Origin of the sequence: Hoeflea sp. IMCC20628 (assembly GCF_001011155.1) — a bacterium.
GTDB lineage: Bacteria > Pseudomonadota > Alphaproteobacteria > Rhizobiales > Rhizobiaceae > Hoeflea.
In genome coordinates, this window is record NZ_CP011479.1 from 142,501 (window position 1) to 200,171 (window position 57,671).

The window sequence follows — 57,671 nt, forward strand, 5'->3', positions numbered from 1 at the left end:
GACTCCCAAAACAACCAGGATGTTGGCTTAGAAGCAGCCATCATTTAAAGAAAGCGTAACAGCTCACTGGTCTAATTAAGGGGTCTTGCGCCGAAAATGTACCGGGGCTAAAGCCATGCACCGAAGCTGAGGATGTGCACGCAAGTGTACGTGGTAGCGGAGCGTTCTGTAAGTCTGTGAAGGGAGACCCGTGAGGGCTCCTGGAGATATCAGAAGTGCGAATGTTGACATGAGTAACGATAAAGGGAGTGAGAGACTCCCTCGCCGAAAGACCAAGGGTTCCTGCTTAAAGTTAATCTGAGCAGGGTGAGCCGGCCCCTAAGGCGAGGCCGAAAGGCGTAGTCGATGGGAACCACGTTAATATTCGTGGGCCTGGTGGTAGTGACGGATCTCGTGTGTTGTATCTCCTTACTGGATTGGAGGTGCAGCGAAGAGGTTCCAGGAAATAGCTCCACCGTATAGACCGTACCCGAAACCGACACAGGTGGTCAGGTAGAGAATACCAAGGCGCTTGAGAGAACTGCGTTGAAGGAACTCGGCAAATTGCACGCGTAACTTCGGAAGAAGCGTGACCCTTTTTTACGCAAGTGAAAGAGGGTGGCACAGACCAGGGGGTAGCGACTGTTTATCAAAAACACAGGGCTCTGCGAAGTCGCAAGACGACGTATAGGGCCTGACGCCTGCCCGGTGCTGGAAGGTTAAGAGGAGAGGTGCAAGCTTTGAATCGAAGCCCCAGTAAACGGCGGCCGTAACTATAACGGTCCTAAGGTAGCGAAATTCCTTGTCGGGTAAGTTCCGACCTGCACGAATGGCGTAACGACTTCCCCGCTGTCTCCAACGCAGACTCAGTGAAATTGAATTCCCCGTGAAGATGCGGGGTTCCTGCGGTCAGACGGAAAGACCCCGTGCACCTTTACTATAGCTTTACACTGGCATTCGCCAAGGCATGTGTAGGATAGGTGGTAGGCTTTGAAGCGTGGGCGCCAGCTCGCGTGGAGCCATCCTTGAAATACCACCCTTATCTTCGTGGATGTCTAACCGCGGTCCGTTATCCGGATCCGGGACAGTGTATGGTGGGTAGTTTGACTGGGGCGGTCGCCTCCGAAAGAGTAACGGAGGCGCGCGATGGTAGGCTCAGACCGGTCGGAAATCGGTCGTCGAGTGCAATGGCATAAGCCTGCCTGACTGCGAGACTGACAAGTCGAGCAGAGACGAAAGTCGGTCATAGTGATCCGGTGGTCCCGCGTGGAAGGGCCATCGCTCAACGGATAAAAGGTACGCCGGGGATAACAGGCTGATGACCCCCAAGAGTCCATATCGACGGGGTTGTTTGGCACCTCGATGTCGGCTCATCGCATCCTGGGGCTGGAGCAGGTCCCAAGGGTTTGGCTGTTCGCCAATTAAAGCGGTACGTGAGCTGGGTTCAGAACGTCGTGAGACAGTTCGGTCCCTATCTGCCGTGGGTGTAGGAATATTGATGGGATCTGTCCCTAGTACGAGAGGACCGGGATGGACGTATCTCTGGTGGACCTGTTGTCGTGCCAACGGCATAGCAGGGTAGCTATATACGGAATGGATAACCGCTGAAAGCATCTAAGCGGGAAACCAACCCAAAAACGAGTATTCCCTGAGAGTCGTGGAAGACTACCACGTTGATAGGCTGGGTGTGGAAGCGCGGTAACGTGTGAAGCTTACCAGTACTAATAGCTCGATCGGCTTGATTGTTCTCATTGCTTGTGCTCATCGAACAATCTTGATGGACTTGCGCAGCTAACGCTTCGCAAAGCCACAAAGATTGCAAGGACGAGACGACGTGTTCACAAGACAAAAAGGGTTTAGCCACCCGCCAGCTTCTCATACAGTTTACTGATGTGTTCCATTCGCGTGGGGCATGGTCAGCCAGGACGTCTAACCGTCCCGGCCAGTAAGCATGTTGCGCTTTGCCGACCTGGTGGTTATGGCGGGGCGGCTGCACCCGTTCCCATTCCGAACACGGCCGTGAAACGCCCCAGCGCCGATGGTACTTCGTCTTAAGACGCGGGAGAGTAGGTCGCTGCCAGGTCTGCAAATCGCAACATTCATCTTCTCATTTACGAAAATTGGAACACCGCGGGTCGCACGTCGCGGCCCGTTTTTGCTTTTATGCCTCAAGCATACTACGCTTGAGGCCTGTCGCGGGGTGGAGCAGCCCGGTAGCTCGTCAGGCTCATAACCTGAAGGTCGCAGGTTCAAATCCTGCCCCCGCAACCAAATTCCCAAACAACATGAAATGCATAAACAACGCCCCCAGGGGCGTTCTTGGCGTTTGGTGACGTAAGATAAGTGTCACCAGCGGCTCCGGTCCTGACCTATTGGGAGGAACGGGGCTCGATCACTCGTCGAATTTGCCCGGTAGCAGAAAAAGAGAACCGAGGTTGTCTAGAAAACTCGGGACTATTCAAAGCCGTGTTTGCTTTGATCGATGAATGTAAGCCAGTCCATACCGCAAGGTGTTGTGGATGACTCGGAAAAAATTTGAATGCCGAATAACCTAGCGTTCGTCGACAGCCATTGCTTCGGGCTGCAGCAACGCGCCAACGCTTGCATAGGACGCTATCGCAGAAGTCTTGCAGGTCATTTCGATGAGAAGGTCTGCCAGCCTGTCGTAATCTACCGGCTTGGACAGACAGGTTTCTGCCCCGGCACCCCGAACCGACGTTCCACTGCGGAGCGAGACGATGGGTATCCTGCAACGCCAAAGTTTCGCGGCAAATGGCAGCGGAACCTTATCTGGCTGATAGAGATCAAACACGGCGGCGTCAATTACGTGGAGTTGTGACCAACTTCTGTGCTCGCCCGGTTTCATGGGTTCAATGTCGAAACCGCGATCCTCAAGTTCGAACAGCATGTCTACCATCAACATGGGTTCATCGGTGACGATCAGAATTTTGGGGCTTCTATCCATTTGTACTCCCTAATAGCCCGCAATTGGTCGGTTGGCGGATCCTCAATTGCTGGATGAGCAGTGCGCTCGGAGTCTTTGGTGACAGGAAATCAGACCTGGATAAAGGCCACGGTTGTGTTGCGGGCACACAATGCAGCCGTACCGAACATTTAGCCACTTGAAAAAAATACGGCGCTTACTAACATGTAGCAGAAGTGCACTAGGCCGGAGTTCACGAGATGTACCGTGAAAGAAATGAACGACTGCAGATCATGGTGTCGCCGGAAGAACTCAGCGCCATCGATGATTGGCGCTTCCACCTGCGTATGCCCAGTCGTGCATCTGCGGTACGGGAGTTGCTGCGCCGAGGCCTTCAGGCCGAGGGTGTGGAGATTGCCGAGGCCCACGAAAAATCCAGCGATTTCGGTATTATCGAAAAGCGCGGTGAGGGATCTTAGCATCTCGGGCGTAAAGCCCATCGACATCTGCCCGTTAGATTCAAGCCCGGGTTCGGCAACGACCGCGGCGCAGACGGCTTATAGTTCCGTCCACTAGCCAGACTATCTCTCGGAACAAACCTCCCATTTCTACGTTCTTCGTGCTGGATGCTGGCGTACCCGTGCCGCCCGGTGCGACTGCCACTTCCGTTTTTCAGCAGGACTTGGAGAGCGACATGGCGAAAAAGAAAACCGGTGAATTTGAAACGGCGGCGATTGGCGATCAGAAGATATTACGTGGAACCGGCGGAGAACTGCACCAGATCGCAGATGGGGACGTTCCGACGCTGACAACACAGCAGGGAGCCCCGGTCGCCGACGATCAGAATTCGCTCAGGTCCGGCCAGCGTGGGCCCACTCTGGTCGAGGACCAGCATTTCCGCGAAAAGATCTTTCATTTCGACCATGAGCGCATTCCCGAGCGCGTCGTTCATGCTCGCGGTTTTGGCGCGCATGGCTATTTCGAGGCCTATGAATCGCTGTCCGACATTACCCGCGCCGACATCTTTCAGCGCAAGGGCGAAAAGACCGAACTGTTCGCGCGATTCTCGACGGTTGCCGGTAACAAGGGATCGCCGGATCTGGCGCGCGATGTGCGCGGCTTTGCGGTCAAGTTTTACACCAAGGAAGGCAACTGGGATCTCGTCGGCAACAACATCCCGGTGTTCTTCATTCAGGATGCGATCAAGTTCCCCGACCTGATCCATGCGGCCAAGCAGGAGCCGGATCGCGGCTTCCCGCAGGCCCAGACCGCGCATGACAATTTCTGGGACTTTATTTCGCTGACACCGGAATCCATCAACATGGCGCTGTGGATCATGTCCGATCGCACCATCCCGCGGTCGCTGCGGTTCATGGAAGGCTTTGGCGTTCATACATTCCGGATGGTCAATGCGGAGGGCAAGTCCAGCTTCGTGAAATTTCACTGGAAGCCGAAACAGGGCATGCAGTCGGTGGTCTGGAACGAAGCGCTGAAGCTGAATGGCGCTGATCCGGACTTCCATCGTCGCGACATGTGGGATTCCATCAAGATGGGCGACTATCCGGAATGGGAACTCGGCCTGCAGGTGTTCGATGAGAAATTTGCCGAAGAGTTCGAGTTCGACGTTCTCGACCCGACCAAGATCATCCCGGAAGAACAGGTGCCGATCCGGATTGTCGGCCGGATGGTGCTTGACCGCTGCGTCGACAATTTCTTCGCCGAAACCGAGCAGGTCGCCTTTCAGACCGGCAATCTGGTCACCGGCATCGACTTTACCAACGACCCGCTTTTGCAGGGCCGAAATTTCTCCTATCTCGACACGCAGCTGAGCCGGCTGGGATCGACCAACTTCAATCATCTTCCGATCAACGCGCCACGCTGCCCGTTCCATCATTTCCAGCAGGACGGCCACATGGCGTTTCACAATCCGCAGGGTCGGGCCAATTACGAGCCCAACTCATGGGGCGAGGACGGTGGTCCGCGCGAGAACCCGGAGAAGGGTTTTCAGTCTTACCCCGAGGAATTGGAAGGCGCGAAAGGCCGGTACCGGTCCGAAACATTTGCCGATCATTACAGCCAGGCACGGCAGTTCTATCTCTCGCAGACCTCGGTCGAGCAGGGGCATATCGCCGGCGCCTTCGTTTTTGAGCTGTCGAAAGTGGAAACCATGGCCATCCGGGAACGGATGGTCTCGCATCTGCTCAATGTCGACGAGGACCTCGCCAAAAAGGTCGCCGACGGTTTGCGACTCAAGTCAATGCCGAGGCCGGCTGACGCGGCGCGGCCAATAATCACTGATCTGCAGGTATCGGACAAGCTGTCAATCGTGCTCAACGGCCCGAACAGCTTCAAGGGCCGGAAGCTCGGTGCGCTGGTTACCGACGGCGTCGACATCGACCTTGTGACCGCGCTCAAGGCCGCCATCGAGAAAGAAGGCGCGCAGATCGAGTTCATTGCTCCGCAGGTTGGCGGCGTCGAGGCCAGCGATGGCACCTGGATCGAAGCAAACCAGAAGATCGATGGCGGTCCATCGCTGCTCTATGACGCCGTGGTGATCTTGGCGTCTAAAGACGGGGCGTCCCAACTTGCCAAGATGCTGCCAGCCCGTGATTTCGCCGCGGATGCCTTCGCGCATTGCAAGTTCATTGGCTATACCGCAGAGGTTCAGCCATTGCTCGAAAAGGCCGGAATCTGGTCCGATCTCGATGACGGGTGCAAGGCGCTGTCGAAGAAAAGCGACGGCAAAGCATTCGTCGCGATGTGCCGTGATTTGCGCTTCTGGGAACGCGAGGAAAAGCTCGGCTAGGTTCGAGTTCGCCCCGGAAACGAAAGAGCCCGCCGGATGGCGGGCTCTTTTTGTATAGGCAGGTGGCTTTTGAGAGAAACTGGTGGCTGCTCAAGCCTCCCGGATCATGCCGCGCTCTCCGAGCACGTCGCCTTCGTCTTCAAGGGTGACGTGATAGAGCTTGTCGTCGCGAAAGGCGCTGGCGAAATCGGTTGTGGTGCCATCGCCCGGCTTGGCGTCGATGTCGAGAAAGTCGATTTCGGCCTCGGCGGCGACGATGCGGGCGTCGGCAGGCGAGAGGGCCCGCACCCGGATCACGCCATGGTTGGGGGCATTGTCCCATCGCGGATCGTCCGGCCTTGTGTTGGGTTCAAGCCGGTAGATGTTGAGCTTTTCGGCAGGTTGCTCTGGGGCAACAGAAGCACCGAGTGTGCCGACGAGTGGCTGGGAGGGGTAGTCGGTCATGGTTCCAGATCCTCTTTTCAGGGTTCGTCAATGAGAGGAAAACGGCTGAGACGCGATTTGGTTGCCGAGCGGTCTGATACCAGGAGTTGGGAAACGCAGCTTGGCCTGGAACTTTTCCTGCCTGCCCGCGTTTAGGAGTCTGTCATGGAACTGGGGAGACCATCATGCGTGCGGACGAAACCGTCACCAACCGTCGCCAAATCGGAACGCATTCAGGTTCAAAGCGGACGGGTACTTCCCTTGGTTCGATCTACACCACTCTCATAGGGTTCATCGTTTTGGCGCTTGGTCTCGTATTGGGTGCAGGCGGCTTCTGGCTGATATCGCTGGGCGGATCCTGGTATTATGCCATTGCAGGGATCGGCCTCGTTATCAGCGGATATCTCCTGCTGCGCAGAAACATTCTCGGCGTCGGTCTCTATTTTCTGATCTGGATCGGCACCCTGATCTGGGCGGTATGGGAAGTCGGCTTCCAGCTCTGGCCGCTGGTGCCGCGCGTGGTGGCTCCTACGGTCATTCTCGTTCTCGTTGCGCTGACCATCCCGGCGTTTGCTGCACGTCCCGCGTCGGGCAGGTATGGATCGCATCGCGGCAGAACGGCCCAGACCATTGCTCTGGTGTTTGCTGGGCTGCTGGCCTTGTCCGGACTAAGCCCGGATCGCGCAACTGCTCAGGAACAGAGCCCGCAAGCTGGTGAGCCCGGTCTGCGGGATAGCGGCGAGGTTGATGGATCTGCTGCGGTCGAGATTCCGGCTCGAGAAGTCGGAGCCGACCAAGCGGGTGAGACGTCTCCCCTGCGTCCGGCACAGACACTTGAAGCCGGTGCGGATTGGCCTGCTTATGGCGGGACCTATGAAGGGCAGCGTTATTCGCCGCTCAACCAGATCACCCGCGACAATGTGCAAGACCTCGAGCAGGTCTGGCATTTCCGCACGGGCGACATGCCCGCTGAAGGAGCCGAGGGCAAGTATTCGCCGGAGAACACGCCGCTGAAGGTCGGCGACAGCCTGTTTGTCTGCACGGCCAAAAACATCATGATTTCCATCGACGCCGGCACCGGCAAGGAAGAGTGGCGCTACGATCCGATCGTTTCCGACGATGCGATCCCCTATGGCGCGACCTGCCGCGGCGTCGCCTATTACGAGGATGAGGCGGCTGAGCCCGATGCGCTGTGCGCCGAGCGGGTGATCGAAACCACGCTGGATGCGCGGATGATCGCAGTCGATGCTGCGACGGGTCAGCTTTGCAGCGGCTTCGGGCAGGATGGTATTGTCGATCTCAATGACGGCATCGGTGAAACAGTACCCGGTTGGTATGCTGTTTCCGGACCACCGACAATTGTGCGCGGCATTGCCGTGACCGGCGCGCAGGTGAAGGACGGTCAGGCCGAAGATGCGCCATCCGGCGTAATCCGCGGTTATGACGCGGTCACCGGCGAGCTTGCCTGGGCCTGGGATATGGGGAAGCCTTATCTCAAGGGCCTGCCGCCGGAAGGCGAAGCCTATACACGCGGCACCCCCAACATGTGGACCCTTGCCGCCTGTGATGAAGAACTGGGCCTTGTCTATCTGCCGATGGGCAATTCCTCTGTCGATTATTACGGTGCCAACCGGTCGGAGGCTGAAAACGAGTTTTCTACCGCGCTGGTTGCGCTTGATGTGGCCACCGGCGAGGTGGCGTGGAAATTTCAGACCGTGCACTATGATGTCTGGGACTACGATCTCGGTTCCCAGGCGACACTTGTCGAGTTTCCGGCGGAGGATGGACCGGTACCCGCCCTGATCCTGCCCAGCAAACAGGGCCAGATCTACGTGCTGAACCGCGAGACCGGCGAGCCTCTGTTTCCCGTCGAGGAACGCGAGGTGCCGTCGGGAGGTGTTGAACCTGAAAACCTGTCGCCGACCCAGCCCTATTCCACCTATGCCGCGCTCAACAAACCGCCGCTGACGGAAAAGGACATGTGGGGCATGAGCCCGCTGGACCAGCTCTGGTGCCGCATCCAGTTTCGTCGTGCAGCCTATGATGGCGAGTACACGCCGCCGACCGCTGACCGGCATTGGATCCAGTATCCTGGCTACAATGGCGGATCGGACTGGGGCAGCGTGGCCGTCGATGTCGAGCGTGGCATCCTGATTGCCAACTACAACGACATGCCCAACTACAACCGGCTGATCCCACGTGAAGAGGCCGATAAGCAAGGCATCAAGCCGATCAATGAGGGTGGCGAAGGCGGCGGCGGTGAGGCCGGAGCCCAGGCCGGTTCGCCCTATGCTATTGCCGTCAATGCGGGCTGGCGCATGCCGACCGGGCTGTTGTGCAAGCAGCCTCCCTATGGCGGCATCCGTGCCATCGATCTGAAAACCGGCGAGACATTGTGGGATCAGCCGATCGGCACCGCGCGCAACAACGGACCCTTCGGCATACCGTCGATGTTGCCGCTCAGCATCGGCACACCCAACAATGGCGGGCCGCTGGTCACTGCAGGCGGACTGATATTCATTGCTGCGGCAACCGATGATCTGCTGCGCGCGATCGATGTCGAGACCGGCGAGGTGGTGTGGCAGACCGTATTGCCGGCGGGCGGCCAGACGACGCCCATGACCTATGAGGTGGACGGACGTCAGTATCTCGTCATTGCGCCGGGAGGACACCACTTCATGGAAACCAAGATCGGAGACCATGTCATAGCTTACGCGTTGCCGGAAGGACGGTAACGTGAAGCGGGGGGCGCTTCTTCACCTGGTTCCGCTTTCCCTGCTTCTGGCAGGGTGCACGGGCACGCAGTCGGTGCTCGATCCCGCCGGTAAGGACGCGAGCGTTCTGGCTGACCTGTTCTGGGTCCTGCTCATGGGCGCTGTCGTGCTCTGGTTGGCCATCAATGGCCTGTTCTTCTACGTCACCCGCATCGAGCCACGGTCGCTGTCACGGAGGCTGGCGGAAACGCTGGTGATTGGCGGGGGCATCGTGTTTCCGTTCTTCCTGCTGTCAGGGCTGCTCATCTATGCGCTGTCGATCATGCCCGATCAGAAGCTGGAGGGCACCGGTGCGCTGGTGCGGGTCACCGGCGAGCAATGGTGGTGGCGGGTTGAATACATCACCGAGCCGATCGTGGCAGCCAACGAGATCCGTCTGCCGGTCGATCACAGGACCGAGATCAAACTCGGGGCCGACAAGTTCATCCATTCCTTCTGGATCCCGGCGCTTGCGGGGAAGATGGACATGTTTCCGGGCCGCGAAACGCGGCTTGCAGTCGAGCCCAGCAAGGTGGGTGTCTATCGCGGCCAGTGCGCCGAGTTTTGCGGCGAGGCGCATGCGCTGATGTCGTTTCAGGCTGTGGTGCTGGAGCAGGACGACTTTGCCGTCTGGCTGGAGAAAGAGCGGCAGGATGCCATCGAGCCTGCGACCGATCTCGCGCGGCAGGGCGAGGAGATCTTTTTCGAGGAAGGATGCGGCGCATGCCATGCGGTGCGCGGGACCGAGGCAAGAGGCCAGACCGGCCCCGACCTCACCCATGTCGGCGGCAGACTTTCGCTGGGGGCAGGAATCCTGCCGACGGACAGGGACGCGTTCGTCGACTGGATCCGCCACACCAAAAGCATCAAGCCGGGGGTGAAAATGCCCCCCTACGTTCATTTGTCAGAGGACAAACTCCTGGCGTTGGGTGCTTATCTTGAGGGGTTGAAGTGATCATGGCGAGCGGTCTTGCCGGCACCGTGCCGGACACGAAAAATGTCTATCCGCCCACCGAGGAGATGCTGGCGAAGCCGGTTGATGAGGAGACCCGAGAACGCGGCGCGGATGAATTGCGTCAAACCTGGAAGACGCCGAAGGGGTTTCGCTACTGGACGGCGGTCAACAATTCCGAAATCGGCAAGTGGTACGCGCTCAGCGCCTTCTTCTTCATGATGTGCGCCGGTGTGCTTGGGCTTTTGATCCGGGTGCAACTGGCGGTGCCGGGCAATGATTTCCTGTCGGCCGACCGGTTCAACCAGTTTTTCACCATGCATGGCTCGGCCATGATGTTCCTGTTTGCCGTACCGATGTTCGAGGCGATTTCGATCCTGCTGTTACCCGGGCTTCTCGGGGCGCGGGACATGCCGTTCCCGCGGCTTTCGGCCTACGGGTTCTGGTGCTTCATCATCGGCGGGATCTTCGTCATGGGTTCGATCCTGTTCGGCGTTGCGCCCAACAGCGGCTGGTTCATGTATCCGCCGCTTGCCACCGAAGCCGAAGGCATTGGCTCGGACATCTGGCTGCTGGGACTGTCGTTTATCGAGGTGGCCTCCATTGCCGCCGCGGTAGAGCTGATCGTCGGGGTGCTGAAATGCCGTCCGCCCGGCATGCGCATCAACCTGATGCCGCTTTACGCCTGGTACGTGCTGGTTGTCGGCGGTATGATCCTGTTCGCATTCCCGCCATTGATTGCAGGTGACTTCCTGTTCGAATTGCAACGGAGTTTCGACTGGCCGTTCTTCGATCCGGAGCGCGGCGGCGATCCGATGCTGTGGCAGCATCTGTTCTGGATCTTTGGTCATCCGGAAGTCTACATCATATTCCTGCCCTCGATTGCGATCGCCGCCATGGTGGTGCCGACCGCGGCGCAGCGTCCGATCGTCGGCTATTCCTGGATTGTGCTTTCTGCTGTCGGCACCGGATTTTTGTCGTTCGGGCTGTGGGTGCATCACATGTTCACCACCGGTCTGCCTTCGATGTCGCTCGGCTTCTTCTCGGCGGCATCGGAAGCGGTGGTGATCCCGACGGGCATCCAGTTGTTCGCCTTCGTGGCGACGCTGATGGTCGGACGGGTGAAGATGAACCTGCCGATGCTGTTCATCTCCGGCGCATTGGCGATCTTTACCGCCGGAGGCCTGACCGGAGTGATGGTGGCGCTGGCACCGTTCGACTGGCAGGCACATGACACCTATTTCATCGTTGCTCACCTGCATTACACGCTGTTTGGCGGCATGGTGTTTCCGCTGATGGCGGGGATCTACTATTTCTTCCCGATTTTCACCAAGAAAACGCTGTCTGAGCGCACTGGCCGGGTCGTGTTCTGGCTGATGTTTGTCGGCTTCAACGTCACATTCATGCCGATGCACTTCACTGGCCTGATGGGCATGCCGCGCCGGGTCTACACCTATCCGTCGGTGTTGGGCTGGGATCTGCTCAACCTGATCTCCTCGGTGGGCGCCTTCATTGTGGCCGCCGGGTTTGTGCTGTTCGCCGTCGACCTGCTGCGCCCACGCGGCAAGCAGCCTTATGCGCCGCGCAATCCGTGGAAAGCAGGGACGCTGGAATGGTCGCACTACGTGCCTGAGGAAAACTGGGGATCCCGGTCGGTTCCCTATATTACCAGCCGCTACCCGCTGTGGGAGCAGGAGGGTATCGTCGAGCGGATGGACGAGGGGCGGTACTATCTGCCTGATGCGCCCGAGCTGAAACGCGAAACCCTTGTCACCACGGTGCTGGACGCGCGGCCGATCCAGTGCCTGCGGGTGACCGGTCCGACATGGATCACTATTCTGGCGGCTGTGTTTACCGGCGGGGCTTTCATCTTTCCGACCTTTCATTGGTATCCGCCAGCCATCGTCTGCGGCGGCGCGGCTATCGCCTGCGTGATCTACTGGCTGTGGACAGCGACCTCCCAGATTCCTGAAAAAGACAAGGACATGCGCGACGCCGGGTTGTCGCTCAGGCTTCCCGTCTATGCCTCCGGCCCGGCCTCGGTCGGCTGGTGGGGCGTCTGGATCACCATGCTTGGCGATGCGACGGCGTTTGCCAGTCTGGTGTTCGGGTTTGTCTTTTACTGGACCGCCAAACCGGACTTTCCGCCAACGGGGACCGAGCATGCGTTGGTGGGTTATCTGATGCTGGGTGTTGCTGCGTTGGTGGCTTCCTGGGGATCGATTTACGGCGCCCGCGTTGTCAACCGGCAGGGCAAGGTGGCAACCGCGCGAGCGTTGCTTGTTGCAGCCCCGCTGCTGGCGATCGTGGGCAGCGGGTTGTTCTACCTCTCGGTTGCCAATGCCGGACTGGAGCCGGCAAGCCACGTCTACCCGGCCATCATCTGGGCGGTGATGATCTGGACCATCGTGCACACTGGCGGCGGGGTGATCATGCAGTGCTACTGCCTGGCGGGTGCGCTGTTTGGCAAGGTGACGCCCGAGCATGATTCCGACCTGTGGAACGTGACGCTGTACTGGCACTTTGTCTGCCTGACAGTGGTGGTGGCCGGTCTGACCATCGGCCTGATGCCGAGGGTGATGTGATGGCGAAGGCAGGACGAGACGAGGAACGTCGAACCTTCGCCGAAGAGGCCGACAGCCTTTGGCTGATCACATTCGCAGGCTCGATATGGGCGGTGCATTTCGTGCTCTGCTACGGCGCGACAGCAGCGGTGTGCGCCAAGCTTGGAGGCGATGCTGCTGCGATTGCGACACTGCGGCTGGCGCTCGGCGGTTTTACCCTTCTGGCGCTGGCCGGAATTGCGCTGGTCGCGTGGCGCTCGTGGGTGCAGTGGGATTTTCTCGATGACTGGGACTACGAGCACGATATGGCGGAGAAGGAGGACCGGCACGAGTTCCTGGGCCATGCGTCCTTCCTCATCTCGATCATCTCCTTCATCGGCGTGATCTATGTGTCGCTACCGGTGCTGGTCCTGGAGACCTGCCAATGAAACAGCATGGTCTCCTCCTGTGCGGTTTGAGCCTGTTGCTGCTGGTCTGGCCGATGCCGGTCGAGGCCGCGACTGGCGGGTATTTTTCAGCCCACATGCTGCGTCACATGACTGTCGTGGCCCTGGCGACACCGTTGATCGTACTGGGCGCACCTGCATTTTTCGCCGACATCCGGGTCTCGCCGCTGCTTGCCTCCGTGGTCGAATTCCTGATTGTCTGGGGCTGGCACCTGCCTGCCTTTCATGATCATGCGCGGGCAAACCCGGCGATGCTGGCGTCCGAACAGCTTTCCTTCCTGCTGGCCGGATTGCTGTTGTGGGCATCGGTGCTCAAGCCACGCGAGGCATTGGCCGGTGCCGGTGGCCTGTTCCTGACCTCGATGCACATGACGTTGCTCGGCGCGATCCTGATCCTGAGCCCGCGTCTGCTCTACCAGGCGGATGTGTGCCGTCTCGGCGGTGTGCCCGATCAGCAGATGGGCGGGATGATCATGCTGGCGATCAGCACACCGGTCTATCTGATGGCAAGCCTCGTGCTTTTGTCCAAAGAGCTGCGTGGCAGCAGAAATGGCGAGCTGACACCATGAGATCGTTCCTGAAAGCAACCCTGATCTGGACAGGCATTGCCGCAATCGGAGCCGTCCTCGTTGTCGGGTTCGGCCTTTACAATGTTTCGGCTCGCCAAGGGCATTTGCCGGGCGTGTCGTGGGTGCTGCATACGGCTTACCGCAATGCTGTGCGGCTGCGTTCGCCGTCCGAGGACGAGGTGCCGGAGATTTCCGCGCCGGCGCTGATTGCATTGGGGCGGGGGCATTACCAGGATGCCTGCGCCTTCTGCCATGCGATGCCGGATCAATCCCGCTCACAAACAGCCCTGTCGATGCTGCCGGCTCCACCTCATATCACCGATGCAGTTTCCGACTGGGACCCACAGCATATGTACTGGATCGTCAAGAACGGCGTGAAGATGAGCGGCATGCCGGGGTGGCCGTCGACCAAACGTGATGATGACGTGTGGTCGGTGGTGGCCTTTCTCGATGCGGTGAAGCAGGCGGAGAGGCCGGTATCAGCGGCAGAAACTGATCTTGCAGGCATTGTGCAGGAGCGCGACGATGAAGCGGACCAGAATTCCAGGATTGCATCCATCTACCAGTCCGGCTGCGGGCGCTGCCATGGTGAAAACGGTTTCGCCGATGGCAATGTTTTAATCCCGCGCCTGGACACGCTGCCTGCGGCCTATATCGAAGCAAGTTTGCAGGCCTATCGCAGCGGTGCTCGTCAAAGCGGCATCATGCAGCAGGCGGCGTCGCAATTGAGCGATGAGCAGATTTTCGAGATTGCCGCCTATATAGCGGAGAACGGGCGCGATGTTTCTGGGGAATACCAGACCGGCAGCCTCGACCCGGCGCTTGTGGCGCGCGGGGATCTGCTGGCGCATGGTGGTGACGAGAAAGCCAATATCCCGTCCTGCATCTCCTGCCACGGTCCGGCTTCACGGCCAAAATCGGATCGATTTCCGCCATTGGCTGGTCAGAGCGAAGTGTTCCTGCGCGAACAACTCACCCTGTGGAAATCTGGAATCCGCGGCGGCACGGATCGCGCAGTGATGATGCACGAAGCCATTCCGAACCTCACCGAAGACGACATCCTCGCGCTGGCCCAGTATTACGCTTCGTTGCCGTCGGGCCGCTAAAGCCCGCCGGAGCGGATGACGGGAATTACTCGCCCTCGTCTTTGAGGCCGATGGCAATCTGCGCTTGGCGCAGGACGAGGAGGACAAAGACACCCACCAGCGTGACCGTAGCTGCGATCGACCAGTAGCCAAGGCCGGTGGCAAGCCCGATGGATGCAGAAATCCACAGGCTGGCGCCGGTGGTCAGTCCGCGAACCTCGCCCTTGGAAAAGACGATGATGCCGGCTGCAAGAAAGGCCACGCCATTGGTTACGGCCTCGACGAGGCGGAGCGGGTCGGCCTGGACGTCATCGCCGGCCATTGGCGTATCCAGCATGGTCAGGGTGATGAGCGCAAAGGCAGTTGCGGCGACGCCGACGAGAATGTTGGTGCGCAGGCCAGCGCTGTTCTTGTGAAGCTCGCGCTCATAGCCGATCAACCCGCAGAAAATGATGGTCCCGATAATGCGAACTGCAATGATCAACAGCGGCGGGCCACCGTTTGAACTCAACTCAGCAGTGATTTGCTGCCACATCTCGGAACCTCCTGAATTCCATAAACACTACCGTCGTGGTTGCGTTGGTTAAATAAACACCCGGTCCGGGAACCCAATTATCTAGTTCGGCGTTTTGCCATCGACAAGGCGAGCCGGACCGCTCGTCACGGTTTCCACATTTGAGCCTGTTTTCAGACGCTTTAACGGGAAATACTGACATGGCTACGCGCAATCAGCAGACATCCAAATCCGCGGATAACGCCGGCGAGCAGGACACCAAACTCAAGCGTGTGATGGGGCCGGGGTTGCTGCTGCTCTTCATCGTCGGCGATGTGCTGGGCACCGGCATATATGCGCTGACCGGGGAGGTTGCAGGTGAAGTTGGCGGTATCGTCTGGCTGCCGTTCCTTGTCGCCTTTGTGCTCGCCGCAGTCACCGCCTGCAGCTATCTGGAACTGGTCACCAAATATCCGAAAGCGGCCGGTGCAGCGCTCTATACGCACAAGGCCTTCGGCATTCATTTTGTTACTTTTCTGGTCGCCTTCGCCGTCATGTCTTCGGGTGTGACTTCAGCCTCGACAGCATCCCGCGCCTTTGCCGAAAATTTTGCGCAGAGCTTCGGGTTCGGGGGTGGAGGCTTTGGCGTCACCGTGATCGGCATTGGTTTCATCGCACTCATCGCTGCAGTCAACATCCGTGGCGTCGGCGAGAGCGTCAAAATGAATGTCGTGTTCACCTGCATCGAACTGACCGGACTATTAATCATCATCATGATTGGCGCGGCAGCGCTTGCCGGTGGTCAGGGCGATTTTGCGCAGGCTTTCGATTTCAGCCGGACCGAGGAAAAGGGAATTTTCTGGCCGGTGATCGCGGCAACGACGTTGGCATTCTTCGCCATGGTCGGCTTCGAGGATTCCGTCAACATGGCCGAGGAGTCAAAGAACCCGGTTCGCATCTTCCCGAAAGTCTTGCTCGGTGGCTTGCTGATCACAGGGGTGATCTACCTGCTGGTCTCGGTGACAGCAATTGCCCTGGTCCCGGCCGATGAATTGAGCGAGGGCGCGACGCCGCTGCTCAAGGTGGTCGAGGCCGGTGCACCATGGTTCCCGTTGAGCCTGTTCGGCATCATCACCATGTGCGCAGTCGCCAACTCGGCGCTGATCAACATGCTGATGGCCAGCCGTCTTCTCTATGGAATGAGCGAGGAAAAAGTGTTGCCGAAAACTCTTGGGAAATTGCTGCCCGGGCGTCAGACACCCTATGTGGCAATCCTGTTTACGACCGTCCTTGCCATTGCACTGATCACCTTTGTCGGTGCTGTGCCGGAACTTGGCGGTACAACGGCGCTGTTGCTGCTGATGGTCTTCGCAGTGGTCAATGTCGCAGTTCTGGTACTCAGGAAGGATCCGGTGGATCACGATCATTTCAAAAGCCCTGCACTCCTCCCCTATATCGGCGCACTCAGTTGTGCGTTCTTTGTCGGACCGTGGACCGGTCGCGACAGTTCGCAATACCTCATTGCAGGGATCCTGCTGGGCCTTGGCGTCGTGTTGTGGGCATTCACCGTATGGCTGATGCGAAGCCGCGGAGAGAAAATTGCAAACAACGACATGAGGATGCTGAAGAACGGGTGAACGAACCTCTATCGTTTCACCCATAGCTTCCGCCGGTTTGCCGCCGCATTCGGGCGGGGGGAGCGATGGCTGCGGTGACGTTCCATATTATATGACGACGGAAAGAGGTATCTGTTCTAGCCAGAGGCTGTCTTGACGTTACACTCTAAGCCAAAAGCAGGTAATCCGCGCGTCCATTTTTGACCTATGACGAACAGGATATGCGTCAGCTTACATGTAGAAAAGGATCGAAACGGTTTTTCGTTGATCAGCGTTCGTTTCCCTGACAACGCCCTCATCGATAAATAAAGTCTAGGCCCATCATCTGTATTTGGACCCGTCACAGACGTCTGCGCGTCGTACGTCTTCTACAGTCGCGCGTTCACAAGCCAGATAGGCGGCAGGTCCTTCAATGATTGCTTGAGCCTCGAATAACTCATCGACATCATTGCCTTTGCCTTTACCGGCGTCACCAGGCCTCCGCATCAGCGACGACCTGCATCCGCCCGCAGCGCGTGGCGCCACGATCAGTCCACGCCATATTCCAGCATTTTTTCAAGACCCTCGGTCAGGAACTCTCCGGCTTCCGGCTGACCGAGCAGATAGCGGCTCACGAGTCCCTCGTGCTGTTGCCGGGCGAGGACTTTGGTCTTCTCCCATTCCTCAGGTTCCGCATCGCCGCGGCCAATCCAGAACAGGGCAACCAACCCGTCCTTCTGCTCGTCGTTCATGCTTTCGATCTCTTGGGTGATCTCGTCACGGCTCAGATCGCCATCGGTCTCCTGTAAGGTCGCGGCCACTTCATCGTCCGAGGCATTTCCTCCAAGGTCGGGAATGTCCGTTCCTTCCTTCGCCATCACAGCGTTGAACCTCAACACCAGTTCCTCGATCTTCGAACTGTCAAAGGGAAGCGCAACCATATGTATCTCCTGTTCACCAAATTGCCGGAATAGCACGCCGGCGCGGCCCTGCACTGATGTCGATCAATCGTATCAACTCCGACCCGAATTTCTATGTTCGAGGCGCATGGATGTTGTCACGGTAACCGCCACGGAATTGCGTAAATTATGAGGCGGGCATCATTTCCGCTATGTCATCGCCACTTATCAACTGCAAGCGCGATCGTTTTCTGCCTCAGAGCATCGCTCCCGCGATCTGGCAATATGTGCGGTTTAACCTGAACTCGCGCGAAGTTGAGGTGATGCAACTGTATCGCGCACCGGTGTCTCGAATGAGAGCATCCAACTTTGGATGCCAAATTGGGGTCGATGATCGCCGGAAACCTTCGGCGGTCACAGAGCGCCCTGGTGATGTCCGGCATCTCGGCGACGCCCGACATGCCGGGTGGCTTCTCTGATTAAATATGTTTGCCACCCCTAGACGACCGGTCTAATTGACCTATATGCATTGCATGGAACCGCAAAAAGATACCCGCTCACTGATATTGTCCACAGGCCGCCGCCTTACGGCCAAGCGTGGTTACACAGGTGTTGGCCTCAGTGATTTACTGAAGGAGGCTGGTGTACCGAAGGGTTCGTTTTATCATTATTTTCCGTCGAAAGAAGCCTACGGATGCGCCGTGTTGGAAGACTTCATCCAAGAATACAACGCGCGGCTTGGCGCTTCGCTCAGGCAACCGGAGATGGATGCGAGGACGCGGTTTCTTGCCTATTTCGAAGATTGGCACCGCAATCGTAATTACCCACCCCCTTGCCATGCACCACAATGTCTGAATCCATGATGATATGGATCGGACTGATTTGCAGCAGCTGAGCAAGGACGAATTGATCGAGATGGTGCTTCGGCTCCAACGGCCTGCCAAGGATTCTCGGACGTCTTCCAAGCCGCCCTCTACGGACAAGAAAGAGAAACGCGTCAACTCACGACCGGGTGGAGCCAAGCCCGGGCATGAACCCCACAATAGGGTGCTGGCGGATTTTGCCGACATGTTTCGCGATCATGAACCGACCGCCTGCAAGAGATGCGGCCATGCGTTTTCCGGTGATGATACGATGGTGCTGGCCGGGGCCTATGACGAGATCGATATTCCTGCGATCCGTCCTCATGTCACCCGGCATCGGCGTTTTTCCTGTCATTGCCCGCAATGCGGCACGACGACAAAAGCCACCGCACCTGCCGTGGCAACCGCAACGCCGTTCGGGCCAGGCATTCACGCGCTGGCGATCTACCTCAAGAGTTTCCATGCATTGTCTTACGAACGCCTGAGCGGTGTGTTCATGGATATCTTCGGCCTCCATGCGAGCGAGGGCGCGATCATGAACATGTTTGCCCGCTCCCGTCCGAGCTTCCAGGCCACAGCACAGGCCGCCAAGGCCAGCCTTCGAGCCGCCCGCGTTGTCGCCAGCGACGAAACCGGTGTGCGTATTGAGGGCACAAATGCCCAACACTGGGTTTTTCATTGCAAGGATGCCGTTGTCCACCAGCCCGATTACTCCCGTGCAGCACGGGTCGTTCACGAGACCATGGGCGGCCATGTCCCCGAGGTATGGATATCTGATCGGTATTCAGCCCAGCAATCTCACGGCCATCGACATCAAACCTGCCTTGCACATTTGGCGCGTGATACAGCCTTTGCGCTGGAACATGGCGAGGATGATCTCCCTCTTCGCTTCCAGCTTTGGTTTGGCCGTGTGTTTGATTTCGCCAGAGCCATAAGCACATTCGCTGCGTCTACCGTCGCAAGCAAGAAGCGCAAATTCGATAAACAGCTTGCCGGGCTTCTATGCGCCCCGACTTCATGCGACCTGGCCCAAAAGCTCCAGGCCAAGATCGGGCGGGCCCGCGATCAGCTGCTGACGTTTTGCGACTATCCCGGAGAAGTCGATGTCACCAACAACACATCTGAGCGAAAGCTCCGTCCATGGGTCATTCAGAGAAAGGTGACAAACGGATATCGCGCCATGTGGGCCGCCCAAGCCGAGGCGGATGTACGCACAACCGTCGATACCGCCCGCCTTAAAGGCGCAAATCCCTTCCAGGTTATCGCATCCGTCTTGGCGTAGGCCGACATCAAGGCCCGAAATCATAAATTCAGGGGTGGGTAATTACCCGCAATCAGGTAAGTCCTAATCCCGAAGACCGTTGTCTGGTGGTTAGATTGTCAGCTGAGGTAGCTGACCTGTCCCCAAAAATGAGCAAGATTTTACAGCAAGGCGTCATCGGCATTGTTGATCATCTGGCCCGTACTTTAGAGGAGGGCGTCGCAGATGGCACGATTGGCCCGCTTGGCGATCCCCGTGCCATGGCGGAAACGATCTATCACATGTGGCTCGGGGCCAGTCTCGTCGCGAGCCTGTCGCATGATGATGCGTCGCTTGAATCCGCAATGCGCGCCACGCAGGAGCTTGTTCCTCGCCTTTGAGGCATCGCAATCATTGTCCGCGCCCAAGCCGACCGGTCTCATACAGAATGGAGAAACCATGAAGATTATCGACAAGACCGCCGCACCGGAAACGGGCGGGCGTTCGGGAACCGGTGCTCCACCCCGACAACGGTGAGATCGCTGAAACCTCGAACTGAACTGCGCCAGTTTTGACAGCGCGGTGTAACTGACCATCAAGCAGCCCATGCTTGATACGATTAGGGCTGGAAATTCGATCGAAATGGGGATCAGCCGACGTGCCGAGGGCGGATACGGGCCTGATCTCGACATCATTGCTTACCTGCCGGGTATGACCCGCGAAGACGGACTGCGTCTGACCGAGGTGCCGCATCCGCTCGGCCTTACTCCAACGCCACACGCGGAAACTGCGACATGTGCCTACACATTGAAACTGAAGGAAACTGAGACATGAAGAATTTTGACTTTCGCAATCCGACACATATCCTGTTTGGCAAGGGCCGCATCGCGGAACTGAAGGATCAGGTTCCCGCTGACGCAAAGGTGCTGGTCCTCTATGGCGGTGGCAGCGCGGAACGTACCGGCGTTCTGGCACAGGTGCGCGCAGCACTTAAGGGCCGCACTATAGTCGAATTCGGTGGGATCGAACCAAACCCGCGTTACGCGACAGCGTTGAAGGCGGTTGAGATGATCGCCGATAATGACATCACCTTCTTGCTTGCCGTGGGTGGCGGTTCGGTGATCGACGCCACCAAATTCATCGCAGCAGCCACTTTGTATGACGGCGATGCCTGGGACATCCTGACATCGCGCGGATCTGTCGTAACAGCGGCAATGCCTTTCGGCACGGTGCTGACCTTGCCTGCAACCGGGTCGGAGATGAACGCGGGGTCCGTGATCACCAACCCTGAGAAGGGCGCAAAACTCCCGTTTATGAGCGCCTACACCTATCCGGTGTTCTCCATCCTCGATCCAGAGCTCACCTACACCTTACCCCCGCGTCAGATCGCCAACGGCGTGGCCGACGCCTTTGTTCATATCATCGAACAGTATCTGACCTATCCGTCTGCTGCGCGGGTTCAGGACGGTTTCGCTGAAACCCTGCTGCGTACATTGATTGAGCTCGGGCCGAAGGCGCTTGAAACACCGAATGACTACGACATTCGTGCCAACCTGATGTGGACAGCGACGCTGGCCCTGAATGGTCTGATTGGTGCCGGTGTGCCGCAGGACTGGGCGAGCCATATGATCGGGCACGAGATTACCGCGCTCAACGATACCGACCACGCCCGCACACTTGCCGTCGTGTTGCCCGCGCTGATGAACGACCAGCGCGGCCCCAAACGCGAGAAACTGCTGCAATATGCTGCCAATGTCTGGGATATCCGCGACGGTTCGGATGATGCGCGGATTGATGCTGTGATCGCAGCGACACGTGAGTTCTTTGAGACGATGGGCATCAAAACCCGTCTCGGCGATTACGACATTGGCGCGCCTGAAATTGATCGCATCGTCGCTGCCTTGCAAGATCATGGCATGACTGCGCTTGGTGAACATAGCGCCATTGCCCCCGATGATGCCCGCCGCATTCTTGAAACCGCTTTGTAGGAGAAATTGGACATGACACAGACCGAAACAATCAACCGTCAACTTGTGTTGGCACAACGCCCCAAAGGCGAGCCAACGAAAGACACCTTGAAACTTGTCGAGGCGGCCGTCCCTTCCGCAGGTGCCGATCAGATGCTCTTGCACACTGAATTCCTGTCGCTTGACCCGTATATGCGGGGTCGGATGAGCGATGCGCCGTCTTATGCTGCACCGGTCGAAATCGGCGATGTGATGGTTGGTGGAACTGTCGCGCAAGTCGTTACCTCGAAAGTCGAGGGCTTCGCGCCGGGTGACTGGGTGCTCAGCTTCAACGGTTGGCAGGACTATGCCCTGTCGGATGGCTCGGGGGTCACCAATCTTGGCAAATCACCCGCACATTCGTCTTGGGCGCTTGGCATCATGGGCATGCCCGGCTTTACTGCCTGGGCCGGCCTGACGCAAATCGGCGCACCAAAGCCCGGCGAGACCATTGCTGTGGCCGCCGCGACCGGACCTGTCGGCGCCACTGTCGGCCAGATTGGAAAACTGCTGGGATGCCGCGTTGTTGGTATCGCGGGCGGAGCGGAAAAATGCGCCTATGCGGTCAATGAATTGGGCTTTGACGCCTGCATAGATCACAAGGCGGATAACTTTGCCGAGCAGCTCGCCGAGGCCAGCCCAGATGGTATCGATGTCTATTTCGAAAATGTCGGGGGAAAGGTTCTGGACGCGGTAATTCCGCTTTTGAACCCGAACGCGCGGATGCCGGTTTGCGGGCTGGTGTCGCAATACAACGCCACCAAGCTGCCCGATGGGCCGGATCGGATGAACTGGCTGATGGGGCAAATCCTGCGCAAAAAGATCAAGGTACAGGGCTTTATCATCTTTGACGATTTCGGCCATCTCTATCCGGAATTCGCCAAGGAAATGAGCGCCTGGATCGAAGGCGGCAAGATCAAGTACCGCGAAGAGATCATCGACGGGCTGGAGAACGCCCCCGACGCCTTCATCGGTCTCCTCAAAGGTGAAAACTTCGGCAAGCGCGTGATCCGCGTTGGCCAGAAATGATAGGAAATAACATGAAAATTCTGATGGTACTGACATCGCACGACCAACTCGGCGACACCGGCAAGAAAACCGGCTTTTGGCTGGAAGAGTTTGCAGCACCCTACTACATCTTCAAGGATGCAGGGGCCGACATCACGCTGGCCTCGCCCAAAGGGGGCCAGCCGCCGATTGATCCGTCCAGCGATGATGACGGCGCGCAGACCGACGACACCCGCCGGTTCAAGGGTGACGCCGAGGCGCAAAAGCAGCTTGCGGGCACACTGAAGCTGTCCGATGTGACCGAAGATGGCTTTGACGCGATCTTCTATCCTGGTGGACACGGCCCCCTGTGGGATCTGGCCGAAGACGCAGACAGCAAACGCCTGATTGAGGCCTTTGCCGCCGCAGATCGCCCTGTCGGGGCGGTCTGCCACGCCCCCGCCGTGTTCCGCCACACACTGGGCACGGACGGAAAGCCGCTGGTTTCAGGTCGCCGCGTGACCGGTTTTACCAATACCGAAGAAGAGGCCGTGGGTCTGACCAAGATCGTGCCCTTTTTGGTTGAAGACATGTTGAAAGCCAACGGCGGCATTTACGAAAAAGGCGACGATTGGGCCAGCTTCGTGTTGCGCGATGGTAAACTGGTGACCGGCCAAAACCCGGCTTCATCCGCAGCTGCCGCACAAAAAGTCCTCGCATTGCTGACCTAAGGCATATCGCGCCAAAATGGCTTCATTTGAACGATAACGTACATGCATCAGTTCAAAGAGTTACAGCGCCGCGCATCCAATCGGATGCGCGGCGCTGTAAGTGCCTGTCCAGATAGGGTGAAACTGCCTTTGAGGTTGAGTGTCGGGCAGCAATCAGATTCTTCGTATTTGCGACAAATATGGAGAGAGAAAATGGCCTGTGCACCTTTCACCCGTCGGAACCAATGACCGGAGTGGCCTGTGCTACGCAAGCGATTTTCGGATCGGGCTCTGGCCGGGAGCCGGACTTCATCGAGGCAAGTGGTCACAAGCACCATGCACAAATGCCGAACACATGGCCACCGCCCGCGCCGATCAAACAAGCTCAAATGATTCCTTGCAAAGCCGGGTGGCCACACATGTCTGTGCCCTAAATACGGTCCGTGATCGATGCAACGCCGGCTTCGGCCGCGATTTTTGCCGTTGTATCGAGCAGTATGGCAGGACAGGGCACGCCCGTCCTGGCGCGTTCGATGCGGGAGTGAAGCGCTCGGTCTCCCGGTAGTCGGATCGAGTCGAATCCTGGCCGTGTGCGCGAGGTAATGATCTCTTCCCGGATTCGGTCGACTTCAGTACGGAATGCTGCAACTCCGCCGAGGCTGGCGGGATTGATGACAATCAGCGTCTGTCCTGTATTGGTCGAGGTCGTATGGTCTTTGTTGAAATCAACCACATTGCTTCCCATTGCCGCGCCGTTCATTGTGCCCGCCAGAAGCCCGATCATCAAAGCAAGACCGTAGCCCTTTGCTCCGCCAATCGGGAGCAACGATCCACCGGCGATCCGGTTCGGATCGGTCAATGGTTCGCCGTTGGCGTCGATCATCCAGTCACCGGGCATCGTTTCCCCGCGTTGCGCAGCCATTTTGACTGTGCCGAAGGCGGTGTTGCTGGTTGCCATATCCAGGAGCACGGGCCCACCTTCTCCGCCCGGCACTGCAATTGCGATAGGGTTGGTCGAGAGCAACAGGTCGGCCCCGCCCCAAGGCGCCATGAGGTTGGCATTTCCAACCGCCATGTAAATGCCGATCATCCCCTCGGATACGGCTCGCATCACCCAGGTTCCGGCCGCTCCGGCATGGTTGGATCGATGACATCCCACGCAGGAAATTCCGTGGATGCGTGCCCGCTCGATGGCTTCGTCGACGCAGCGACGGACAACCAGGTGGCCCATGGCATCATCGCCGTCGACGCGTGCCAAGCCGCCATGTTCGCGGTCAACGCGGATATTGGGCGTCCGATTGAAGCCGCCGGCCTTGAGACGGGTAATGTAGCCAGCCAGACGGAACACGCCATGCGCGTCGCATCCATGCAGATCAGCTTCCACCATCATCTCGGCGACAATGGCGGCATCTTTGTCAGGCATGCCATGCGCCTGGAACACTTCGGCTATAAAACCGCGCAGCACTTCAGGCGGGACATTCAGATCGGTCGTCTCATTCATTTCTCAAGTCCTTGCTGTCGTTGGGTGAGCACCATCTCTCGCGAAGCCGATCCAACTTGCCTAGATAAGGTTTGCAGCGATTGCAGTGGCGGTCCCGGTAAATCACGGCATGGCCCCCGAGCCGGGATCGCGTTGCTCCCCGTGGATGGTTTTGGCCTGGTTCGTCGGCAACGCGGATCCAAGCGTAAAACGGTTCATCTGATCCTTTCGATCAATCCGTAAGTGTACTGAAAAGCGAGAAAAGCTCGGCCTGGGCTTCAAAGCCGATGCCTGGGCGGTCAGGTGCGGGCAAATAACCGTCGACGACTTTCGCATCGTCTGCGTAGCCTGAAAAAACGCCGAATACCGAGGGATAGCTCTCACACATCCCCATTCCAAATCCCAGCGCGGCGGCCAGAGACATCTGGTTGCCGCCGTGTGGCAGAACAGATGATGCACTCCAGCCATAATCTTCAAGCATCTTCATGTTCGCTGCGCAGGCGGCCATGCCGTAACTTTGCGGGACGTCGATCTGAACGATATCGATACCGGGACGGAAGCCGCCATAGCGCAGAAGATTGCGCAACTCAGCTTGGGAAAACAGATTTTCGCCAGTGGCCACCGGGTGGATATAGGCTTTGACGAAATCGCTGGTCGCCGCATAGTCGACGGGGTTGACCGGTTCTTCAAACCAGGCCAGTCCGAGATCTCCAAACGCTTCCGCATATTGCAGAGCCCGTTCCGGTGACAGACCACAATTGGCATCAACAGCAAGTTGCGACGGGCTGTCGAGTATTCCCAGGATATTCTCAATTCGTGCACGATCCTCATCGATCGGCAGACCCCCGATCTTGGTCTTTATGAGGGTATATCCCGTATCGAGGTAACCCTGCATTTCGGCACGGAGCGACGCTGGGGTTTCATCGGCTTTGTACCAGCCGCCGCCGACATAGCAGAACATCTTTTCCGGAGTCACGCCATTGCCGTAGCGCTCGGAGAGCAGCCGATGAAGCGGCATGTCCAGCGTCTTGGCAAGCGCATCCCAGAGTGCGGTTTCAATTGTACCGATAGCAACCGCGCGTTCCATGTCGCCGCCAGGTTTTTCGCCAAACATCATGGCCCGGACCGCAGCTTCAGGCGAAAAGACCCCAGTCACCGGATCCATCAAGTCATCGGGCTTCTGCCGCAACAAGCGCGGGATCATCCGATTTCGCATTTGTGCGCCGCACGCATAACGACCTGTCGAGTTGAATGCATAGCCGACGACAGGCTTGCCGCCCTTCACGACATCAGTAACGACAGCAACAATTGACGTCGTCATATTGTCAAATGAGAACGCCGCATTGCTGATGCTGACGTTCAAAGGGATCTCTTTTTCCCGTATTTCGATTACACGCATCTCGGTTTCGCACTCGCATTTGGTCGGGTTGCCCTGTGAGGGGCAACCCTGGTTGATTACTTGATGGTGTATTGCACGGGCAGTTTGATTCCTGCTTCGTCCAGTTTTTCCAGGTAAAGTGTCAGCAATTCAGCCATGGGTTCACCGCGTGTGACGCCGTCATCTGCAGCAGCCTGCGGGATGGACGAAATTGCTTTGGCCCATTTGGCTCTGTCTGCATCCGACACCACAAATTCTGTCGCGCCACCGGCAATCATCGTGGCCAGGGCTTTCCCGTCATCTTCAGCGTGAATGGTGTTGACGCGCTCTTCATATTCGGCGGCAACTTCCAGCACGATTGCCTGCACTTCCGGCGGGAAACTGTCGAATGTCTGCTTTCTGATCGACAGAAGGTTGTTGCTCGGGTTGGACATGAAGTTGATGCGGAAGATATAGGGGGCAACCTCATGCAGTTTGAAGGCGTTCATCCCCTGCAGGTGGACCAGATATCCATCAAGGACACCGGTTTGCAGTGAATTATACGCTTCACCCAATGGTGCCTGCACTGGCACAACACCTACGTTGGAGAGCCAGTCCAGGTTTGCTCCGCCGCCGGCGATTTTCAGACCATTCAGGTCTTCCATCCCCGTCACTTCCTTATTCAGGATGATGCTGTAGCTCGAGGACGCGAGCATCGCCAGGAGGATCTGATTGTGCTTTGCCATGCTCTCGGCGAGTGGTGGGAAGTCGTTGAAGACAGCCCGGCCGACCTTGAACATTTCCTGTGCGTTGTTGCTGACAAAGGGAACCTTGTAACCAAACTGCATCAGGAACATGGAGCTGGGTTCAAACGGCGTTGAAAGCGCGCCGATGTCCAGCAAGCCGCTTTCTACGGCGTCATAGACTTCCGGGAGTTTTGCGACAGATCCGCCGTATGCCTCGACATAGGTAATCTTGTGCTCTGTCCGTTCCTCAACCCTTTTTGCGAGTTCCGGAAGGAAGAATTCCTTCAGTTGACCGACATAGGCCAGTGCGGCCGGGTGGCCAGCTCCGACGCGCAACGCGAAGGTGTCCGCCGATGTTGGTGTTGTCATGGCTGCAATTGATGTCATTCCGGCAAGTACGAAACCGAGAATGTTCTTTTTGGATCTATGATTCATTTGGGTCTCCTCCCTTTGAATTGGTTAGCCTTTGTTGAAAGTGATATCTCCGATGTAAGTCGCGAGGCCTGGCCAAATTGCCACCGCTGTCAGAACGATAAGCAGGCAAATCCAGTAGGGTGTTGCTGCGGCGAATATTCGGAGTGTGCTGACTTCATCGTCTGCAGCCGCGGCTTTGACGGTATAAACAATCAGCCCGAATGGCGGCGTCAGGATGCCGGCCTCAATGGCCAGGATGCCGATAATGGCAAATGCGATCGGGTTGTACCCGATCAACTCACCCAGCGGTGCGAAGATGGGAACCGTAAGCAGCATGATCGATTTGGAGTCGATCAGCATGCCAAGCAGAAACCAGATGCAGACCATAAAGACGAGGACGGCCCACGGCGGTATCGATCCCGAAGAAAAGAAGTCTTCGATGGAATTGCCAATGCCGGTCAGGGCAAGCGTGCGGGAATACAGCAGCGCCATCAGGATCATGATGAGCAGAGGCGCTGCCGTCTTTGCTACTTGCAAGATACCTGCAGCAACATCGGGAAGGCGCAGTCCTTTGACGACGATGGCAAAGGCCAAGGCCAATAGAGATCCGACGCCGGCGGCTTCGGTTGCGGTAAAGGCTCCGAACCAGATGCCACCCAGCACCGAGGCGATCAGACCGCCCATGCAGACCGTACTGATCAAAATGTCTTTTGATGTGATTGAATCCAGGTCTGCAACGGATGGAATGGCTGCCGCGCCGAGGGACTGAGCCTCAGGCTCAGGCGGCGGGGTGACGGAGATGCCTTCGCCGTAGAGGTGCGGACGGAAGTAGGCATTGGACATTACGTAGATGACAAAAAGCGTCGCCAGCATTAGGCCGGGAATAATGCCGGCCAGAAACAGGCGGCCAATCGATTCCTCGACCAGAATGGCCCACAGGATCATAAGGTTGCTTGGAGGGATCAACATGCCAAGACAGCTTGATCCGGCAATGACGCCAAGTGCGGTGCCCCGGTCATATCCCATTGCCCTCATCTGGGGGTAGGCGATGCGGGTGAACGCTGCCGCAGCGGCAATGCTGACACCCGTCAAGAAGGCGAAAACTGCATTTCCCAGGACCGTTGCCAGAGCAAGTCGCCCGACCACACCTTTCAGCGCCCGGTTGATCCCGACATAAAGATCCTGCGCTGCACCGGAACGGCTGATGAACTCGCCCATGATCATGAACAACGGCAACGCGGCAAAAGTATAGCCGCGCAACCCCTGAAAAGCGGTGCTGGCAAACGTCATCATGGTTATGTCGAAGCTGCCGAGAATGATGTAGAGGCCAATCAGACTGCATGCGGCAAGCGCGACTGCGATATGAAGGCCTAGGAAAACGACGACGACCAGCAAGCCGAGAACAGGTAAGGCGATTCCGAAATCAAACATGGTCAGGCCTTTCAGAGGCGTAACGGTCGAAGGCAAGGAGGATGTAATTGATGGTTGTGAGCAGAGAACCGAAGAATATCGTGGCATAGATGGGCCAGGTTGGTACGCGCATCGCTCCTTCGCCTTCGTAGTCGCCGCTTCTGTAAGCACTGATCGTCGGGTCAATCACCGCGTAACAAAGCAGGCCGAAAATAATCGCGCCGATCACCAGACCTGTAACGTCCAGGAACAGTGTCAGGCGGCGTGGCAGCAGATGAAGAATGAAATCTGCCCGAAGCATCGAACCGGAGCCTACGGCATAGCCGAGCTGGAGAAACGCTATCACGACGATCGAGTTGACGATGATCTCAAGTGACCCGGTCAGAGGTGAATTGAACAGACCTCGGCCGACGACGTCGACGGTGATGATGACCGCCAGAAAAAAAGACCAGAAAGCGGAGAGCCCCATGAGCACCCGATTGATGTAGAAAATTGGTTTCATACGCTATCCTCCCCAGGAGCGTGATCAGTCGACCGAATTGCGATCAGACTGCAGTGTTGCCTTCAAAATCTGGCGACCGATGGAAGCCAATGTGTTCGCACGACCAGTGCCCGCCGGGTTGCTCTACATCAAGGGGCGCAGAAAATTTCGGTTTTTCGTTCGCATTAGAGTTCAACGAGATGCCGTCAAATTGCGGTGAGTTGAATGAAAGCCAATCAGTTTCACTGAAACGATATCCAAGGGAGACGCACAGGATAGGTTTGATTTGGAGGCTGGAAGCCATCTAGATGCACTTAATGTCGATTAAAAATACCATATATATTTTTTGTCGATAAAATGAGTGTTTGTCAAGAAACGATTACAGATATATCAATATCGTCAGATTAGCGACGATAACGGGCGTCGCTCGACGTCTCGGAATGGTGAAGGATTTCAGGTGGACGAACAGGTTTCTCTTATGGAAATTGGGTATCAAAGGCTACGGGATGACATCCTGCGTGGTCGACTTGAGCCCAGCACTCGGTTGAAAATTTCCACTTTGACGACACTGTACGAGCTAGGCCCTACCCCGATCCGGGAGGCGCTGAGTCGACTCAGTTCTGAATCGCTTGTTTCCAAAATGGAAAACCGTGGCTTTCGGGTTGCAGATGTCAGCCGGGAAGAGTTCGACGACATTTTCGAAACCCGCAAGCTCATTGAAGCTGAGGCGCTGAGGCAGTCGGTAGAACTCGGCGGACGTGATTGGGAGGATCGTTTGGTTGCCGGCTTTTTCCGGTTGGACAGAACAGACCAGGAAGATCCCGATTGGGTCGGCATTCACAAAAATTTCCACAGGCTGCTTCTCGACGCATGCCCGTCACGCCGTCTGAAATCGTTAGCCAGCGACCTTTATGATCAGTCCATTCGATATGGAAATCTTGCGCGCAATGCGTCTAAATACCAACGCGACGGCCGAGAGGAACATCGCCTCATTTTTGAATCAAGTGTTGCCCACGATGTCGAAAATGCGGTTACGCACCTTATGGATCACTATACTGCGACTCACAATGTCATCGTTTGGCCGATGGAGTGAATATCCCGGCGAAGGTTAAACGCGACCGGTTACCGGCCCATGCGAAGCAGGGCAGTCCAACCCGCCACAGCTTCCGGTATCCTCCAAAAGGACCAGCTTAGCACTCTGCCAAGTTCGCAACATGAGGTTCATTTTCCCGATGCGATGACGGCGGTTGGTGTATGTGGCTTGCGGCTTCGATCAAGCTGCTTTTGATTGCCACCGAGCATGCAAAATCAGTCGAATTGGGTTTTCGCGCAAGGAAGCGCTTCGACGGCACGCTGACCAGCTGATGATTGAACCTGGAAAATTTCCAGCCGGGTCGTCCAAAATCGGGCGCCCTTCGTTCTGCTGCGGCAAGCCTAGGCTTTTTCCTTCGGCGTCAGTTCTTCCATGAGGAAATTGCCGGTCGTTGCGTAATGCGACATCAAGAGTTCGACAGCGAGATCGGCATTCCGCTCGAGTACGGCATCGGTAATGGCATTGTGCTCGGCATTGATGTCGCGCGAGGGATAGGCCTTTGAACCGGACAAATGGCGGTAGCGCACATTCTGGTCATACAACTGGTCGCAGAACTTGAGCATGATTGAGGAGGGGCAGGCGCCAATCAGCGACAAATGGAAATGCTTGTGGCGCCTTTCCCATTCTTCATTGGCAACGAAATGATCATTTGTCTGCGAACGCGGCACACGTGAAAGCCGGTAGGCTGAAAGGACCACCTGTTCCTCCCAATTGCTGTCTCCATGGGCAATGGATTCCCGCAAGGCCCGTTCTTCGAGCCAGCGGCGGGTGCGCAGAAGCTCGTCAAACTCCTTTTCGCTGACATCGGCGACGCGAAAGCCCCGCTGGTCGATACGTTCGACGAAAAGGTCTGAGGTCAGCATGCTCAGCGCTTCACGGATCGGGCTTGAGCCGAAGTCATAAAGGCTGCGCAGTTCTTCAATCTTGAGCTTTTTACCGGGCGTAAGAACGCCTGACATGATGTCGGCGCGAAGTCTTGTGTAAGCCTGGCTCGTAATCGAGCTTGATCCGGACGAATCCTCTTGCTGCCCAAGCGTGGTTTGATCCTGGGCTGCTATGTCGTTTTTCTGGCTAAGCTCGTCCAAATTCGTCCCCGACCTGGGTTCTGTCTTTACCGGCATCATGGCACTCCCGATGATTCGATGGAAGCAACCCCGGCTTCTGACGAGGCTTCCACCGGATTTTGCCTGGCAAGCACACTGCCATAAGCTTTTGCCGCCTTTATAACGACGGGTGATGCGACGACCACTCCTTTGTTGGCAAACATCTCGTGGTTGCGTTCAATTTCATCCAACTGGTAGCGATAGTTGACCATGATGCCGAACGACCCGGTCATGCCGTTTTCCGACAGGTCTGCCGCCCAGTTTATGCGGTCCAGCCTTGCGCCATTTCCCAGGTGGAACCGGGCTACCGGGTCCAAAGGCCGGCGGTTGGCGTTGCTGTTGCAAAAGAACCATGCTGCCAATGGCATGAGATGCTCCTCGACAGTCGCAGCCATTTTGGCATCCTTCTGCCAATCGGGCCTGTCGGTCAGTTCAAGAGCCGTCAACGCTGCGCTTGGCAGGCGGAACTCGGTTTTGCCCTCACGCGCGTTTGTTACCCATTTCCTGAAAGACGGCACCGGTGAGAGGGTGACGAAGTTCTTCAGGGCCGGGTATTCGGTCCGCAATTCTTCCACGACCTGCTTGATCAGGAAGTTGCCCAGCGGAATCCCCCTGAGGCCTTTCTGGCAATTGGAAATGGAGTAGAAGATCGCTGTGTTTGCGCGTCTTACGTCGAAAGCGGTAACATCGGTTTTCTTGTTATCCAGGACACTGTGGATTGATGACGGCACTTCATCCATAAGCGCCACTTCCACGAATATCAGAGGCTCATCTCCGAGACGCGGATGGAAGAACGCAAAGATCCTTCGATCTTCGGGGTTGATGCGCTTGCGCAGATCTTCCCAGCCAGCCATGCCGTGGACAGCTTCATAGTGGATGATTTTTTCGAGAATTGCCGCCGGCGTGTTCCAGTCGATGCATCTGAGATCGAGAAACCCGCGATTGAACCATGTCGTGAACAGGTGAACAAATTCGCGGTCGACAAAGCGCAAGTCGGGCTCTTGGCGAAGTCGGGCGAGGAGATCGGCCCGCATTGCGACAAGAAATTGGGTCGCATCAGGAGCTTGATTGAGAAGCATGAGAAGGTTGAGGCGGGACGGTTGTGAAACAGCCAGCAGCTTGTCCAGACTATCGTGACTTGGATCGCTGACATAGTTGTTGGCAGCCTCCAGCGCCTTTTCAGGTTCCACTGAAAACTCCGACAACAACAGGCGAAAAAATTCGGTTTTCTCTTGCTCATCCAGCACTTGGTAGCGGTTGAGGATCTCGCGGGAAATGGCAACGCCAGAGGCTTCGCCGCGGCCCGTAAGCAGAATATGACATAGCTTGATAATCTCCCGGGGCGGGAGCTTGCGCTCATTCTGGTTGGACAGGCCGATGATGGAAAAGCCCCTGTCGGCGATGGACTGCAATCGTGATTTGATCAATAAGGACATCATGAGTCAAAAATATCGATTTATTTTGAAGCTGCAAGCTTTTGTTTTGGTTCAGGGCTTGCGGCCCAATTTTATCAATCTCACTACATAAACTATAAAAAACATATAGATAGACGAAAGCTATCGTACTTGAGCTACGTATATATGCATTGAAAAGGGGTTTTTTGCGCATTGGAAGCGATTAAAAAGTTGATATTATTGTCTGAACGTATAAAATCTACACAACATTGACTGGCTATCATGGTCGTATTTTCGAAGATCACATTTCAAGGCAGAGGAGGCCAATTCATGCGCGAGACGCATTTTGAAGACGGAAAATGGTGGGTGAGCCCATATAATTTTGTGCCCGAAGTGCGCAATTCGCTTGAGTTGCCTCCGAAAGTGCAGATCCATGATGCAACCTTGCGCGACGGGGAACAGACACCCGGCGTGGTGTTCTCGGTCGATGACAAGATTGCCATCGCCCAGATGCTCAACGATGTTGGCGTCGACCGGATTGAGGCGGGCATGCCTGCCGTGTCGCCTCAGGATGCGGAAGCTATCAAGCAAATCAGCAAGATGGGCTTGAAGTCCCGCATATTCACCTTTGCCCGGGCGATGAAGCAGGATATCGACATGGCGCTCGAATGTGGTGCGCAGGGCGTCATCATCGAAGTGCCGATTGGCTACCCCAAGCTCACGACCCAATTCGGCTGGACCTGGCGAGATGTCCTCGAGCGCAGCGCGCCGGTGATCAATTATGCGCGTGAAAACGGGCTCTACGCCGTGTTCTTTCCCTATGATACGACGCGCGCCCGTCCGGATGATCTGGAGAATCTCTGCAAGGGAATCATGGCGGAATCGCCGCCGGACTCCATCGGCATCGTCGACACGATGGGCTGCGCTACCCCTGAAGCGATCAAGTACATGGTGCGCTGGGTCAAGCGCATGACCGGACTTCCGATCGAGATCCATACGCACAATGATTTCGGCATGGGTGTGGCAACCGAACTGGCCGCGGTCACGGCCGGTGCTGAAGTGGTTCACAGCTGTGGCAACGGACTTGGCGAGCGCACCGGCAATGCGGCGCTTGAGGAGCTCATGCTCGCGCTTGATCTGCTCTATGGCTATGACACCGGGTACCGCTTCGACCTGATGCCTGAACTCGGCCGGTTGCTGTCCGAGCGCGCCAATATTCCGATTGCCCGCAACAAGCCGATCCTGGGCGCCAGCAACTTCACCCGTGAATCCGGCATCGGCATCCAGTATGTGATGCATGATCCGCTGGTGATGTTTGGAACCCATCCGGCCCTGACCGGGCGCGTGGGCGAAGTGGTGCTTGGCAAGAAGAGCGGTAAGGCATCGGTTGTCTACAAGCTCGATCAGTTGGGCATGGGGACCGCAGAAGATGCCGATCTCGCCGAGATTCTGGATGCTGTAAAGCAGGCCGGCATCAAGAAGCGCGATACCCTGACCGACGATGAATTCAAGGCAATTGCCGAGCCCGTTCTCGCCCGCAGAGCCGCTTAAGTTTCGTCGCCATCACAAAAGCCGTGGGCTGTCCCCCACGGCTTTCGGTAAAGTTTTCCACCCGTGATTTACAGAGTCAGCGAGATTGGAAGCTCCATGAATATCGCTTTATACTACGCTCCGTTTTCGTGCGCGCTTGTCCCGTACGTCATGCTCACGGAGGCCGAAGTGTCGTTTGATGTCCGGCCCCTTAATATTCGTGGCAAAGCGAATATGACGCCGGAATACCTTGCGCTGAACCCTAAGCACAAAGTCCCGTTGCTTCTGGTCGATGGTGAACCCCTGAGCGAGAACGTCGCCATACAGTTATGGATTGCCAGAAGCTTTCCACATGTACGATTGCTGCCAACTGAACCCTGGGCCGAAGCGCAAGCCGTTTCGCTGCTTTCGTGGTTTGCATCGGGAATTCATCCCGGCATCAGCCGCTACAATGCGCCGCTTAAATTTTGCGATGTTGCCGGGACAGAAGATAGCACGCGCCGCTTGGCCGGTGCATCCCTGCTGGAAGGCTTTCGGTTGGCCGAAAAGATGCTCGAAGGGCGCACCTATCTTCTAGATGAGTACAGTTCTGCTGATATCTATCTGTTTTGGTGCTTCCGTCGTTCCGGCTTTTTCCCGGGCCTGGATCTGTCAGGGTTTGAGAACATCGCGGCCCATTCCGAGCGCTTGGCCGAAAGGTCCAGCATACGTAAAGCGCTGGCCCTGGATGATGCAGTAAAACAACAATTCGGTCAGGAAGCATGAGTGTTTCAGCCAGCCCGAACCGGTTGAGATGGGCTGCCATTCCTGTTTTCCCGAGTTTCTCGCGGGCTGATCGGAATTGAAGTTTGAGACCACCTGCCTTTCCAAATGGAGGAACAATATGGGCACCCGCCACGGATAGGTTCCGGGTCCAGAAGCAGGGATGAAGATGCAGAGGTGGCATCAACATCTTACAGCTTGGCGAACGATCGACTGACGCAACCAAGGGATGGAAAAATCATGAACATTGCCAAACTTGCCAGCTTGGCCTTAGGCGGCGCTGTCTTCGCCCTCGCATCAAACACGGCAAACGCCGAGAGTTTCAACTTGCGCATTGGCGCAGGCCATGCCGCGACGCTTCCTTATACCTCGCAACTCAAGGATCTTTTCGTTCCCGAAATCGAGCGGCGCGTGGCGGAGGAGACCGAGCATGAGGTCCGGTTTGTCGAGGCTTATGGCGGGTCGGTTGCCAAGTTGCCCGAAGTGCTGGAGGCAACTCAAAGCGGTCTGCTTGATTTCGGGGCACTTTCAACGCCTTTCGAGTCGAGTGCGCTGTTTCTCAACAATTATGGCTACGCCGTGCCTTTCGGGGTGAGTGAGCCGAGCAAGTCCAGCCAGATCGCCCGCGACCTTTACAAGCAATTTCCGGAACTGCCGGGCCAGCTTGAGGCACGCGGTCAGCGCGTGCTCGCCATCATGGCTGCCAGTGACTACACGCTTGTGACAAAGGAACCGTGGGAGACCCTTGATGATTTGGTGGGGCAGAAAATCATGGCTGCGGGCCCGAACCTCTCCTGGGTTTCCGCGACAGGGGCTACACCGGCGCAAGGTGGGCTGGTTGAAGCCTACAACTCGCTTCAAACCGGCGTCGTCGACGGCATAATGATGCATTATCAGGGGGTGAACGGCTTCAAGCTTCATGAAGTGGCTCCGTATATCGCCAAGATCAACCTGGGCTCGCTTCCCGCCAATCTGCTGACGGCCAATGAAAAGCGCTGGCAGAGCCTGCCCGAGGATGTTCAGAAGATCATTCTTGAGGTCGCGAGTGAATACGAGATGGCTGTAGACCGGCTCAACACCGAAGGCGACAGTAAGTCTGTCGAAAGCATGATCGCAAGCGGCGCGACCCTTCTGGAAATTTCCGATGATGTCCGAGTGCAATGGGCAAAGCTGATGCCGGATGTAGCAAAAGCCTACATCGACGAAGGCGAAGGTCGTGATCTTCCCATGCGCGCTGTGGTCTCGGCCTACATCGCCCGGCTGAAAGCCGAGGGCAACACGATCGTCGATTTCTACACCCTCGACTAATCAGGCGCCTTGGGAGGGCCGCGGATCACAGCGTCAGCACGTTCAGGATCTTCGCGGCCTCAATCCCTTATTGGATTTGCCTGTTGCTGGTGCTTTTCGCTGTTGCGGTCCGGCCAGAGCTGGCGACCTACATCGGCGATCTGGCCTTTAGCTAGAGATCGGGTGGCCGGCGTCTACACGCCAGGGCACCTGGGTCAAACACAACGATACCGCCATCTCGTGGATGGCCTGAATAGGAGACTAGAATGGACAACCAAATTGCATCCTGTGGTCACCCGCTCGCTTTCCAGGCGGCGACAGGCAACCGGCCATCTCTACTGGGCATGGGGCGAGGCAAGTCGACCTACAAGGTTGAGACACGCATGTTGTCAGGTCACCAGAAGGAGGCCGTCGTTCAGGAAGGGGCCGATGGGCAAAGCTGGCGGATGACGTCTGATGAAGGACAGCATCTGAAGGGCCATGACGAAGCGCCTTTTCCGCTCGGGTTTTTCAATGCCGGGTTGCTTGGCGATGTGATGACCCGGCTTTCCGCCCTTGCCGAAGCCAAGGGGATGTCCGCCTCGGACATCGCGGCAACGCTGAAGAATTACTACTGGTTTGAAGGATCGTTTGCGCGTGGCACAGGTGTGGGCCAGGCCGATATATCCGAACTGCAGTTTGAAGGGCTCAATGAGCAGACACGCGAGCTTGTCGAGCTTGCCTTGCGTGCTTCCCCGGCGATCGACGCCCTGAAATCCGTGATGCCGGCAACCTTCGCGCTGTATGTGAACGGGCAACGGAAACCTATCACGACGCTTGTGGCGTCTGACGCGCCGGATGCATCCGATCCGTATCTCGTTCATGCCAAGCCACCAGAGCCGCTGAACACCCACAGGTTCGACCCGATCGTCAAACCCGGTGTGGTGCAGGAAGGGGAGCGGGATCCCTTCCCTGATACAGTCGAAGGCCGTTTGTTGCGCCGCGTCTCCGGTCGTGCCGCTTTCACCCCCGAGGGTGCGGTATGTTCCGATACCTGGCTCGACATGCCGGGTATGTCCCACTTCCATTTGATAAGTGACGACAGGGCGGCGGGCAATGTCGCACCCTCCAGCCTCGGCTATTTTGCAGCCGGTGTTGCCTTTTGTTTCATGACCCAGCTTTCACGCTACATGACTGCCATGAAGCTGAAGACGGGCAGCCTGCGGCTGGTTCAGTACTGGCCGTTCGAAATCGACGATGAGGGACGCGGCATTGCCCACCCGGTCGACACGCACCTGTTCCTGAATGGTACCGCGGATGCCGAAACCCATGAAATGCTGGTTCGGGTTGCTGCGAACACCTGCTACCTGCACGCAGCCCTGAGAGCGGAGCTGCCGCCGCGCGTGGACACCAAACTCGGATAACCAGGCTTCCCACAAAGGCGCTACGGCAGATTTCGCATTCAAAAGGCTGTTCGGCACTGTGTTCAAGACAATTCAGGGCGCCGACCTATCAAAGGCAAGGAAACCAATATGGCAGTATCGTTTCGACGGATTGTAACAGGGCACAATGAACACGGGAAAGCCGTGGTCGCGAAAGATGACCTTCTGGAGGCCAAGGAAATCAGACCCGGCGCCGATGCCTGTCTGATGTGGACGACCGAAGGCTTTCCCATCGACAACGATGATGATTTTGACGGGAAGGATCGCGCGGTCGCCACCAGCCACGACAATGGCACCGTCCTGCGCGTCATCCAGTATGGGCCTGGCGTATCCGGGCGGCTGCACCGTACCGACTCTCTTGACTATGCGATCGTGATCTCCGGTGAAATCGTCATGCCGCTCGAGGATGGCGAATCCGTGACCTTGAAAGCGGGCGATGTGCTGGTGCAGCGCGGTACAATTCACAATTGGGTCAACAAATCCGACGCGCCTTGCGTCATCGCATTTGTCCTGATTGCAGCAAAGCCGGTCACGGTAAACGGCGAATCCCTCCCTGCAGCAGGATAGATGTTTCAGAAAGGACGGAGTCGCGCGTCGGCCATGCATAAATGTGAGACCGGCGCGAGTGGTGTATGATTGGCCGGGCCTTCTGCCCAGTCTCTTGGCTTCCTTTTGCTGCATGAACAGGTATGGCGTGGCGGGACAGCCGGAGATTATGATTCATTGTGGTCAAATACCTAGCCAAGCACTGCTCGGATACCTCCTTCATATCGACTTGCCTTGGAGTGTGGGCGACCCGTAATGGGCGGTAGTGTTTCTGTGCGGACGAAAGTGCGGAGAATGTTTTTTGCGCATACAAAATCTGCGCTAATTGAGAGAAATATCCATTTTCTCGTCAAAAATAGCGAAATATATATTGACTAAGGCTTTGAATGGACTGTATCTTTTTGATCGAAACGAGGAGGAATTCATGCAAAAAATTCATCTGTCTTTTTTTGCAAATGCCGCGACGTTACCTTTTGAAGTGGCGGTCGAACGACAGTGTTTCCGCAATTCTGGTCTGGATGTGGAACTGTTTCCGACGAAAAGCTCCATCGAGCAGATGACCGGCATTATCGACGGGCGATATCAGATTGCGGCAACCGCGATTGACAATATCATCGCCTATAACGAGGGGCAGGGTGCAGTTGCGACGAAAATGCGTTCGGAACTTCAGGTTTTTCTCGGCAATTCAAGCTATCGACTGCCATTTGTTGTTCACGGTCCAATTTCGAATTTTGCCAGCTTGAAAGGCGGTCAGATCGCTGTGGATGCGCTATCAACCGGTTATGCCTTCCTGTTGCGCGACATGCTCGAATCGAACGGGCTCAAAGCAGAAGACTACGAATTTGTTTCGTATGGTGCGCCGAAGGAGCGTTGGGAAGCCCTGAAAGGTGGACTTGTACGTGGCGCACTTCTGTCTGACTATTTTGCCAGGATGGCGATCGATAGTGGGTGCCATGTACTCACCGGCAATCCAGATCCGTGGGACAATTACCAGGGTAATGTCTGTTGCGCTCAGCGATCCTTTATCGAAGAAAACCCGACTGTGATCAGCGCTTTCACCAAAACCATGAAAGAAGCTGTCGACTTTACCCTCGACCCGGCAAATCTTGATGTTCTCGCCGAGATGCTAAGCAATCATCTCGGCGGCTTGAGCCGCAACGACGCAATAGAGTCGGTCCGGACACTCCAGTCTGCACATTCGGTAATCAAACGCGAATTGCCGATTTCGCGATCCGGGACCAGAAAAGTGATGGAACTCCGGGAGCGCTTTACCGGACAACGCCTGAAAATCGGTTTGGAAGAATATTTCACCCCAAATGTGACTCTGGCCCCATAGTCGTAGCGACAAGGTTTGTTCCAGTATGCCCACAACATTCTACTTGAACGGAGCGCAAATATCCGTCGATGCACCCATCGGGCAGTCCCTGCTAAATGCGTTGAGGCACGGATTTGGACGGCTTGAAGTCAAACAGGGGTGTGAAACAGGTCATTGTGGTGCGTGTACTGTGCTCCTGGATGGCAATGCCGTTCAGGCTTGTCAGATCACGCTAGGCGGGGCGCAAGGAGCCAGTATCTCCACGGCATCTGACCTGGCGACAGATCCCTGTGGTTCGCTTCTTGGACGCGCATTTTCCGAAGCTGCTGCATCTCAGTGTGGCTACTGTATTCCGGGCATCGTGGTAACGCTTGTTGCCGCGCTGCGAAGGGGTTGTTCGGTTGACGAATGCATGGCCGCTCTCGCACCACATCGATGCCGCTGCGGTACTCATCTGCGAATTCGCGCGGCCGTCGAACTTGCCCATTCGCAGTTGGCCTCTGTTGCTAGAAAGCAGGCGCATTCGTGAACCCAAGTCTCAAAATGAATAGCCGGCTGGGCGACTGGATCTCCGTCTTGCGGGATCCGGACCTGTTCGTGATACGCACCGGCAAGGTCGAACTCGGTCAACACATTCATCATGCCTTACGTGTCATAGCCGCGCGAGAGCTGGATGTGCCGATAGAAATGATAGCTGTCGAGCCGGTGAGCACGTCCGATAGTCCAGCCGAAGGGCTAACCGCCGGCAGCCTCTCGGTCCAGCACGGCGGTTCTGCGATTGCCGCTGCATCCCGAACTATGCGCCAGATGGCACAACGGGTCGCGGAAACCCGGCTCAATCCCGGCAATGACCATATCGAGCAAAATGAATCACAGTTCGAGGCGATACATTCCGGGTTGAAAGTCAGTCTGTTTGAATGTGCAGCAGCTGTTTCGCCGGATACGAACGTAGAAGGTCTGTCATCCGAACATGTCTGGGAAAATTCACTCGGCAACAGCCTGCTTACCAACGCCAGCTATCGTGATGCAGCAAGCGGCGAGAGCCGCTACATACAGGACCTCGTCTTTGAAAACACAATACATGCCCGGGCTGTGCGGGGCCCGGGGAGAATTGTGCGCGCCGAAATTGATTCGATAGAATCCATAGCCGGTGTTGTTGCAGTGGTCAGCCAGAACGGTTTCCTGGCAATTGGGTGTCGCGAGGAATACGAGCTGGAGCGTTGCTGCAAGGAGGCAGAGACCCATATTTCCCGGCAATTGCCTGGCGATTGTGCTCATGATGGTCCGGTTGAAGGCTGGATCAAGTCCGCTTGCAGCAACGTGTCGCGTTTCGAACACTCTTCCCGAAGAGCGCAGTCAGCCAGCGAGGTCAGCGCCCAGATAGCGGTCAGTCGTCCATTTCTACTCCATGCGTCAATCGCACCTTCCTGCGCATTTGCGCGCTATCGGGATGGGCAGCTGGAAGTGTGGAGCCATTCGCAAAACATATTCGCCTTGCGGGATGTGCTTGCCAGCCAACTCGAATTGCTGCCGGAAAATGTCCGCGTGCATCATGTTGGATCGGCGGGGTGCTACGGGCATAACGGTGCCGACGATGCTGCAGCTGATGCTGCGCTCATCGCATATCAGCTTCCCGGCGAGATGGTGCGCGTGTCGTGGCCGCGAATCGATGACATTACCCGTGCGCCGGTGGGCGCCCCGATGTTTGTTGAGATCGACGCCGCGCTCGACAGCGAGAAACGGATAAGTCACTGGGACTACCGGATTTGGAGTGGGGCGCATGGACAACGTCCGGGCGGGCATGGGAACCCCAATCTGCTTGCATTTTATGAAAAGGATCCAAGCCTCAGGCCTGCACAGATAAAGGATGTTCCGCCGGCGGCAGGCGGTGGTGCCGAACGCAATGGGTTTACTTGCTATGACGTGTCAGAACACTCGGTGGAAGTCTCTCTTCTACAGCATATTCCGGTTCGAACGTCAGCTCTGCGCGGTCTTGGAACACAAATGAATGTGGCTGCCATCGAAGGCATCATGGACGAACTGGCTGTCTGCGCAGATGAAGACCCGATTTCATTCCGGTTGCGGCATCTTGGTGAGCCCCGAGCGCGCGCAATGCTTGAGCGGCTGCGGGACAATTGGATGGGCGAGGCAGCTGCCGGTATTGCCGAGAATGAGGCTGTCGGCATTGCCTATAGTCGTTATAAGGAAAAGAGCGCCTATGCCGCAGTTGCAGTGCGACTGGCACTTGAAGACCAACCTGTCGTGAAGGGCATCTGGGCTGTTGTCGACGCCGGCCCGGTTGTCGATTTTGCGGGATTGCGCAACCAGGTCGAGGGCGGTGCAATTCAGGCGATCAGCTGGACATTGCTGGAAGGCGCCTACCTGAGAAATTCATTGCTGGATATTGAAAGCCTTGAAGATTATCCAATACTGGGTTGGGACTGCCTGCCGAAATTCACGCTCGATGTGGTCGAAGCATCGCCAGGCTCCCAGCCGCTGGGTGTCGGCGAGTGCATGCAAGGGCCGGTGACAGCTGCCATTCTCAATGCGCTCAGCAAGGTAGCCGGAATGCGCCTTGGCCATTTGCCGGTCAATCGAGAACGTTTGATTGCAGCCATGTCAGCTTGACGTGGGGCAAACAAAGACAAATACAATTCCTGATTTTGCGCCGGAAGCGCTCTAGCCTCTGCAGCCCGGAGCCTTGCCTGACCCTGGTCTTCTTGCGTGCCATTGAGCATTGCCGATAGGCCTACAGCGCCGTTTGAACGCGACATGCACTAGCGGGCACTCTTTTCGTCCTGCTGCAGGAACATTAAGGGCTGAGTGATGCCAATGCATCACTCAGTCCTTAATTCTCGCGGTACAGCGGCAGTTCGGCTTAGCCGATTTTCGAACGATCCTGCCGGTTGGCTGGAATGAATGGCAAAATTATCTTAGAGGGATAATTGCTGCCTGAGTAAATTGTTGTGGTGCCCTGGAAAGTGTCGCTGCCGCGATCCTCCGGATCATTGTGAACAATCCTGCCAGGCGTTTCGTATTGGAAGTCGTTGCCCATAATCGTAAGTGCGAGGACCTGACCTTTTTCGCAGACAATGCTGGTCGGCCATATTTCGATATCGAGTTCATAAATTTCCGACGGTACAATTGGTTGCTTCTTCTTGTGGCTGAGGACAGGTCGCCAATGCGTCGAACGCTGCGGATCCAGCTGCCGATGTGACGCACGGAGCCAACCCCTTGTTACTGGTACCTCTTCGTGAGCGCCGGTGAAACGAACTTCAGTTCCGTCAGCGGCAAACAGCCTAAGCGTGGCAAATATGTCCATATCTGCAGTGCTGGAGGAGGCAAAGAGCTTTAGCACGATCGGACCGGTGAACTCACTTTCGGTCGTAAATGGCGCGGTCTTGAAAGTCACGCCGGCGCCTGTGGCCTCAAATTCAACACTGCCCGCCTCTGCTGCAGCAACTGGCCCTAGCGACTTGTTGCTGGCGTCCAGATAGTGATCTGACCACACCGTGCCTGCAAGTGGCCAGGCGGTTTCGCCATGCACCGTTGCACCATCTGCTCGGCGAATAGCTACCCGCACTGGTGGCTCAGCTTCAAACCCGTTGTCCAACCCCTTCAGATACTTATCGAAGAAGCGCTTTTGAAGAGCGACGTATTCCGGGAGATAAAAGCTTTCATAGTGCGTACCGACATGCAGTTGTAGCCATTTATCGGACGATGCTGCTCCCATATATCCTTCGATGTTGCCACGCAAATGCAACCCGGGGCCGCCAAGGTTTCCGGCCGAGAACAACGGCACATTAATTCGCGAGAAATCAGCACTGCGTTCACGATGCCATTCGTCAGCAAGATCGTGACGACGCAAATCACTGATATGGTCGGCAATATTACCAGCTAGCAAATTTTCATCCACGACAGGGCCTGTTGTCCGCTCACCGGTGTCGGGATCACGCTGCGGGGAGTTTTCATTTCCATTCTGGTTTACCAGCACTTGGCGTGGCAACCATGCAGAAGGAAAGGCGTTGCTCATGATGCCGCCGTGACGGCCCCATTCGCGCAGCGAATCCGAAGCGCCTTCCCAGGGCACGATAGCGGCCAGATGCGGCGGCTGCAGACTGGCTACCAACCATTGCCTGATTGCGAAATAGGAAATACCGAGCAGTCCGACCTTGCCGTTCGACCACTCCTGAACACCAGCCCACTCAATCGCTTCGTAGTGGTCCATCGTCTCTGTCGGGGAATATGGATCGAGATATCCAGGTGATTTGCCGCTGCCGCGCGAATCGACCGATATAAGCACATAGCCGTCCGGAACCCATCGTTCCGGATCCGCCGTCTCCCAACGCAGGAAGCGGCCTGTAGAGCCATCCTTGTCGATGCCGGGATAAATCTGTGTGAGCTTCTCCCATTGCGGCTTGAAGCCGTCGCGAAAGTGAACGTCTTTCCCATACACGCCCATCGCCAGGACGACTGGATACTGACCGGGAGCCAAAGGACGATAGATATTCGCCCGCAGCGAAATACCATCACGCATGCCGATCTCTACGTCCTTTTCAAAGATCAGGCTCGCGGTTTCCTCAACTGTTCGCATAATATTTCCTTTTACAAAGAGTAATCACATCAACGCTGAAAAGCGTAAGTCGGCAAAGCGGTTACGATTTCCGGCCAGATCGTAAAGATGACCAGACAAAAAAGCGTGGTGAAGAAGAACGGAACGATGCCGAGAAAAATTTGACCAACCGGCACTTCCGGTGCGACTCTGGCCATGATGTAGACATTCAGACCGATAGGCGGCGTGATGGCCGCAAGCTCGCACATGATGATGATGTAAACGCCGAACCAGACCGGATCGATTCCGGCAGAGACGATCACAGGGAACACGAACGGAATAGTCAGAATCAGCATCGCCCAGATGTCGAGGATCATGCCAAGCACGATATACATCAGTGTCAGCAAGGCGAGCAGGCCAAACACACCCAGGCCAAGCCCGACAATGTAATCAACAAGTGTCGAAGATATGTTGGTCAAAACCAGAAAACGGCTGATCACGTGACCACCAAGCAGGATCATGAAAATCATCATCGAGGTCCGCGAGGTGCCAACCAGGGCTAACCTCAGGACCTCGATGTTCAGGCGCCCCATGACCAATGAGATGATCAGCACTCCGACCACTCCGATTGCAGCCGCTTCAGTCGGGTCGAAAATGCCGCCGTAGATTCCGCCGACAATCAGACCGAAAATGAGAAGAATTGGAGCCAGATTCACCAAGCTCGAAAAGCGTTCCGCCCATGAAAAGCGTTCCCCGACAGGCCCCATTTCCGGTTTGATCGTACAAATAACCACGATTACCAGCGAATAGGCTATGGCGAGTATGATGCCCGGTACAATGCCCGCAAGAAAAAGCGCACCAATCGAGGTTTCAGTCCAGATGCCATAGGCAATCATGAAGATGCTGGGTGGTATCAGGATCCCCAGCGTCCCGGCTATTGCAATGGATGCAGCAGACATGCCGCCATGATAATTGAATTTGCGCATTTCCGGCATGCACATCGGCCCGAGCGTCGCAACCGCTGTCGCGCTGCCGCCCGAGACGGCACCAAACCCGGCAGCAGCCAAGATTGACGCCACGGCGAGCCCGCCCGGCAAGCGTCCGATCCAGCGATAAATACCGCTGTATAGATCTCCGGCCAAGCCCGTGCGGTATACGAGTTGCCCCATCAAGAGGTAGAGCGGAATTGCCAGGAGCGAAAAATTGGTACCCTGTTCCATCAGATTGAGGAGGAGTTGGGTCTCGGCGTACATCGAGCTGCTGACGATGAACATGCCGATAGCGCCGACCGCGAGCAAAGCAAATGAGATCGGTATCCCGAGCATGATAAGCAATAGCATTCCCGCCATGGCGATCAGGCCGATTGTAAGTGGTTCCATGATCAATCCAGCCAGCTTCCGCCATCGGAATCCTCAAGCGTTTCCCGCTTTCCGAGAACGATTTTCACGATGGCTATTAGACAAAAAATAATCGTCAGCGAGGCGATCGCTCCGATGACTGCGTAGAAAACCCACACAGGCAGGCCTATTTCAGGCGTTAGCTCGGGAAGTCCGTAGGTGAACGGTATTTCTTCCGTCAGCTTTTTAATCAGAAGGCCAAATACGAAGACAAGCAGCAGGCCGGAAACGATTTCGAGCAGCCGCTTCCCGTTTCGCCCAAGCGTACTCGAAATAATATCAACCCTGATGTGCACGCCCATTCGGAGCGACGCCAGAAGTCCGAACATAAAGAATAACAAGAGGAGATATTTTGAGATTTCCAGACCCCAGCTTAACGGGGACGAAAACACATATCGCAAGATAACATCAATTGTAACAATGAGCGCCAACAGGGGCAGGAAAATCAGAGAGCCGATTGTTTCCAACGTGGTCCCGATCTTGGCGATAATACTATCGAGTTTGTTCATGATATCTATCCAGCGAACTGGATTTCGGGCTCCCGAATAGGGGAGCCCGAAATCCGTTACCTACGGGATTGCAGGGAATTGAACTATCGATGCGGAATTCTCGCAGCTCCGATCAATTGGTGCGCGGAGACACGCCGTCCGCCGGGTTGTTGATCGTCGTCTCGAGGAGTTCCTTGTAGCTCATGGCTGAGTATTTTTGGGCCCGTTCACGGATGTCCGCAACGAGTTTGCGGGTCGGCAACCCCTTCGCTTCGCCATCAACAATATAAGCCTCGATCACGTCGGCAAATATTGCTTCCCAGCGTTTGTACTCTTCCGGGGCGATTGTGTGATATTCGATACCCTGTTCGATGAACTCTTCGCGGGCTTCGGCAGAGGCGAGCGTAAATGAAAGTTGGCTTTCCGCCTGGCTCCGCTGACGCGCCCAGACATAGAGGATCTCGCGAAGATTATCCGGAAGAGCATCAATACGTCTTGGTGACATGCAAAACTCAAGCGGCGTGTGGTTGATCGGCGTGTCCGTATGATGAGTAGAAGCTTCATTTATCCGAAACGACTTTGCAGCCGTGTCCGAGGTAAAGACAGCATCAAGCAAACCGCGCTGCAGGGCCGAGAAAAAGTCTGCGGAACTCATGTTAACAGGAACAGCACCCAACGCGGTAAACACATCCTGGTTCACCCCGGTTCCGGAACGAACTTTCTTGCCTGCCAGTTCCTCAAGTGTCGTGATGGGAACATTGGAGAAAAGGTTAAACCTAACACTCCCGGTTATGCCCTGCAGATAGACTCCTTGACGCTCAAATTCCTCACGGAAATATTCGTCAGTCAATTCTTCGGCGACAATAGAAAGAACCCCAGCATTTGGAAACAGGCCGGGGAGAGTCAGGGCCTCGGTCAACGGAAAGTTCTTTGTGTTTAAGAACGTGAAGCACGAAGACATGTCGGTGATGCCCGACCGGTTGGCCTCGAAACCTTCACTCACTGAATGCACTGTGCCGGACCAGCGAGCTTCAACGCTCAACTTGCCTTTCGACATCTTGTTGAGAACATCGAAAGACTTTTTCAGAAACCGTGCTTGAGCAGATTGCTCTGGCAAATGGCTTGAGAAGTTCAAGGTGACCGGGTCGCCATCATAGGTGACTTCCGGAGCGCCGTAATTGTCCAGCTTTCCGTCGCTCCACTCCATGGCATAGGCCATGTTTTTCTGCATTTCGGCCAGCGGCTCGTCTGTAGCCCATGCAGCTGACTGAAGCATGAGCGCAATGGTTATTCCCGATACGAGTGATCTCATATTATCCTCCCAGATGTGGCTGAATTAGGTGCCAGCATCTAAACGCGCTCCATTCGGCTGGTCAACGCGTAAATCGAAAAAAATATAAATAACTCGAAAAAACACGATTAGGTCATGCAAATGCAATTATATCGATATTTTTAATTGATTTGGTGCGGTATGGATTCTAGGATCAGACGCAATGAATGGTAAATATAGCAATGGCTTGCAAGTCATCGCGTGAGAGTGAGGATATGAGCAGTTAGGGTCCATGCTCTTGAACTCTGGGGAGTTTCTCCCGATCCTATGCCAGCCTACCGCACCTTCACAGCCATGCGAAGGTAGGTTCGGCAGCGTGGAAGAAACTGGCCCCTTGTTTCATGCCGTGCCTGATCACCTCAGCGCTCCAATCGGGTATTGTGAGGTCAAAATGTTGTGGCAGTTTTGGATTGCTTGGTTGTCTTGATTTGCAGCGCTATTGAAGGTTTTCTGTTGGAGGTTGGTTTTGTGCTCCATTATGATCGAGCGGGCCGCGGATACGATCTGCGCCGGTTCCACTGCTGGTGTGGACGTTTCTACTCGAACGGCATCGATCTTGCGCCTTGCTGATGCAACAACTCACGATGATCCTGAATACGATCAGTGCACACTTCGCAGGGTAGGCATTGGTGCGGCTCAGGGGCCCTGCAAGGTTGCTGAACTTGTCATGCGCTTTGCCGATGTCACTCTCGGGCTGACCGAGGCTGCTTATCCGCGCTCGTGGCTTTGGCAGCTCAACTCGCTATCGGCCTTGGATTTGGCACGCGACACCGAGGCTTTGGGTCTCTGGGCAACCGAGTTTTCTCACCCACAAACGCCCCCTCTTGCAAAGGGCATGGACGTGAACTTTTGAAAGGAACAAACGTATGACTGATTACATTCCCCCAAAGGTCTGGACATGGGATGCCGAAAACGGTGGCAATTGGGCCAAGGTCAACCGCCCTATTGCAGGTGCAACCTTTGACGCGGAACTCCCCGTCGGATCTCATCCACTTCAGCTCTATTCGATGGGTACACCGAACGGGCAAAAGGTCACCATAATGCTTGAAGAGTTGCTGGCTCTTGGCAAAACCGGCGCGGAATATGACGCGCATTTGATCAAGATTGGCGATGGCGACCAATTTTCTTCCGGGTTTGTGGCGGTGAACCCGAACTCAAAAATTCCAGCTTTGGTCGATCGCGATACCGGCAGCCGCGTGTTCGAAAGTGGTTCGATCCTGCTTTATCTGGCAGAGAAATTCGGGGCGTTTTTGCCCACAGATGCAAACCAACGTACAGAAATCATGAACTGGGTATTCTGGCTTCAAGGCTCCGCGCCGTATCTTGGTGGCGGTTTCGGGCATTTCTATGCCTATGCTCCTGAAAAGCTCGAATATCCGATCAACCGTTTCACTATGGAAGTGAAACGACAGATGGATGTGTTGGACCGTGAATTGGCCAATCATCGCTATCTGGGTGGCGAAGACTACACCATCGCCGACATGCTGACGTGGCCTTGGTATGGCAATCTGGTTCTGGGCGAAAGCTACGATGCTGGCGAGTTCCTTGATGTTGAAAGCTACACAAACCTGCGTCGTTGGGCAGAGGATATCCTTGCCCGGCCTGCTGTTCAACGTGGCCGGATTGTGAACCGCAGACGCGGCCCGCTGAACGAGCAACTTCACGAACGCCATGATGCATCAGATTTTGATACCAGAACCCAAGATAAAATCACGACTGCGGTTGATTGACCCTGATTTTTGCCAAGCCACAGGAAGATAAAATGTTGAAATTCTACTATCATCCAACACCGAACCCGCTGAAAATCGCGTTGTTTTTGGCCGAGACGGATCTGCCCTTCGAACTGGTGCCCGTTGACACAGCAAGCGGTAAGCAGCACACGCCGGAATTTCGTGCGATCAACCCAAACGGCAAAGTGCCGGCGATAGATGATGACGGCACAGTCGTGTTCGACAGCACAGCCATCCTGCTTTACCTCTCTGAAAAAACTGGAAAACTGGGCGGCTCACCAGAAGATCGCGGTGCGATGCTATCCTGGTTGATGTTTATTGCCTCGGGTCTTGGACCCTTTTCGGGGCAAAGTGTTCATTTCCACCACACTGCCCCAGAAGATATTCCCTACGCCAAAAATCGCTTCATGCGCGAAACAGAACGCCATTATCAGGTGCTAAACGATCACCTGAAAGGTCGTGATTATATCGTCGGTGACAGTTATTCCATCGCAGATATTTCGGCCTGGGGCTGGGCCATCCGCGGGACGCGCGTATTGGGCGGCGACGGTCTTGCGCAATTCCCTGAAGTTGACCGTTGGTTCAAGGCAATCAATGTCCGCCCGGCTGTAGAAAAAGTACAACAGATCGGGAAAGGCGAAACCTTCAAAACCCCTGGCGACGAAGCCTCGCTCCGGGCGCTTTTCCCGAGCAACTACGTCAACGCGTAACAGTATGCCTGCCCCGATTTAAAAGCTTGGGGCAGGCTTTGGTGCGCAGGTCCGGCTCTGTCGATCGAGAACAATATTCTCTTCGCAATCGCAAAGCTTACGAAAATGATCGCCTCTTTGACTGCCGGCAGCCGTCCTGTCCCGCCGTCTATTTGGGCGGCTTTTGTTCAGCCGCTCCCATTAGCCATTTGATGACTGATTTTTTCTTGTTTTCCATGTGCTGAACCAGAACATGGCTCAATTGTTTGCCGTCGCGAGCTTCGAGTGACTGGATGATTTGCTCGTGTTCTCTGACAGCACTGGCCCAGCGTTCCTCGGACAAATTTGCAGCGTAGCGGGCCCTTTGCATGCGCGCGGACAGCGCTTGGCAGGTATTTGTCAGGCTCTGGTTTTTTGCGGCCAGGAGAATGGCTCGGTGAATTTCCTGGTTGGTCTTGAAATAATCCGCCAGATTTCGGTCCGTGTAGCTCTGCATCATCTGGTCATGAAGCCAACGGACGTGACTGATCTCCGCATCGGTGATGTTGGTGCAGGCGAGTTCCCCGGACAAAGCCTCGAGAGCGCCCAGGACCGGAAACACTTCCTCTACTTCTTCAACCGTGACCACTGTCACCCATGCACCACGATTCGGCTCCAACCGGACAAGGCCTTCGGCCGCCAAAACCTTGAGGGCTTCGCGCATTGGAGTGCGGGAGACGCGGAAGCGTTCGCAAAGGTCCTTTTCAGGCACCTTGTCCCCGGGTTTCAGTTGGCTTTCGACAATAAGAGGACGAATGCGCTCCACCAATTCAAGATGAAGGGATCTTCGTTCAATTGCATTGGTGTCGGTTATCGCGTCCATTTCGTCTCAGACATCCTGTTTAGTGCCATGTCGAGAAGTCGGGCGACATGCAACGGTTTGCGGTCTGTATTGTCTGTGATCTGATGCCTGCAGGACGTGCCATCGGCGACAATGATTGTGTCGGAATCTGCGGCACGCACTGCCGGCAGCAAATCCATCTCGCCCATTTGCAGAGATATTTCATGCGTGTCTATGCCATAGCCGAATGCACCTGCCATGCCACAGCAACTGGTTTCGACTTTCTTGACCGTCGTGTCCGGTATCATCGCCAACACCTGCTCAACGCTCGACATCACGTTCATTGCCTTCTGATGGCAATGGCCGTGCAGGATGATCTTTGCTGCTGGTGATTTCAGGTCCAGCCGGAAAGCCGGATTTTCAGATTGGGCAGCGATGAACTCTTCGAACATGAAGGCATGTTTAGCAATCAATGCTGTTTCTTTGCCCGGCAAGAGGGCAGGGATCTCGTCGCGCAGAGTTAGCAAACAACTGGGCTCAAGACCAATGATGGGCAGATTTTTTTCGACATAGGGTAGAAGTGCCTCAACCAGCCGCTGTGCTTCTTCCTTCGCCTTGTCGACCAGTCCGACGGACAAAAATGTGCGGCCGCAGCAAAGGGGTCTGCCACCGTCGGCCGCTTTGACCACATCAAGCGATATGCCAGCCGCCTGCAACACGCGTATCGCTGCACGCAGGTTCTCAGGCTCGAAATAGCGGTTGAAACTGTCCACAAACAGCACCGCCTGTGGTGCCGCGCTGTCTTTCAACTCGCTGTCCTTGAAAGGGGCTGCACTCCATTGAGGCAGCGCGCGCTTTGCCGTGAAGCCGGTGAGCTTTTCGGACAATCCGGCCAGACCGGGGATCCGATCTCGCAAGTTCATCAGGAATGGAATTTTTGACACCCAGACGGCATAGCGCGGCAGAAAACCGACCAGCCTGTCATGGAGATTGAGTCCGTTCTTTTTCGCCCGCGCGGACAGCACCTCGATCTTCATGCGGGCCATGTCCACCCCTGTGGGGCATTCGCTCTTGCATCCCTTGCAGGACACGCAAAGCTTCATGGTGTCGGCCATTTCATCGGAGGCGAAGGCATCGGCCCCAAGTTGACCTGAGATTGCCAGCCGCAATGTGTTTGCCCGCCCGCGTGTCAGATCCTTTTCCTTGCGGGTGACGCGGAAGGACGGGCACATCACGCCGCCCTTGAGCTTGCGGCAGGCGCCATTGTTGTTGCACATCTCGACAGCACCCTGGAAGCCGCCGCCGCTGCCGGTCCATTGAGACCAGTCTAGCTCAGTATGAATGTCGGGAACTGCGTAGTCCGGTCCATAACGAAACAGCCGCCGATCATCCATTTTCGGCGGTGAGACAATCTTGCCCGGATTGAAAAGACCATTGGGATCAAACCGCTTTTTGACCTCAGCGAAATTTGCGACCATCCGTGCCCCGAACATTTTCTCGTGGAATTCGGAGCGCACAAGACCGTCACCATGTTCTCCTGAATGGGACCCCTTGTAGCGTGCAACGAGGTCAAAACATTCCTCGGCAACGGCGCGCATCGTTTTGACGTCCTTGTCGAGCCTCAGGTTGAGAACCGGACGCACATGCAGGCAGCCGACCGATGCGTGGGCATACCAGGTGCCCCTGGTGCCGTGTTTCTCGAAAATGTCTGTCAGGCCGGCCGTGTACTCAGCCAGATCCGGCAGTTCCACTGCACAATCCTCGACGAAAGAGACCGGTTTTCCGTCCGTTTTCATCGACATCATGATGTTCAAACCGGATTTGCGAAGCTCGGCGATCTGGTTTTGCAGAACCGGATCGGTCACCGAAGTCACACCGCCCCAGCGGTCACTTGTTCCGGACCAGGAGAACCCAAGGTCACCCATCATTTCTTCAAGCCGGCGCAGCTTGAGCGCGTTATTGGACGAATCCTCCTCGATGAATTCGACCAGCAAGAGCGCTTCTGGGTCACCGGTCACAAAATTCTCGATGGTGCGACGGAACATCGGAATGTCACGCGCCAGCGCAATCATCGTCGAATCCACCAGTTCCACGCCCTGCGGCATCAAGGTTACCAGATGCTGCGCCGCATCCATGGCCTGATAGAATGTCGGAAAATGGCAGACGCCGACGGCCTTGCCTGAAATCAGTGGTGACAGCTTCAGTTCAATCGCGGTGGAATAGGCAAGGGTTCCTTCAGAGCCGACCAGCAGATGCGAAAGATTGTTGGGGGCGCGCTTGGGAACCAGGGCATCAATATTGTATCCACCAACCCGACGCATGACTTTTGGAAAGCGAGCATCGATTTCTGCGGCCTCCCGCGCGCCCAGGGCCAGAAGGTCAGCTGACAGCGCATTGTATTGCCCGGACCGGTGAGTGTTGCCGGGACCAAAATGATGCTTGCTCCCGTCTGCCATAAAGGCGTCAATCGACAGAACGTTGTCGCGCATCATGCCGTAGTGAAGTGACTTTCCGCCGCATGAATTGTTCGCAGCCATGCCGCCGATTGTTGCGCGGGATGCGGTGGAAACATCGACAGGAAACCAGAGGCCGTGGGGTTTTAGAGCCCGGTTTAATTCATCCAGGACGATGCCCGGGCGCACGACGCATCGCCTGTTTTCAATGTCGAGTTCCAGGATGTCATTGAAATATTGCGTGTTGTCCAGAATCAGCGCTTCGTTGACGGTCTGACCGCATTGGGATGTGCCGCCACCTCTGGCGAGGATGGGAACGCCTTGCTCGCAAGCAATATCGAGTGCGGCGCTGATGTCATCTTCGGATTTGGGGCATAAAATTCCCAGCGGAATCATCTGGTAGAACGAGGCGTCCGTTGCATAACGGCCGCGGGAAAACCGGTCGAACAAGATGTCGCCCTGTACGCGTTTGGAGAGGATTTGAGCAATTTTCGACAAGTTATCCACCTGGACAGAAATCATGGAAACGAGAATTTGGTTGACATAATTATGAATTCAAAATGTAATCTGCACAATGACAAAGATAACGCGGGTCCCCGAACAGTCAATTGAGGCGGGTGAGGCGCGGTCACAATCCCGGGGGGATCATGAGACAGACAGGACATCATTTCTTGCAAATACCCGGACCGAGTTCGGTTCCCGGACGCGTTCTGCGGGCGATTTCGGCGCAGACCATGGACCATCGCGGGCCGGATTTTGCGAAAGTAGGGATGCAAGCGCTGAACGGCCTGAAGACAATCTTCAAGACGGAACAGAATGTAATCATCTATCCCTCGTCCGGTACGGGCGCATGGGAAGCGGCGCTGGTGAACACGCTTTCACCCGGTGATCGGGTTCTGATGTTCGAGACCGGACATTTTGCGACCTTGTGGAAACAGATCGCCGAAAAACTGAAGCTGAAAGCCGAGTTCATCGAAGGTGACTGGCGCGGAGGTGCAGACCCTGATCTGATCGAAGCCTATCTGGCTGAAGACACAGCGCATGAAATCAAAGCCGTCTGTGTCGTGCACAACGAGACATCGACCGGGTCGGTCTCGCCAATCGCCGCGATACGAAAGGCCATCGACAATGCGGGGCACCCTGCGCTGTTCCTGGTTGATACGATCTCCGGCCTTGCGTCTATTGATTACAATCATGACGAATGGGGCGTCGATGTAACCGTGTCGGGATCCCAGAAGGGCCTGATGCTGCCACCTGGACTGTCGTTCAATGCAGTCAGCGAAAAGGCAATGGCTGCCAACAAGACTGCCGGCTTGTCGCGGTCTTACTGGGACTGGGCCGACATGGTTGGCCCCAACAAGAACGGCTATTTCCCCTATACGCCCAGTACAAATCTTCTCTACGGGCTCAATGAAGCAATCGATATGTTGCAGGAAGAGGGGCTAGAGAATGTGTTTTCGCGGCATCAGCGCCACGGAAGGGCGACCCGTGCTGCTGTTCGGGCTTTGGGTCTGGAAGTGCTGTGTTCAAAGCAGGGTCAGGAAAGCGGCGTGCTGACTGCCGTTCTCATGCCTGAAGGTCACAGCGCAGATCAATTCCGCGCGAAAACACTCGAACATTACAACATGTCGCTGGGCAATGGCCTGTCCAAAGTGGCTGACCGCGTGTTTCGGATCGGCCATCTTGGCGACTTCAACGACCTGATGTTGATGGCCACTTTGGCTGGCGTGGAAATGGGCCTGAAAAAGGCTGACGTTCCTCATAAGGCTGGGGGCATAAGTGCTGCAATGGAATCGCTTCATGGAGTGAATAAATAGGGCATTGCAGCTGAATAGACTCGCTAAATAGAAATAGTCTACTGGGAGGAAGACCAATGAAATTTATCGCAAAAATGCTTGCAACCACTGCAGCACTTGGAATCGCAAGCAGCGCTTTCGCTGCTGATATGACAATGAAATTTGGGCATGTCGGTGCACCTGGATCATTGTTTGAAGCAACTGCGAACAACTTTGCAGAATGCGTGAACTCGGCAAGCGCTGGCAAGATTGAAGTTCAGACCTTCGGTTCCTCGCAGCTCGGCAAGGACAAGGAGCTTTTGCAGAAGCTTAAGCTCAATCAGGTCGACTTTGCCTTGCCATCATCAGTCATGTCTTCGGTTGATGATGTTTTTGGTATTTTTGAAATGCCTTACATTATCTCTGATCGCGACCATATGCGCCGGGTTCAGGGTGCAATGATGGGCAAGTTCCAGTCTGCAGCTGAGGCAAAAGGCTATCACATCGTTGGTCTTGCGGAGAACGGCTTCCGCCATATCACCAACAACACTCGTCCAATCAACGTTCCTGCCGACCTTGAAGGGGTCAAGCTGCGCACTCCGAACGGTGTATGGCGTGTCTCGATGTTCAAGCTCTATGGAGCCAATCCGACGCCAATGGCCTTTTCCGACGTCTTTACAGCTTTGCAGACGGGCGTAATGGATGGTCAGGAAAATCCTTATGCGCAGATTGCTTCTGCAAAATTCCAGGAAGTGCAGAAGTATTTGTCGATCACCGGGCACGTCTACACGCCGGCCTATATCCTCGCGTCACAGAAGAGCTTCTCAGGTCTGCCTGAGGATGTTCAGGCGATGTTGACCGACTGTGCAAGCAAAACGCAGGATTTCACCTACGAAACGGCGGCGCAGCTAGAAACCGACCTGCTGGACGTCATCAAGGCTGCAGGGGTCGAAGTCAACGAGGCTGACAAGGCTGCTTTTATTGAAGCCTCCAAGCCGATTTACGAGGCGTTTGCTGCAGAAGTTGACGGTGGTCAGGAGATGATCGACCAGGTTCTCGGCCTTGCCAAAGGCAACTGATATGTCGTCGGGCAACAGGCTTGGCCTGTTGCCCGATCATCTCGAATGATGCCGTCGTGTGGTGGTCCGTTTGGCCGCTCGAACTCTCTTGAAAATTCAGAATAGACAGGTCCGCAATGGAGCAAGCCTCGTCCTCTTTTTTGCCGAAGATCATCTCGGTCTTGGGCAAGATACTCGAGTGGATTACCATATCCCTTATGGTTGTTCTGACCGTGATCGTGACGCTTGCCGTCATTGCGCGCCTGCTGGGGCAAAGCTTTTCCTGGTACGATGAAGTTGCCGCAATCATGCTGGCCTGGATTACCTATTACGGGTCGGCGCTTGCGGCGCTGCACCGTCGTCATATCGGTTTTGATACGGTTTTGCTCGCTCTACCCCGCACGCTGAGGATGGGGGCGTTGCTTTTGGGCGAAGCGATCGTGCTGGTGTTCTTTATCCTGATGGCGCGGGCAGGATTTCAGGTTCTCGAAGTGCTCGCAGGCGATACCCTGATTTCGATAAGATGGGTTCCAGTGCAGGTGACGCAATCGGTTATCCCGATTGGCGCGCTGCTGTTTATTCTGTGCCAACTTCTCAGTCTGCCTGGCTACTGGAAGACTTCTGCTGCAGGGATTTCGCTTGAACACGCCGAGATCGAGGAAGAAGTCGAAGCTGAGCTTGAAAAAAACAAGGACCGTGTCTGATGCTGATATTCGCCATTTTTGTCGGGTTGATGCTGATGATCTGCATCAATGTACCCATCGCCGTGGCACTTGCCATGTGTGGTGTCATAGGTCTGGTGCTAACAGAAGGCGTCGACAGTCTGGTGACCATCGCGCTTGACATGTATGACGGCTCGACCAATTTCTCGCTTATTGCAATCCCGATGTTTGTTCTGGCCGGCGCCATCATGAATGCCGGCGGCATCACCGACCGGCTGATCAATTTTGTCTCCAGCCTGATCGGTTTTGTCCGTGGCGGGTTGGCCATGGTCAATATCGGGGTGTCCCTGTTTTTTGCCGAAATTTCCGGATCTGCGGTCGCTGATGTCGCGGCCATGGGGTCGATTCTGATCCCGCAAATGAAGAAGCGTGGCTACAGCAAGGAGTTCTCGGCGGCAGTCACCTCATCGTCCGCGTCTCTCGCCATCATCATTCCGCCGTCGATTCCGATGATCCTTTACGCTGCATCCGCCAACACATCGGTCGAACAGCTTTTCGTCGCGGGTGTGGTGCCGGGTTTGCTGGGTGCGGCGGGGCTTATGGGCGTCGCCTACCTGTTTGCAAAGCGCTACAATTTTCCAACCGAAGAAGCCTTCAACATGCCGCGGGTGCGCGAAACATTTGTCGATGCTCTTCCCGCCTTTGCCCTGCCAATGATCATCCTCGGTGGCATTTTCGGTGGTTTCGTGACGGCGACTGAAGCTGCCGGCCTTGCCGTTCTGGCCGCCATTGTTGTGTCGGCATGGTATCGCAACATCGACTGGAGCCACCTGCGACGTGCCATGCTGGACGGTGGCATTCAGACCGCAGTTGTCATGCTTCTGGTCGCAGCCTCCGTTCTGATGGGGGGCTTTCTGACCCGCGCCCAGATTCCGCAGCAACTGGCCGAGAGCATCCTGTCAATCACTACTCAGCAATGGGCGATCCTGCTGATTCTGAATTTCTTCTTCCTCATCATTGGTTTCTTCCTGCATTCGGCAGCGGCCATCATTCTCGTTATCCCGATCGTGATTCCGCTGATTACC

General features: G+C 56.0%; 48 protein-coding genes, 1 tRNA gene and 2 rRNA genes (2 of these 51 only partly in view). 34 read left to right on the plus strand and 17 right to left on the minus strand.

The annotated features are described in order from the left end of the window. The 3 genes from IMCC20628_RS00740 to IMCC20628_RS00750 all read left to right on the plus strand — a co-directional run. Nucleotides 1-1,725: ribosomal RNA gene (locus IMCC20628_RS00740) — 23S ribosomal RNA — on the plus strand (it extends 1,146 nt beyond the left edge of the window). Nucleotides 1,726-1,947: 222 nt separating this feature from the next. Further along, a 5S ribosomal RNA gene (rrf, locus tag IMCC20628_RS00745) occupies nucleotides 1,948-2,062 on the plus strand. A 111-nt stretch (nucleotides 2,063-2,173) separates the two neighbouring features. Beyond that, nucleotides 2,174-2,250: transfer RNA gene (locus IMCC20628_RS00750), tRNA-Met, on the plus strand. A 280-nt stretch (nucleotides 2,251-2,530) separates the two neighbouring features. Here IMCC20628_RS00750 and IMCC20628_RS00755 read toward each other — a convergent pair. Continuing rightward, nucleotides 2,531-2,944 carry a response regulator gene (locus tag IMCC20628_RS00755; RefSeq protein ID WP_047028609.1) on the minus strand — a complete coding sequence of 138 codons (414 nt, stop codon included), beginning with the start codon at nucleotides 2,942-2,944 and terminating at the stop codon, nucleotides 2,531-2,533. A gap of 218 nt (nucleotides 2,945-3,162) precedes the next feature. Here IMCC20628_RS00755 and IMCC20628_RS00760 point away from each other — a divergent pair, with 218 nt between their 5' ends. Next, a complete protein-coding gene (locus tag IMCC20628_RS00760; protein ID WP_047028610.1) occupies nucleotides 3,163-3,381 on the plus strand; it encodes a hypothetical protein in 219 nt (72 codons plus the stop codon). 215 nt (nucleotides 3,382-3,596) lie between these two features. Continuing rightward, nucleotides 3,597-5,708 (plus strand): catalase, encoded by a 2,112-nt coding sequence (locus tag IMCC20628_RS00765; RefSeq protein ID WP_082127941.1) that lies wholly within the window; start codon nucleotides 3,597-3,599, stop codon nucleotides 5,706-5,708. 90 nt (nucleotides 5,709-5,798) lie between these two features. Here IMCC20628_RS00765 and IMCC20628_RS00770 read toward each other — a convergent pair whose 3' ends face one another. After that, complete coding sequence (locus IMCC20628_RS00770; protein ID WP_052766239.1) at nucleotides 5,799-6,152, minus strand: hypothetical protein; 354 nt, start codon at nucleotides 6,150-6,152, stop codon at nucleotides 5,799-5,801. Between the two features lie 164 nt (nucleotides 6,153-6,316). Between IMCC20628_RS00770 and IMCC20628_RS00775 the strand changes: the two genes are divergently transcribed. The 6 genes from IMCC20628_RS00775 to IMCC20628_RS00800 all read left to right on the plus strand — a co-directional run bounded on the left by IMCC20628_RS00775 (nucleotide 6,317) and on the right by IMCC20628_RS00800 (nucleotide 14,521). Then, complete coding sequence (locus IMCC20628_RS00775) at nucleotides 6,317-8,866, plus strand: membrane-bound PQQ-dependent dehydrogenase, glucose/quinate/shikimate family (protein ID WP_082127942.1); 2,550 nt, start codon at nucleotides 6,317-6,319, stop codon at nucleotides 8,864-8,866. A 1-nt stretch (nucleotide 8,867) separates the two neighbouring features. Next, nucleotides 8,868-9,839, plus strand: a complete 972-nt coding sequence (locus IMCC20628_RS00780) for a c-type cytochrome (RefSeq protein WP_047028611.1) — start codon at nucleotides 8,868-8,870, stop codon at nucleotides 9,837-9,839. A gap of 65 nt (nucleotides 9,840-9,904) precedes the next feature. Then, a complete protein-coding gene (gene ctaD, locus IMCC20628_RS00785; protein ID WP_197078442.1) occupies nucleotides 9,905-12,421 on the plus strand; it encodes a cytochrome c oxidase subunit I in 2,517 nt (838 codons plus the stop codon). Then, the gene (locus tag IMCC20628_RS00790; RefSeq protein ID WP_047028613.1) at nucleotides 12,421-12,828 is read left to right on the plus strand and encodes a hypothetical protein; all 408 of its coding nucleotides are present in this window, start codon (nucleotides 12,421-12,423) and stop codon (nucleotides 12,826-12,828) included. Before ctaD ends, IMCC20628_RS00790 begins: the two co-directional genes overlap by 1 nt. Further along, on the plus strand, nucleotides 12,825-13,415 hold the full coding sequence (locus IMCC20628_RS00795; RefSeq protein ID WP_047028614.1) for a cytochrome c oxidase assembly protein: 591 nt from the start codon (nucleotides 12,825-12,827) through the stop codon (nucleotides 13,413-13,415). The genes IMCC20628_RS00790 and IMCC20628_RS00795 overlap by 4 nt, the downstream gene beginning before the upstream one ends. After that, nucleotides 13,412-14,521 carry a c-type cytochrome gene (locus tag IMCC20628_RS00800; protein WP_047028615.1) on the plus strand — a complete coding sequence of 370 codons (1,110 nt, stop codon included), beginning with the start codon at nucleotides 13,412-13,414 and terminating at the stop codon, nucleotides 14,519-14,521. The genes IMCC20628_RS00795 and IMCC20628_RS00800 overlap by 4 nt, the downstream gene beginning before the upstream one ends. 25 nt (nucleotides 14,522-14,546) lie before the next feature. Here IMCC20628_RS00800 and IMCC20628_RS00805 read toward each other — a convergent pair whose 3' ends face one another. Next, nucleotides 14,547-15,035, minus strand: a complete 489-nt coding sequence (locus tag IMCC20628_RS00805) for an MgtC/SapB family protein (protein ID WP_047028616.1) — start codon at nucleotides 15,033-15,035, stop codon at nucleotides 14,547-14,549. Nucleotides 15,036-15,214: 179 nt separating this feature from the next. Here IMCC20628_RS00805 and IMCC20628_RS00810 point away from each other — a divergent pair, with 179 nt between their 5' ends. Beyond that, entirely contained in the window at nucleotides 15,215-16,630 is a 1,416-nt protein-coding gene (locus IMCC20628_RS00810) for an APC family permease (RefSeq protein ID WP_047028617.1), read from the plus strand. 506 nt (nucleotides 16,631-17,136) lie between these two features. On the opposite strand, the gene IMCC20628_RS00815 is transcribed toward IMCC20628_RS00810, so the two are convergent. Further along, entirely contained in the window at nucleotides 17,137-17,529 is a 393-nt protein-coding gene (locus IMCC20628_RS00815; protein WP_047028618.1) for a DUF3775 domain-containing protein, read from the minus strand. A gap of 482 nt (nucleotides 17,530-18,011) precedes the next feature. On the opposite strand from IMCC20628_RS00815, the gene IMCC20628_RS24505 reads away from it, so the two are divergent. The 7 genes from IMCC20628_RS24505 (at nucleotide 18,012) to IMCC20628_RS00845 (ending at nucleotide 23,314) form a co-directional block, all read left to right on the plus strand. After that, nucleotides 18,012-18,350 carry a TetR/AcrR family transcriptional regulator gene (locus IMCC20628_RS24505; RefSeq protein WP_245307924.1) on the plus strand — a complete coding sequence of 113 codons (339 nt, stop codon included), beginning with the start codon at nucleotides 18,012-18,014 and terminating at the stop codon, nucleotides 18,348-18,350. 4 nt (nucleotides 18,351-18,354) lie between these two features. Then, complete coding sequence (locus IMCC20628_RS00820; protein WP_047028619.1) at nucleotides 18,355-19,632, plus strand: IS66 family transposase; 1,278 nt, start codon at nucleotides 18,355-18,357, stop codon at nucleotides 19,630-19,632. 86 nt (nucleotides 19,633-19,718) lie between these two features. Beyond that, nucleotides 19,719-19,991, plus strand: a complete 273-nt coding sequence (locus IMCC20628_RS00825) for a TetR family transcriptional regulator C-terminal domain-containing protein (RefSeq protein ID WP_280949424.1) — start codon at nucleotides 19,719-19,721, stop codon at nucleotides 19,989-19,991. A 205-nt stretch (nucleotides 19,992-20,196) separates the two neighbouring features. Next, nucleotides 20,197-20,424, plus strand: a complete 228-nt coding sequence (locus IMCC20628_RS25295) for a hypothetical protein (protein ID WP_197078370.1) — start codon at nucleotides 20,197-20,199, stop codon at nucleotides 20,422-20,424. Next, entirely contained in the window at nucleotides 20,421-21,578 is a 1,158-nt protein-coding gene (locus IMCC20628_RS00835; protein WP_047028620.1) for an iron-containing alcohol dehydrogenase, read from the plus strand. The genes IMCC20628_RS25295 and IMCC20628_RS00835 overlap by 4 nt, the downstream gene beginning before the upstream one ends. Nucleotides 21,579-21,590: 12 nt before the next feature. Then, on the plus strand, nucleotides 21,591-22,625 hold the full coding sequence (locus IMCC20628_RS00840) for an NADP-dependent oxidoreductase (protein WP_047028621.1): 1,035 nt from the start codon (nucleotides 21,591-21,593) through the stop codon (nucleotides 22,623-22,625). Between the two features lie 11 nt (nucleotides 22,626-22,636). Further along, complete coding sequence (locus IMCC20628_RS00845) at nucleotides 22,637-23,314, plus strand: type 1 glutamine amidotransferase domain-containing protein (protein ID WP_047028622.1); 678 nt, start codon at nucleotides 22,637-22,639, stop codon at nucleotides 23,312-23,314. A gap of 409 nt (nucleotides 23,315-23,723) precedes the next feature. On the opposite strand, the gene IMCC20628_RS00850 is transcribed toward IMCC20628_RS00845, so the two are convergent. The 5 genes from IMCC20628_RS00850 to IMCC20628_RS00870 all read right to left on the minus strand — a co-directional run bounded on the left by IMCC20628_RS00850 (nucleotide 23,724) and on the right by IMCC20628_RS00870 (nucleotide 29,202). Then, nucleotides 23,724-24,794 (minus strand): Ldh family oxidoreductase, encoded by a 1,071-nt coding sequence (locus IMCC20628_RS00850; RefSeq protein WP_047028623.1) that lies wholly within the window; start codon nucleotides 24,792-24,794, stop codon nucleotides 23,724-23,726. A 211-nt stretch (nucleotides 24,795-25,005) separates the two neighbouring features. After that, nucleotides 25,006-26,136 carry an enolase C-terminal domain-like protein gene (locus tag IMCC20628_RS00855; protein WP_052766241.1) on the minus strand — a complete coding sequence of 377 codons (1,131 nt, stop codon included), beginning with the start codon at nucleotides 26,134-26,136 and terminating at the stop codon, nucleotides 25,006-25,008. 92 nt (nucleotides 26,137-26,228) lie between these two features. Beyond that, nucleotides 26,229-27,311, minus strand: a complete 1,083-nt coding sequence (locus IMCC20628_RS00860) for a C4-dicarboxylate TRAP transporter substrate-binding protein (protein WP_047028625.1) — start codon at nucleotides 27,309-27,311, stop codon at nucleotides 26,229-26,231. Nucleotides 27,312-27,335: 24 nt separating this feature from the next. Further along, nucleotides 27,336-28,721, minus strand: a complete 1,386-nt coding sequence (locus IMCC20628_RS00865) for a TRAP transporter large permease subunit (RefSeq protein WP_047028626.1) — start codon at nucleotides 28,719-28,721, stop codon at nucleotides 27,336-27,338. Further along, complete coding sequence (locus IMCC20628_RS00870; RefSeq protein WP_052766242.1) at nucleotides 28,714-29,202, minus strand: TRAP transporter small permease; 489 nt, start codon at nucleotides 29,200-29,202, stop codon at nucleotides 28,714-28,716. The genes IMCC20628_RS00865 and IMCC20628_RS00870 overlap by 8 nt, the downstream gene beginning before the upstream one ends. Before the next feature lie 436 nt (nucleotides 29,203-29,638). Here IMCC20628_RS00870 and IMCC20628_RS00875 point away from each other — a divergent pair, with 436 nt between their 5' ends. Next, a complete protein-coding gene (locus tag IMCC20628_RS00875) occupies nucleotides 29,639-30,274 on the plus strand; it encodes a GntR family transcriptional regulator (protein ID WP_082127945.1) in 636 nt (211 codons plus the stop codon). A 341-nt stretch (nucleotides 30,275-30,615) separates the two neighbouring features. Here IMCC20628_RS00875 and IMCC20628_RS00880 read toward each other — a convergent pair whose 3' ends face one another. Next, the gene (locus IMCC20628_RS00880; RefSeq protein ID WP_052766596.1) at nucleotides 30,616-31,359 is read right to left on the minus strand and encodes an FCD domain-containing protein; all 744 of its coding nucleotides are present in this window, start codon (nucleotides 31,357-31,359) and stop codon (nucleotides 30,616-30,618) included. Nucleotides 31,360-31,394: 35 nt separating this feature from the next. After that, the gene (locus IMCC20628_RS00885; RefSeq protein ID WP_082127947.1) at nucleotides 31,395-32,816 is read right to left on the minus strand and encodes a malonyl-CoA decarboxylase; all 1,422 of its coding nucleotides are present in this window, start codon (nucleotides 32,814-32,816) and stop codon (nucleotides 31,395-31,397) included. 285 nt (nucleotides 32,817-33,101) lie between these two features. On the opposite strand from IMCC20628_RS00885, the gene IMCC20628_RS00890 reads away from it, so the two are divergent. The 7 genes from IMCC20628_RS00890 (at nucleotide 33,102) to IMCC20628_RS00920 (ending at nucleotide 42,260) form a co-directional block, all read left to right on the plus strand. Then, complete coding sequence (locus IMCC20628_RS00890; RefSeq protein WP_047028627.1) at nucleotides 33,102-34,322, plus strand: 2-isopropylmalate synthase; 1,221 nt, start codon at nucleotides 33,102-33,104, stop codon at nucleotides 34,320-34,322. A 96-nt stretch (nucleotides 34,323-34,418) separates the two neighbouring features. Continuing rightward, nucleotides 34,419-35,066 (plus strand): glutathione S-transferase family protein, encoded by a 648-nt coding sequence (locus IMCC20628_RS00895; protein ID WP_082127948.1) that lies wholly within the window; start codon nucleotides 34,419-34,421, stop codon nucleotides 35,064-35,066. Between the two features lie 237 nt (nucleotides 35,067-35,303). Next, nucleotides 35,304-36,371, plus strand: a complete 1,068-nt coding sequence (locus IMCC20628_RS00900; RefSeq protein ID WP_047028629.1) for a C4-dicarboxylate TRAP transporter substrate-binding protein — start codon at nucleotides 35,304-35,306, stop codon at nucleotides 36,369-36,371. A gap of 245 nt (nucleotides 36,372-36,616) precedes the next feature. Then, nucleotides 36,617-37,753, plus strand: a complete 1,137-nt coding sequence (locus IMCC20628_RS00905; protein ID WP_047028630.1) for an OsmC family protein — start codon at nucleotides 36,617-36,619, stop codon at nucleotides 37,751-37,753. 108 nt (nucleotides 37,754-37,861) lie between these two features. Then, on the plus strand, nucleotides 37,862-38,338 hold the full coding sequence (locus IMCC20628_RS00910; protein ID WP_047028631.1) for a cupin domain-containing protein: 477 nt from the start codon (nucleotides 37,862-37,864) through the stop codon (nucleotides 38,336-38,338). A 403-nt stretch (nucleotides 38,339-38,741) separates the two neighbouring features. Continuing rightward, nucleotides 38,742-39,653 (plus strand): ABC transporter substrate-binding protein, encoded by a 912-nt coding sequence (locus tag IMCC20628_RS00915; protein ID WP_047028632.1) that lies wholly within the window; start codon nucleotides 38,742-38,744, stop codon nucleotides 39,651-39,653. Nucleotides 39,654-40,157: 504 nt separating this feature from the next. After that, the gene (locus IMCC20628_RS00920) at nucleotides 40,158-42,260 is read left to right on the plus strand and encodes a molybdopterin cofactor-binding domain-containing protein (protein WP_156174372.1); all 2,103 of its coding nucleotides are present in this window, start codon (nucleotides 40,158-40,160) and stop codon (nucleotides 42,258-42,260) included. A gap of 250 nt (nucleotides 42,261-42,510) precedes the next feature. Here the strand turns inward: IMCC20628_RS00920 and IMCC20628_RS00925 are convergent, their stop codons facing one another. The 4 genes from IMCC20628_RS00925 to dctP form a co-directional block, all read right to left on the minus strand. Beyond that, entirely contained in the window at nucleotides 42,511-44,226 is a 1,716-nt protein-coding gene (locus IMCC20628_RS00925) for a CocE/NonD family hydrolase (protein ID WP_047028634.1), read from the minus strand. Nucleotides 44,227-44,255: 29 nt separating this feature from the next. Beyond that, nucleotides 44,256-45,563 carry a TRAP transporter large permease gene (locus IMCC20628_RS00930; protein ID WP_047028635.1) on the minus strand — a complete coding sequence of 436 codons (1,308 nt, stop codon included), beginning with the start codon at nucleotides 45,561-45,563 and terminating at the stop codon, nucleotides 44,256-44,258. 2 nt (nucleotides 45,564-45,565) lie between these two features. Then, nucleotides 45,566-46,090 carry a TRAP transporter small permease gene (locus IMCC20628_RS00935; protein ID WP_047028636.1) on the minus strand — a complete coding sequence of 175 codons (525 nt, stop codon included), beginning with the start codon at nucleotides 46,088-46,090 and terminating at the stop codon, nucleotides 45,566-45,568. Between the two features lie 112 nt (nucleotides 46,091-46,202). Next, nucleotides 46,203-47,381 (minus strand): TRAP transporter substrate-binding protein DctP, encoded by a 1,179-nt coding sequence (gene dctP / locus IMCC20628_RS00940; RefSeq protein WP_082127951.1) that lies wholly within the window; start codon nucleotides 47,379-47,381, stop codon nucleotides 46,203-46,205. Between the two features lie 496 nt (nucleotides 47,382-47,877). Here dctP and IMCC20628_RS00945 point away from each other — a divergent pair, with 496 nt between their 5' ends. Genes IMCC20628_RS00945 through IMCC20628_RS00955 form a run of 3 tightly spaced genes read left to right on the plus strand, consistent with a single transcriptional unit; the run spans nucleotide 47,878 to nucleotide 49,839 of the window. Continuing rightward, nucleotides 47,878-48,252 (plus strand): hypothetical protein, encoded by a 375-nt coding sequence (locus IMCC20628_RS00945; protein WP_047028638.1) that lies wholly within the window; start codon nucleotides 47,878-47,880, stop codon nucleotides 48,250-48,252. Between the two features lie 13 nt (nucleotides 48,253-48,265). Next, nucleotides 48,266-49,129 carry a glutathione-dependent disulfide-bond oxidoreductase gene (gene yghU / locus IMCC20628_RS00950; protein WP_047028639.1) on the plus strand — a complete coding sequence of 288 codons (864 nt, stop codon included), beginning with the start codon at nucleotides 48,266-48,268 and terminating at the stop codon, nucleotides 49,127-49,129. 32 nt (nucleotides 49,130-49,161) lie between these two features. Then, nucleotides 49,162-49,839 carry a glutathione S-transferase family protein gene (locus tag IMCC20628_RS00955; RefSeq protein WP_047028640.1) on the plus strand — a complete coding sequence of 226 codons (678 nt, stop codon included), beginning with the start codon at nucleotides 49,162-49,164 and terminating at the stop codon, nucleotides 49,837-49,839. A 148-nt stretch (nucleotides 49,840-49,987) separates the two neighbouring features. On the opposite strand, the gene IMCC20628_RS00960 is transcribed toward IMCC20628_RS00955, so the two are convergent. Both IMCC20628_RS00960 and IMCC20628_RS00965 read right to left on the minus strand, forming a co-directional pair. Then, entirely contained in the window at nucleotides 49,988-50,680 is a 693-nt protein-coding gene (locus tag IMCC20628_RS00960) for a GntR family transcriptional regulator (protein ID WP_047028641.1), read from the minus strand. Beyond that, nucleotides 50,668-53,589: an FAD-binding and (Fe-S)-binding domain-containing protein gene (locus IMCC20628_RS00965; protein ID WP_245307846.1), complete on the minus strand. Its 2,922-nt coding sequence runs from the start codon at nucleotides 53,587-53,589 to the stop codon at nucleotides 50,668-50,670. Before IMCC20628_RS00965 ends, IMCC20628_RS00960 begins: the two co-directional genes overlap by 13 nt. A 146-nt stretch (nucleotides 53,590-53,735) precedes the next feature. Here IMCC20628_RS00965 and IMCC20628_RS00970 point away from each other — a divergent pair, with 146 nt between their 5' ends. From IMCC20628_RS00970 to IMCC20628_RS00985, 4 genes are all read left to right on the plus strand, one after another. Continuing rightward, nucleotides 53,736-54,908 carry an aminotransferase class V-fold PLP-dependent enzyme gene (locus IMCC20628_RS00970; protein ID WP_197078444.1) on the plus strand — a complete coding sequence of 391 codons (1,173 nt, stop codon included), beginning with the start codon at nucleotides 53,736-53,738 and terminating at the stop codon, nucleotides 54,906-54,908. Between the two features lie 56 nt (nucleotides 54,909-54,964). After that, complete coding sequence (locus IMCC20628_RS00975; protein WP_047028644.1) at nucleotides 54,965-55,945, plus strand: TRAP transporter substrate-binding protein; 981 nt, start codon at nucleotides 54,965-54,967, stop codon at nucleotides 55,943-55,945. 197 nt (nucleotides 55,946-56,142) lie between these two features. Continuing rightward, nucleotides 56,143-56,628 (plus strand): TRAP transporter small permease, encoded by a 486-nt coding sequence (locus IMCC20628_RS00980; RefSeq protein WP_245307847.1) that lies wholly within the window; start codon nucleotides 56,143-56,145, stop codon nucleotides 56,626-56,628. Next, nucleotides 56,628-57,671, plus strand: the 5' portion of a protein-coding gene (locus tag IMCC20628_RS00985) for a TRAP transporter large permease (protein ID WP_047028646.1). 237 nt of this gene lie beyond the right edge of the window; the window shows 1,044 of its 1,281 coding nt (coding positions 1-1,044); the start codon lies at nucleotides 56,628-56,630; its stop codon lies beyond the right edge, outside the window. The genes IMCC20628_RS00980 and IMCC20628_RS00985 overlap by 1 nt, the downstream gene beginning before the upstream one ends.

Coding starts and splice junctions, on each gene's coding strand:
- IMCC20628_RS00755 (WP_047028609.1), bottom strand. CDS start 2,944: ATGGATAGAAGCCCCAAAATTCTGATCGTCACCGATGAACCCATGTTG.
- IMCC20628_RS00760 (WP_047028610.1), top strand. CDS start 3,163: ATGTACCGTGAAAGAAATGAACGACTGCAGATCATGGTGTCGCCGGAA.
- IMCC20628_RS00765 (WP_082127941.1), top strand. CDS start 3,597: ATGGCGAAAAAGAAAACCGGTGAATTTGAAACGGCGGCGATTGGCGAT.
- IMCC20628_RS00770 (WP_052766239.1), bottom strand. CDS start 6,152: ATGACCGACTACCCCTCCCAGCCACTCGTCGGCACACTCGGTGCTTCT.
- IMCC20628_RS00775 (WP_082127942.1), top strand. CDS start 6,317: ATGCGTGCGGACGAAACCGTCACCAACCGTCGCCAAATCGGAACGCAT.
- ctaD (WP_197078442.1), top strand. CDS start 9,905: ATGCTGGCGAAGCCGGTTGATGAGGAGACCCGAGAACGCGGCGCGGAT.
- IMCC20628_RS00790 (WP_047028613.1), top strand. CDS start 12,421: ATGGCGAAGGCAGGACGAGACGAGGAACGTCGAACCTTCGCCGAAGAG.
- IMCC20628_RS00795 (WP_047028614.1), top strand. CDS start 12,825: ATGAAACAGCATGGTCTCCTCCTGTGCGGTTTGAGCCTGTTGCTGCTG.
- IMCC20628_RS00800 (WP_047028615.1), top strand. CDS start 13,412: ATGAGATCGTTCCTGAAAGCAACCCTGATCTGGACAGGCATTGCCGCA.
- IMCC20628_RS00805 (WP_047028616.1), bottom strand. CDS start 15,035: ATGTGGCAGCAAATCACTGCTGAGTTGAGTTCAAACGGTGGCCCGCCG.
- IMCC20628_RS00810 (WP_047028617.1), top strand. CDS start 15,215: ATGGCTACGCGCAATCAGCAGACATCCAAATCCGCGGATAACGCCGGC.
- IMCC20628_RS00815 (WP_047028618.1), bottom strand. CDS start 17,529: ATGGTTGCGCTTCCCTTTGACAGTTCGAAGATCGAGGAACTGGTGTTG.
- IMCC20628_RS24505 (WP_245307924.1), top strand. CDS start 18,012: ATGCATTGCATGGAACCGCAAAAAGATACCCGCTCACTGATATTGTCC.
- IMCC20628_RS00820 (WP_047028619.1), top strand. CDS start 18,355: ATGGATCGGACTGATTTGCAGCAGCTGAGCAAGGACGAATTGATCGAG.
- IMCC20628_RS25295 (WP_197078370.1), top strand. CDS start 20,197: ATGCTTGATACGATTAGGGCTGGAAATTCGATCGAAATGGGGATCAGC.
- IMCC20628_RS00835 (WP_047028620.1), top strand. CDS start 20,421: ATGAAGAATTTTGACTTTCGCAATCCGACACATATCCTGTTTGGCAAG.
- IMCC20628_RS00840 (WP_047028621.1), top strand. CDS start 21,591: ATGACACAGACCGAAACAATCAACCGTCAACTTGTGTTGGCACAACGC.
- IMCC20628_RS00845 (WP_047028622.1), top strand. CDS start 22,637: ATGAAAATTCTGATGGTACTGACATCGCACGACCAACTCGGCGACACC.
- IMCC20628_RS00850 (WP_047028623.1), bottom strand. CDS start 24,794: ATGAATGAGACGACCGATCTGAATGTCCCGCCTGAAGTGCTGCGCGGT.
- IMCC20628_RS00860 (WP_047028625.1), bottom strand. CDS start 27,311: ATGAATCATAGATCCAAAAAGAACATTCTCGGTTTCGTACTTGCCGGA.
- IMCC20628_RS00865 (WP_047028626.1), bottom strand. CDS start 28,721: ATGTTTGATTTCGGAATCGCCTTACCTGTTCTCGGCTTGCTGGTCGTC.
- IMCC20628_RS00870 (WP_052766242.1), bottom strand. CDS start 29,202: ATGAAACCAATTTTCTACATCAATCGGGTGCTCATGGGGCTCTCCGCT.
- IMCC20628_RS00885 (WP_082127947.1), bottom strand. CDS start 32,816: ATGATGTCCTTATTGATCAAATCACGATTGCAGTCCATCGCCGACAGG.
- IMCC20628_RS00890 (WP_047028627.1), top strand. CDS start 33,102: ATGCGCGAGACGCATTTTGAAGACGGAAAATGGTGGGTGAGCCCATAT.
- IMCC20628_RS00895 (WP_082127948.1), top strand. CDS start 34,419: ATGAATATCGCTTTATACTACGCTCCGTTTTCGTGCGCGCTTGTCCCG.
- IMCC20628_RS00900 (WP_047028629.1), top strand. CDS start 35,304: ATGAACATTGCCAAACTTGCCAGCTTGGCCTTAGGCGGCGCTGTCTTC.
- IMCC20628_RS00905 (WP_047028630.1), top strand. CDS start 36,617: ATGGACAACCAAATTGCATCCTGTGGTCACCCGCTCGCTTTCCAGGCG.
- IMCC20628_RS00910 (WP_047028631.1), top strand. CDS start 37,862: ATGGCAGTATCGTTTCGACGGATTGTAACAGGGCACAATGAACACGGG.
- IMCC20628_RS00915 (WP_047028632.1), top strand. CDS start 38,742: ATGCAAAAAATTCATCTGTCTTTTTTTGCAAATGCCGCGACGTTACCT.
- IMCC20628_RS00925 (WP_047028634.1), bottom strand. CDS start 44,226: ATGCGAACAGTTGAGGAAACCGCGAGCCTGATCTTTGAAAAGGACGTA.
- IMCC20628_RS00930 (WP_047028635.1), bottom strand. CDS start 45,563: ATGGAACCACTTACAATCGGCCTGATCGCCATGGCGGGAATGCTATTG.
- IMCC20628_RS00935 (WP_047028636.1), bottom strand. CDS start 46,090: ATGAACAAACTCGATAGTATTATCGCCAAGATCGGGACCACGTTGGAA.
- dctP (WP_082127951.1), bottom strand. CDS start 47,381: ATGAGATCACTCGTATCGGGAATAACCATTGCGCTCATGCTTCAGTCA.
- IMCC20628_RS00945 (WP_047028638.1), top strand. CDS start 47,878: ATGATCGAGCGGGCCGCGGATACGATCTGCGCCGGTTCCACTGCTGGT.
- yghU (WP_047028639.1), top strand. CDS start 48,266: ATGACTGATTACATTCCCCCAAAGGTCTGGACATGGGATGCCGAAAAC.
- IMCC20628_RS00955 (WP_047028640.1), top strand. CDS start 49,162: ATGTTGAAATTCTACTATCATCCAACACCGAACCCGCTGAAAATCGCG.
- IMCC20628_RS00960 (WP_047028641.1), bottom strand. CDS start 50,680: ATGGACGCGATAACCGACACCAATGCAATTGAACGAAGATCCCTTCAT.
- IMCC20628_RS00975 (WP_047028644.1), top strand. CDS start 54,965: ATGAAATTTATCGCAAAAATGCTTGCAACCACTGCAGCACTTGGAATC.
- IMCC20628_RS00980 (WP_245307847.1), top strand. CDS start 56,143: ATGGTTGTTCTGACCGTGATCGTGACGCTTGCCGTCATTGCGCGCCTG.